A 44,035-nucleotide genomic window follows, 5' to 3' on the forward strand; every position below is an offset into this window, starting at 1 on the left:
TCGAGCCGTACGGAATCCGAACACCCCTCCCTCATTCGGAGTCATTCCAGGGCGGGCTCTTTCGGCAGCCGACCGTATGGGCAGGGACGTCGACGACAGATACCACTGGCAGATGCCGCTCGACGAAAGGGATTCTCCATGCGCAAGATCGCTCTCCTGCTCGGTTTGGCACTCTCCGCAAGCGTGGCTGCGGCCGCCCCGGCCGCAGCCAACGGCCCCGGCCACCCCCCGAGCAACCAGGCGGTGGTCATCAGCAACGCCTCGACCGGCTTCTACCTGCAGACCGACACTCAGAATGAGAACCGGCCGCAGTACGTCCAGGTGTGGTACCCCTGGCCGCTGGCCAATGAGGGCTCGGGGTCGGTCTGGCGACTCAAGCAGAAGTACGGCGACCACTACGTCATCGAGACCGAACCGATCAAGAACCCGACCCCGGCCTGCCTGACGGTGCCGGACAATGCGAAGGACAACGGCCCGCTGACCGTGACCAACTGCAACGGCGGTCCGGCACAGGACTGGATCGTCCGCGAGGACGGCACCTCCGAGACCTACACCATCACCCCGGCCGGAGCGAACTTCCGGCAGTGGGCAATCACTTCGCAGTCGCAGAACTACCCCCACCCCGATGTGTACGTGACCCTCAAGCACTTCACCGGAACCAACGCGCCCACCAACATGCGCTGGAAGATCGACCCGAGGTCGGCCGCCTGACCTCCCGGTGAAGGAAGGCCGACAGGCGCAGCGGTCCCGCGCGGCTGCTGCCGACCTGCGCCCCTGGGAGAAGCCGACAGAGCCGGATCTGTTGACCCCTCTTGCCATCGGGTGAACGGCAGATGCGGCAGCGCCCCGGACCGCAACGGATCCGGGGCGCTGCCGCATCTGCTGCTCAGGCCCAGGAGCCGCCGGATCTCTGCCACGGTGAGTGGGATGATCCTGCTGATGGGGTCGTTTCTGCAGCCCCCTTTGCGGCCTCGTCTGCAGCCAGGCCGGCGAGCAACGCGTGGGCAAGCATGGACAGTGTGATGTGCCGATACCAGCCTGTGTAGCGGCGGACTTCGTACTCGTCCAGCCCGCATTCGTTCTTCGCGGCCTGGAAGCATTCCTCGATCGCCCAGCGCGTCCCCGCCACCCGGGCGAGGTCGGCAACCGTGCAGGTCACGGGTGCGTAGGCGAAGTAGTAGGCGATCTCCCCCGGTCGTGTGAGGCTGCGGCGGGCCAGGACCCAGCGGTGGTGGGCGGGCTCGTCGCCGTCGAAGAAGCCGATCGCCGGCAGGGCGCCGGCACGCGCCGGACTACTTCGTGCGGCTCGCCGACGGCCGCGGCAGTGTCGTGGACGTACGGGCCGATGACCAGGTCGATGACGCTACGGCCGAGTCACGGCGGGGCGATGGCGGGCCCGTTGTCCACGGCGGCCGCCCCGGGCGCGGTGGCGATGGTGGCGATGGTGGCGGTGGACTGCGGCCTGACACACCACCCGGCCCACATGGCTCCCGCGGTGACGCCGGAGAGGATCCTGCGGGTGATCGGCATACGAGGTCCCATCGTAGGTTCCCGCCCGATCTTCGGAACAGAATCCGACGCAACTCAACAGTTGGCGCCATAACAGTTCCGTACCTGCACACTCTCTCAAGGAAGCTGACAGAAACTCATCGGTCCGCCTCCCTCGCCCTTGCCGCACCACTCATCCTTTGTGGGTATATGAGCAGGACGAGTCGGTTTCTTCCAGCGGCGATGATATTCGTCCTGCCTATTGCTCCAGCGGTCTTACGCTCCTACTGTTCGAATTCGATGGGACCTGTTTGGAGTTGACTCATCAGCGAGCGTGGAGGCGCAGTGCGACGTCATCCGTACGACTCCGCGGCCGGGAGATCCGGCCGCCGCGGAAGGTGGTGGGCCACGGCCGCAGCGGCAGTGGCCATCGCCCTGTCCGCCGGCCAGGCGGTCCCCGCTATGGCCGCCGACGCCAACGGGCACACCGCGAAGCCACCCGTCGAGGCCCCCGCCGCCGCGGCCACGCCGCACAAGGTGACCTTCGACGGCTACTCGTTCCTCGTCGACGGCGACCGCACCTACCTGTGGTCCGGCGAGTTCCACTACTTCCGGCTGCCCAGCCCCGACCTGTGGCTGGACATCTTCCAGAAGATGAAGGCCGCCGGCTTCAACTCCACGTCCCTGTACTTCGACTGGGACTACCACTCGCCCGCGCCGGGCGTGTACGACTTCACCGGCGTGCGTGACGTCGACAAGCTGCTCGACATGGCGCAGCAGGCCGGCCTGTACGTCATCGCGCGCCCGGCCCCGTACATCAACGCCGAGGTCGACAGTGGCGGGCTCCCCGGCTGGCTCACCACCAAAAAGGAGCAGAACCGCACCGACGACCCGCAGTTCCTGAAGTACGCCGACGAGTGGCTCACCCAGATCGACCGCATCCTCGCCCGCCACCAGCTGACCGACGGCACCGGCACCGTCATCGCCTACCAGGTGGAGAACGAGTATTACAACGGCTCCGCCTCCGCCCGCGCCTACATGAAGCACCTGGAGCTCAAGGCCCGCGCCGACGGCATCACCGTTCCCCTCACGGGCAACAACAACGGCACCTTCAACTTCGGTGACGGCGCCCTCGACGTCGACGGCCCCGACTCCTACCCGCAGGGCTTCAACTGCTCCAACCCCACGCAGTGGAACGGCGTGCCCGACATCAGCTACGACCACCCGCCGGGAAGGCCCCTCTACACCCCGGAGTTCCAGGGCGGCGCCTTCGACCCGTGGGGCGGCCCCGGCTACGACAAGTGCGCCCAGCTGATCAACGACCAGTTCGCCGACGTCTTCTACAAGCAGAACATCGCGGTCGGCGCCACCGCCCAGAGCTTCTACATGACCTACGGCGGCACCAACTGGGGCTGGCTGGGCATGCCGGAGAACTACACCTCCTACGACTACGGCGCCGCGATCCGGGAGAACCGGCAGCTCGACCCGAAGTTCGACGAGGACAAGCTCATCGGCTACTTCACCCAGTCGGAAGCCCCGCTGACCAAGACCGACGCGATCAGGACCACCCCGCCGGACGACACCAAGGTCATCGACACCGCCCGGATGAACCCGGACACCAGGACGCAGTTCCACGTCCTGCGGCACGGCGACTCCACGTCCACGGCCCTGGACAGGACCCACATATCCCTGGACTTCAACGCCCAGCCCGCCGCCGACACCACCTACACCTGGGACGACCCCGACCCGGCGCTCGCCTACACCGGCACCTGGTCGCACGTGGCCGACCAGAGCTACACCGGCGGCGACTACAAGCACACCGAGTCCTTCTCCCACACCAAGGGCGACTCGCTCACCGTGCCCTTCGACGGCACCGCCGTGCGCTGGATCGGCTCCAAGACCGACAACCACGGCTACGCCGACGTCTACCTCGACGGCACCAAGGTCGCCACGGTCGACGGCTCGGGCGGCGAGAACCAGGCGGTCGTCTTCCAGAAGACCGGACTGCCCGCGGGCGCGCACACCCTGAAGATCGTCGTGACCGGCAGCCACAGCTCCGCGTCGACCGACAACTTCGTGGCGATCGACGCCATCGACGTGCCCGCCGGCGACGCCACCACCGCGCCGACCTACCCCGTCGTCCCGCAGCAGCCCGGCACCGCGATCACCCTCGACGGCCGTGACTCGCACATCATCGTCGCCAACGGCAAGCTCGGCGGCACCCAGCTCCAGTACTCCACCTCCGAGATCATGACCACCGCCGCGATCGGCGGCCGGGACGTCTCGGTCCTCTACGGCAACAGGGGCAGCGACGGCGAGACCGTGCTGCGCTACAGCTCCCGGCCCACCGTCACCTCCAGCGGCGGCGACGTCACCACCACCTGGGACCCCGCCACCGGCGACCTGCGGCTGAACTACACCCACGACGGCCTGCTGCGCGTCGCCATCAGCGGCGGCGGGTCGCGCCCGCAGCTGCTGCTCGTCGGCGACAAGGACACCGCGAAGACCTTCTGGCGCCAGGACACCGCCACCGGCCCGGTCCTGGTCCGCGGCACCCACCTGCTGCGCACCGCCACCAGCCTCCACGGCGGCCGCAGCGCCGCACTCACCGGCGACAACGCCGACGACCGCGACATCGAGGTCTTCACCTCGGCGGACACCGTCACATGGAACGGCCGCACCCTGTCCACCAGCACCACCGCCACCGGCAGCCGCACCGCGCGGATACCCGTCGCGGCACCCGTGAAGCTGCCCGCGCTGACCAACTGGAAGCACACCGAGGAGTCCCCCGAGGCCGCACCCGGCTTCGACGACTCGACCTGGCAGGTGGCCGACAAGACCACCACCAACAGCTCCTCGAGCGTCAGCTCCCTGCCCGTGCTCTACGCCGACGACTACGGCTTCCACACCGGCAACACCTGGTACCGCGGCCGCTTCCGGGCCTCCGGCTCCGAGACCGGCATCCACCTGGTGTCCGACTCCGGCGGCAGGGCCCAGGCCTTCTCCGCCTGGCTCAACGGCACCTTCCTCGGCAGCTCCACCACCGGCAGCGCCGACTTCACCTTCCCCGCCGGCGCGGTGAGGCCCACCGGCGACAACGTGCTGTCCGTGCTGACGGTCAACATGGGCCACGAGGAGGACTACGGCTCCTCCAACGGCAACAAGACCGCCCGCGGCCTGACCGCCGCCTCCTTGACCGGCGCGCCGCTCACCCCGGTCACCTGGCGGATCCAGGGCGTGCGCGGCGGTGAGGACCTGCTCGACACCGTCCGCGGCCCGCTCAACAACGGCGGCCTGTACGGCGAGCGGGCCGGCTGGGACCTGCCCGGCTACCCAGACCGGTCCTGGCAGAACGTGACCCTGCCAGCCACCGACACCACCCCCGGCGTCTCCTGGTACCGCACCGACGCCGACCTCGACCTGCCGCACCACCAGGACACCTCGGTCGGCCTGACGTTCACCGACGACCCCGAGCGGCGGTACCGCGCCACGATCTTCGTCAACGGCTGGCAGGTCGGCAACTACGTCAACTACCTCGGCCCGCAGCACACCTTCCCGGTCCCCAACGGCATCCTCGAGCCGAACGGCCACAACACCATCGCCATCGCGGTGTGGAACCTGGACGGCACCACCGGCGGGCTCGGCAAGGTGGAGCTGACGAACTACGGCAGCTACTCCTCGTCGCTGCACGTCACGCAGAACGCCGGCCCGCGCTACGACCCCAAGGCGTACGCCATGCCGAAGGCACCCGGCGCCCACCTCTCGCTCGACGTGCCGGGCACCGTCCAGGCGGGCACCCCCTTCACCGCCACCGCGACGGTGAGCGTCCCGGCGGACCAGCCGACGGTCTCCGCCCTGACGGCGGCCCTCACGCTGCCCGACGGCTGGACAGCGAGCGCCCCGGAGCCCCCGACGATCACCCGGGTCACGCCCGGCACGTCGGCGACGATCCACTGGACGGTCACCCCGCCCGCCGGGAAACTGCCCGACGCCTCGGCGCTGACGGCGACCGCGCACTACACCCAGCGCGGGAAGGCGGCCACCGCCGCCGACGAGCGCGTCCTGAAGGCGATACCGCCCGTGCCGCCGGCCCGGCAGAACGCGGTGAGCGATCTGCCCTTCCTGTCCGCCAGCAACGGCTGGGGGCCGGTGGAGCGCGACACCAGCGTCGGCGAGCAGGCAGCCGGCGACGGCGAGCCGATCACCATCGCCGGCGCCAAGTACGCCAAGGGCCTGGGCACCAACTCGATCAGCGACGTCCAGCTCTACCTCGCCGGCACCTGCACCCGGCTGACCGCCGCGGTGGGCGTCGACGACGAGACGGGCGGCGGCGGCACCGTCACCTTCTCGGTGCTCGCCGACGGCAAGGTCCTCACCACCACCCAGACGGTCCGCGGTCGTCAGGCGGCCGTCCCGATCGACGTGGACGTCACCGGTGCCCAGGTCCTCGACCTGAGGGTCGGCGACGCGGGAGACGGCAACGGGCAGGACCACGGCGACTGGGGGACACCCGTGCTGACCTGCGGCTGACCCCCGCCCGGCACCGTCGTACGCCCGTCCGGCACCCCGCCGGACGGGCGTACGCGTGCCGCGCCTTGACGGGATCAGCGGCCGAACGCCTCGCGCACCGTGCCGCCGCCCCCCACTCCCCCGGTACACGGCCCGGCACAGGCAGGAACAGGGCGTCTGTCAAACGAGCGGTGCAATTGAGGTAGTTGGGATTACTAACCGACTCGAGCAAAGCGGTACGCAAGGCCCTGCAGGCCGTGGACGCCTGGCACGACACGGTGCGCGCTGTCGGCTGAGGACCACATCCCGACCGCGCAGGCAAGCACCTGCCTCAAAGCCGCCTCACTCAACGCCGGCTGCCAGCCTCGCAAAACTCCGCAGCGCGAATGCTCTGGACGTCTCCCGCGCGGCGGTCGAGGCCTCCCATATCCGGGCGTCAAGAGGGAAGCCAGGACCGGACGAAGCCCTGTCGGCCGGGGCAGAACCGGCAGCAAGCATCGCCTGATCACCGACGCCACCGGCATTCCGCTCGCCGTCACCCTGACCGGCGGCGCCGCCCGGACGTGGTGCTGGGCGACCGTGGCAGTCACGGATCTTCGTCTCGGTGGTGAACGCCACCCAACGCCACCCATCCCCCACCGGGCAGTCGATCCGGGCGCCCCACAGCCCCTCAGCGGCTTCGACACCATCGCTGAGCCCCTTCCAACCTGATCAGTGAGGCCGCCCCGTACTGCTCGCATCGAGTGGCAGATCACCTTCCACAACGTGCTGAACAGGGGCCTGACCTGCCATCGGGCCAATGCAGCGGCTGCCAGGCAGCGGCTTGCATCGACTTCCGGAGGTGGCCGATCTCATCCGGTCGGGTGGCACCTATCCCTCAAGCCAGGCCATGACGCGCGTGCGCTGTTCGCCGCACCGGCCGCTGCCGAAGGTGTGGGAGCTGTTTGGGGTGAAGGTGGAGCCATACGGTTCGGAGGTGAGCGTGCAAGCTTCCCGTACGGGCTGCAGAGCGCAGTAGCCGAATGCGGCCAGTACCACGACGAGCAGGGCAATTAGCAAGGAGCGCCGGGCTGTCGGGGAGGGCATGCTGGAATTCTATGGCGCGTCACATGCACGGGGCGCACTGATGCCTTCCAACCTGTCAGGTGAGGCAAGCAGTTAGGCTGACAGACAAGTGTGGTCGGCGCCGCTGGCGGTTGGCGCTCTCGCCTGGCAGTGTCGCAGCCGCTCGGCTGGGGCTGGTGACCGGGCCGCCGGCGACGTCGGCCGATGCTACGGATACTGAGACCCGCAACGCACCCATGAACTGCACAAACGCGCCTGTATAGAACGCCCAGACAACCAGCGCAGCTACTTTCTCCGAGGCAGCGAAACGGATATAACCTCATGTTCCGCCCTCTCATAGCTGGGAAGGGGCGGCGGCGAGGCGGGGCTCGGACTCCTGGGGGCGCTTGGTGCGCACCGCCTCGATCGGGAGGGACATTGCGCGAAAGCCGTTTCGCGAGAGGTTGCCACAACGAAGATCAAGGGCAAACCGGGCACGCCCCGGCGGGGGCCGGGGTCTCTCGGAACTACTCATTTCCGTGCAAGGAGTTCGTCGGACAAGCCGAGATGGCGGCGGAGTGCCAGTCGGCCGAAGGGTGTGACCGCGACTGCGCGCGTTGTACCGACAGGAGTGATCCAGCCTGTGTCGAACGCGTGACGGCACAGGGCGGCGCCCACGGCGCCGGCCAGGTGGGGGCGGCGTTCGGTCCAGTCCAGGCATGACCGCACCGACGGTCGGCGCGTGCCGGTCGGGACGGTGATGCCGAGGTCTTCGAGCCAGGTCACTCCGGCGCTGGTGAGTCCGAGTCCGTGCTCCAGGTTCAGCAGCCTTCGTTCGAGCATCGCATCGGTGATGACGACCCCGACGGTCCCGGCAAGGTGGTCGTAACAGGTGCGGGCGTGGGCGAGGGCCTGTCGGCGGCCGGCCGCCGACAGGGAACGCGGCGTGGGGGTACGCTCGGGTGCCATCGCGGCGAGGCCCTCGACCAGCTCGGCGACGTGCGGACCGGCCAGACGCACGTAGCGGTGGCGGCCCTGCCGTTCCTCGGCGAGCAGGTTTCCGTGGACGAGCGCGTGCAAGTGCTCAGTCGCGGTCGAAGGCGCCACCCCCACGTGACGTGCCAATTCCGACGCTGTCCAAGCCCGGCCGTCGAGGAGGGCCAGACAGAAGCCTGCCCGCGTGCCGTCGGCCAGAAGCTTCGCCACGGTAGCCAGGTCGGGACCGGCTGCATGTGCGTGCTGCATGTCCATGCGGTCCATTGTCCCCGGTTACGCTTCGGCCCCCGCCGAAACAACCGGACCCTACGCTGCTCGCCATGAACACGGCATCTCCCAGCACCCTGCCCGCACAGACAGTCGCCACCCACCTGGAGATCGAGCCGAGCATCCTGTACTTCGGGACGCCAGTGGTCCTCCTGTCGACAGAGAATCAGGACGGCTCGTTCAACCTCGCCCCGATATCCTCCGCATGGGCCCTCGGGCGGACGGTTGTGATCGGACTGGGCCATGAAGGGCAGACCGCGTACAACCTCGGCAGCCGCCCCGACCTGGTCATCAGCCTGCCGTCCCCCGCCCAGTGGCCGGCGGTGGAGCGGCTGGCGCCACTGACCGGCCGGCATCCAGTGCCCACGACCAAGCCCAAGGGCTGCCGCTTCGAGCCGGACAAGTTCGCCGCAGCCGGCGTGACCAGCGAACCGTCCCACCTGGTCCGGCCGCCTCGCGTCGCCGGATGCCCGATCCAACTGGAGGCCCGTGCCAAGCGGGTGCAGCCGGATGTCTCCGGGGATTTCGTCATCGTCGAGGCCGTCGTGTGCAAGGTGCACGCCGACTCCCGCATCATCGTTCCGGGCACCGACCACATCGACCCCGCCGCCTGGAGCCCCCTCATTTACAACTTCCGCCACTACTTCGGACTCGGCCCGGAACTCGGCCACTCCTACCGCACCCAGACACCCCGCAACTTCGAGGGGCCTGCCGCAGAGCCTGCGCTCGCCGACACAGCGCCCTACTGAGATCAGGCGGCCTGGCCGAAACCGGCGGCGGCCAGGTCCTGCTCGCGTAGCGCCCGGAGCTCCACGTCTGAGGCGCAGACACCGGCCCCGAGGCACGGCTGACTAGAAACACGCACTCACCGACTCAGGCAAGGCGGTACGGCATGGATGCCCTGCAGACGGAACCGAGCAGCCGCTGGCCAGCCAACGTGCAGGTAAGGCGCCGGATCAGATCAGCCGCCTTACGCAACCGGTTGTTGCAGCCGGGCTGCTGGGCAGGTAGGGAAACAAAAGACGCAGGTGAGCGCGGGCGTGCCGCAGCCACCGGGCCTCGGAGGTGAAGCCCGACATGGCCTGCATCATCGCCAGCGTCACCAGCCCCGCGTCGCTGAGCCGCAGCGCGATGCCCCGCGGCCGGCCGCCATTCCTGCGGCGGCGAGGGAGTCCAACTCTGTCTTCACACACTGACGTTGGGCTCCCCTTCTTCCAGCCGCGCAGGCGATTCTCCGGAAAAGATCGGCACGCTCCTGCGGACTCAGGCGCCTACGGTCCCGTCGACACCCTCACGCAGAAAGTCTGCGTGCCCGTTGTGACGGCCGTACTCCAGGAGCACGTGCACCATCACCATCCGCAGCGAGACCTCCTCGCCCCATCGTGGCTGATACCCAGCCTGGTCCAAGGATTCAGCCTCCCGCTCGATGCGCCGCGAGTTCACCACCTCGGCCTCCCAGGCTGTGAACGCCTCGTCCCTGGTCGACGCGCTCGCGTCGTACGCCGCCTGGAAGTCGATCTTGTCGGACCAGACCAGGGGCACGTCGTTGTCTTCGAACACTCGACGGAACCAAGCACGCTCCACCTCCGCCATGTGTCGCACCAAACCGAGCAGCGAAAGCGTGGACGGCGGCATCGACTGCTGTCGCAGCTCCTCGTCGGTAAGCCCTTCGCACTTCATGGCGAGGGTCGCGCGGTGGTAGTCGAGGAAAGCCCGCAGCGTGTCACGCTCGCTTCCAGAACTGGGCGGTCCTATGCGACTGTCGCTGGTCACTGGCCATGCTCCTTATCGGCGCCTGCATGCATGCAGGGCCAGTATCCACTCCCGTCGGCTGTCCCCAGACGAGGGCCGTCAAGCCGACCTGACCGTCACCACGGAGGTCACCAGTCACGGGATGAGTAAGGCTGATCGCTCACCCGTAGCCAACCACCCCTTGGAATCGATCATCTAGGCCCCGGCGACCGCGCCGGCCAGGGCGGCAGCAGCGGTTCGATCAGCGCCCGCAAGTTATCCTCCACGGTCCACGGCCGAGTCGTCACACCCGCCGAACGATCAGATCGTCACAACGGTCACGCTCGACCGGGGTACCTCAGCAAGATCTCTTGGCGGGCTTACACAGCCATGCGTCGTGGTCCGATTTCGCCACCCAGTCAGCCGGGTCCAGCCGTGAGGCTACGGGGGTGAGATGCGCACGGATCGTTGATGAGGGTGGGTCCGAGGTCGTCGGCCTCCCCACGGCACCCAGGCCGCGGCGTCCCTGGCGCCCGGCAGGCCGCTGCCCCGCACCTTCGCCCACGGGTTCACCGCCGAGACCGGCACGACGCGCCTGCGCCGGCTCAACGCCCGGAGGAAGCCCGGCGCCTCCTGCAAACCACCGACCTACCCGTCGAGGAAGTCGCCCGCCACTGCAGCCTGGGCACCACGGCCGATCTCGGACTCCACCTGGCCGGGGACGCCCGCCACCACTCCCGCCGGCTACCGAGGCACTTTCCGCGCCAGCCCTTGCTGTGATGTCGGCGGTGGGTTCGCGGCGGCTGGAGCGCGCTCCAACAGAAGGCCGATCGCGACGAAGCGCCGCCCAAGCCGCGGAAGAGTTCCGATGCACCTGGAGACTGCCTGCGTCATCGAGTCTTCAGCAGCGGCGACAATCTTGGTCGTGCGGAGTCCCCGGGTCGGCTGGCGTTCGGCCGCCGGCCCGGAGATCACGCGAGTCGGCACCGGATGGATCGGGAAGCGGAAGACATGTCCGAACGGAGATCAGCACATCTTCCCACGGCGCACTCGGTGCGTCTGGGTGTTCTCCTGGCCCTGGTAGGCGGCGGCCTCGATGCGTACACGTACGTCGGGCGGGGTGAGGTGTTCGCCAATGCGCAGACCGGTAACGTCGTCCTGCTGGGTGTCGCCGTCGCGGGCCGCCAATGGGCGGAGGCCCTACGTCACATTCCACCGATCGTCGCGTTCGTCCTGGGCGTGCTCGTCGCGGAGTCGCTCAAGCGGCCTGGAGTGGCCGCCAGGGTTCGGTGGCCCGCCCGAGCCGCCCTCGTCCTGGAGATCCTGGTCCTCTTCTGCGTGGGCCTGCTGCCGGGGGGCACCGCGGACACCGCCGCCACAGTGCTGGTGGCCTTCAGCGCCTCACTCCAGGTAGCCATGTTCCGCACGCTGGTGGACACCGCCTACAGCACGGCCATGACGACGGGCAACCTGCGCACCGCCACACAGAGCGCCTACCTGGCGTTCATCCAGCGCGACCGGGACGCTGCCCGCCGGGCCCGCCGGTTCTCCGCCGTCATCGGCGCTTCCTGGCCGGTGCCGTCGCAGGTGGCGTCCTTACGCACTGGGAGGGTGTCCGCGCCGTGTGGGCGCTTGCCGGCCTCCTCGCGCTGGGGCTTGTTCTCTTCGTCCACGACGAACGCGCTGCCACACGGGACCGCCGGACCGCGGAGACCGAAGCCTGAGCAGGCTCCGCGGGCATCTGCGCACGTCACCAGGGCTCAAGGCATCCGTGAGAGCAGACCCGTCCGTCCGGTGAGGACCGCACCAGCGCTCACATCCCCTGTCTGACGATTCCGGTGCGTCCCGGTCGTCACGCCGCGCTGCTCCGCACGGCAGGCGCGAACTGCGGGGCACCGGGACTCCGCCCGCGGCCCAGGACGTTGAACGGCGTGTCTACCACTGCCCGCGGGAACGTCGAGCTCTCCCCGCGCTCCGGCCGGATCCTTCGCGCAGCTCCCCGCGTGCGACGCCGCCTCGGCGCCGCACGCCGCCAGCAGCGGCAGACGCACGGCCACGGCCAGTTTCCGAACTGGTGCGCAGATGCAGACGTGCTTGTCCATTCAATCGAGTGAGGGGGTTTTCGTCGGCCTGCCAGCCACGGGGCGGCCGGCACCGGACGGAAGCGTTGTGGCCACGGGTGATCACCCTTGGCCCGGACCATGACCGCTCTGCAACAGCGGTTCACGGCACCTTCGGCCCGGAGACGAAGGCTCCCTTCCGGTCGTAGGGCCAGGCGTTGGCGACACATCCGTGCAGGCCCTTGATCTGCTGCATCATCACAGGGGCCAAGCGGCCGGGCCCGGGGCAGGTGGTGTGCGTGTAGCCCAGGAAGTGCCCCATCTCGTGGTTGATGATCAACGCCCGGTAGTCGTGGATCGGGCCGTCGAACGTGGGCGAGCCCTCGACCCAGCGCTTGAGGTTCACCACGACCCCGCCGGGAACCTCGCAGTTGTACTCGCCACCGGTGTCCTGCTGGATGCCCGCCCAGCACAGGGCGTCCGCCGTCCCCGGCGTCGCGATGCTCACCGTGAGGTCGTGCGGCTGTCCCGCGCTCACCAACTGGAACGCGTAGGCCGGGTTGTGGGTCCAGCCCCGGGGCGCGGCGAGTATGCCGGCGATCTCGTGGGCCGCCTGGGCCGGCGAGAGGCCGAGACCGGTCTCGGTCTTCACGACGTAGCGGAGCGGACGCGGGCCCCGGCCGACCTTCGCGCCACCTGCCTGCGCGGTGACGAATACGCCGGTGCCCTTCGCGGGGACCTCGCTCCCGGTGTCGGTCGGCGAAGGGGAGGGCGGCGGAGCTGTATTCCTCTTTGTCGTGTTCTTGTTCTTGGTCTTCGTCTGGGCCTCAGGTGGAGCGCTCACCGCGCTCCGCTGACGCGGCGCGCCGCTCGACGCGTCGCTACGGCCGTCCAGGAGGACGGCGGCGGAGCCGAGCAGCCCGGCGACTGTCAGAGCGGTGACCAGCCAGCCCCCGCCACGACGACGCGGTCGTCGCCGGCGGCGGGAGGGCCGGCGGCGTTCGGCCTGGTGAGATGCGTGCATGGCAGCTCAAACTGGCTGTTCCAGATGATCACCATGAGCGCGCATCATCACGGAACGGTAACGAGTGCCTTCCGGCGGTGCTGGTCGCCGCGGACCGGACCAGCGGCGGGCGGCCCCTCGGCCCGGTGTGATCATTTGGTAACAGCTCCCGTCCGGGGCCCCCCTCCGGACGGTCGCCGGCCGGCACCTGCCTACACTCCCGAGGTGCCACGAGTTCTGCTTGTCGAGGACGACCCAGACGTACGCGAGGCCGTCCGGCTGGGCCTGCGACATCAGGGACATGAGGTGATCGCCGCCGAAACGGGCGAAGAGGGCTGGGAACACCTCGGCTCCTTCCGCCCGGACGTCGTCGTGCTGGACCTCATGCTGCCCGGCATGTCCGGCCTCGACGTGTGCCGGCGCATCAGGGGCCGCGACCAGGTGCCGATCATCATGGTGACCGCCAAAGGGGACGACATCGACGTGGTCGTGGGGCTGGAGGCCGGCGCGGACGACTACGTAGTCAAACCCGTGCGGGCCCGGGTGCTCGACGCGCGCATACGGGCCGTGCTGCGCAGACAGGACCCGTCCGTCTCGAACACCGCCCGGCCCCGGCCGGAGTCGCACGGTGACCTGGTCATCGACCGGGCCGGACTCGTGGTGACGTACCACGGTGAACGCGTGACGCTCGCCCCCTCCGAGCTTCGGCTGCTGCTGACCCTCTCGGCCTCGCCCGGCCAGGTGTTCAGCCGCCAGCAACTGCTGGAACTGGTCTGGGAACACAGCTACTACGGCGACATACGGCTCGTGGACGCCTGCGTGAAGCGACTGCGCGGCAAACTCGGTGAGCCCGCCGGCCGACCCCGGTACATCCAGACCGTGCGGGGCTTCGGCTACCGCTTCGGCACCTCGTGAACGGCCCGGTGTCCGGGCGGGCGCCCTTCCTGCGGGCGGCCCTGGCGCGCGTCCCGCTTCCGCTGCGGGGCCTGCGCCCCCGCCTGATCGCGGCTTTCGTCCTGGTCGCCACGGTCAGCGCCCTGAGCACCGGGGCACTCGCCTTCCGGGGCGCGCGGACCGGGGTGCTGCAGCAGAGCCAGGACGCCGTCATCCGACAGTTCCGGACCAGTGTCAACGCCGTGGCCGTCTACACACCCCCGGCGCCGGACGCCTCGGACCTCCAACGGGCGGTGGACCAGGTACTGCACGCCAACCCGGAACAGGAGTGGCGGGTCCTGGCGACGTACGGCGACCGACGCGCCTGGGCGCCGAGCGCCGACTTCGACAAGCTCAGCCCGGAACTGCTGCGGTCCGTGCGGACCAAGCGCGCCGCGGTGTTCCAGCGGGTGAACACCCACGGGCATTCCTTCCTCGTCGTCGGCATGCCGGTCACCTACGCCACCGGACCGGACCAGACGCCCAGGCTCTCGGGAACGGCGATGTTCCTGGTGGTGCCGCAGAACACCGAAGAGGCGTACGTCGACGCGATGGTCGGCAACATCGAGCGCGCCACCCTGGTGGCGCTGTGCCTCGCCGTCGCCCTGGCGCTGCTGGCCGCGAGCGGTGTGCTCCGTCCCGTGCGGGCGCTGCGCGGGGCGACGCGCCGGATGGCCGAAGGGCACCTCGACGTCCGGCTGGCGGTCAGCGGTTCCGACGAACTGGCCGATCTGTCGCAGTCCTTCAACGACACGGCGGCCGCGCTGGAGCGGTCGGTGGCGGAACTGCGCCGGCTGGAGGCCCAGGCGCGCCGCTTCGTCGCCGATGTCTCCCATGAACTGCGGACACCGCTGGCCGCGATGTCGGCGGTCACCGACGTGCTGGACGAGAACGCGCTCCACCTGGACCAGGAGACGGGCGACGCGCTGCGGCTCGTCCGTGAGGGGACCACCCGGCTGAGCCGACTGGTGGATGATCTGATGGAAATCTCCCGCTTCGATGCGGGCGCGATCGAACCCAATCTGGACGAGCTCGACCTGTCCGAGTCCCTGGCGAACACCCTCGCCGCACGCGGCTGGCAGGACCGGGTGGAGACACGCGTGCCCGGAACGGGCGTGCTCCGGACGCGCGTGGACCCACGCCGGTTCGACGTGGTGATGGCCAACCTGGTCGGCAACGCCCTGCGGCACGGGGCGGCGCCGGTGCGGCTGTCCATGGAGCGGGAGGAGCGAGCGGACGGGGCGTGGGCGGTCGTCAAGGTCAGCGACAACGGGCCGGGGATCACGGAGGAAGCGATGCCGCACATCTTCGAACGCTTCTACAAGGCGGGCGCCTCGCGGGCCAGGAGCGAGAACAGCGGACTCGGACTGGCCATCACGGCGGAGAACGTCCGTCTGCACCAAGGACGCATCAGCGCAGTGAACCTGCCCGGCGGCGGCGCGGAGTTCACAGTCGAACTCCCGCTGCGGCGCGACTCCCCGGACACCGACAAGGCCGCCGGAGGCTGCCGGTGAAGGGGTCACGCACACCCGCGCTGCTGGCCGGATTCGCCGCGGCGCTCATGACGGCGGCCTGCGGAGTCCCCCAGTCCGGTGTCATCGAGGCGGGTCAGCCGGCAAGCGGCATGGCCACTCCCGATCACCAGTCACCGCCACCCACCATGACTCCCGTCTACTTCCTGCACGACGGCGAACCGAAGCCGTACCCGCGCGGGATCGACGGCCCCGGGGACTACGAAGGCGCCGTGCGCGCGCTGTTCGACGGACCGTCCACGAGCGAGACCCCGGCGGCCACCACGGAACTCCCCCGGCTCACCGCCGCACCGGACGTGACGGCCGCCGACGACGACACCCTCTCCGTCCGGCTCCCCGCGGGCGTCCCTGCCCTGAGCCACGCCGCTCTGATGCAACTGGCGTGCACGGTCGCCGGCGTACCCCGGCTGCCCGCTCCCCAGTCCACGGACCCAACCGGCGCCGACCACCTCGCGGCCTCCGCCGCCCCCACCGGGCGTCCTCTCACCTCCCCGACCGTCCACGTCCGCGGAACCGGCTGGACGCTGACCTGGCCCGCCGACTCGTGCCCGGACCCGGCCCTGCCGTAGAAGCACCCAGGCCGGCGGCTGGGACCAGGTGATGGGACGGACCCCGGCAGGGCTCACCGGCCCGCAGAAAAGTCCGCAGCCGGTCGGCTGGTCGGTGGACTCCGTCGACCCGAGGGTGGCTGCGAGGTTCGCGCCGTTCGACTCACTCCAGCGTGATCCGTAGCACCGCGTGGTGGGCATCCAGCACGGGCCTGGCCTCCTGACCCTTCGCAGCATCGCCTGCACCCTCATCTGCTACCGCAGACTCGCCCAAGCAGACGACTTCTAGGATGCGTCGGCGTAGGCGAGATGGGCACCGCAGACGGTGCAGCGGAAGAGCATGGCGGTCGCCCCATCGCCCAGGTGGGTCAGGAAGTATACAAGCTGCTTTTCGTCGTGCCGGCCGTCGAGGCGCATGTCGGCCCGCAGCTGGTCGAGGGCGGCGGCCGGACGGTGGCGCTCAGGGCTCCCACGGGCTCCGCATGGACCACGTGGAAGGCCAGGAAGCCCTTCATTGCACTACCGGTCATGAGAGGCGATCCGCCGATGGCAGAGGTGATCTGTGATGCCGAGGTGGCGGACCTGGTGATCGCACAGATGCTCGCGGCTGGAGCTGCTGTGGTCGACCGCTCATGACCCATCCGGGCCGTCTGCCTGGCCGGGGGGGTGTGAAGGCGCATCTGGGCGTAGGACGGACCGCTCCCCGCGTCCGACCAGCGCGAGCTCTCACCGGGTCCTGGCACTGCCGGGGGAGACCATGCCAAGCTCGACGCTTACGGCCGCGCTGATGAGGTCGGCCCCTCGGGCCGGCTGCCGCCTGGACCCGAGGGCCCATCACATGGGTTGGCTGAGCTTCGGGGAACTTACGTTGTTGATGGGCCGGTTGAGGCCAGCCGTAAGGTCTTTCAGCCGCCCAGCTTGACCGCACGGTGCACGTCGTCAACGTAGGCCTCGGGCTGTTCCCAGGCTGCGAAGTGGCCGCCGGCACGGTGTTCCACATAATCGCAGACGTTCAGGAACGCCTCGGCGTAGCTTCGCGGCTCGGGCTTGATGTCGCGCGGGAACACGGAGAGCACGGTCGGCGTGTCGATGCGGTCAGCAAGGGCGACCGGTTCCACATAGGTGGTGAAAGAGGTGCCGATCGTGCCGGTGACCCAGTAAGCGGTGACCCAGGTGAGAAGCTCGTCCGGGGTGAAGGCCGACTCGTCGGACCAGGACTCCAGTTTTTCGACGATCCACGCCGCGAGGCCGGCGGGTGAGTCGCCCAGGGCGACGGCGAGCGTGTTCGGCCGCGTCGACTGCTCCGCGATGTACCCGCCCTCGGTCCGGAACCACTGCGCCGTCCGGCCGAGGTAGGCCGCCGCGTCGGGCGCGAGCTTCGCCGGGTCCGCCGTGAGCGCACGCTGCGGGGCGATGTTCGTGAGGTGCAGGGCAGCCACCCGGTCCGGGTGTTCGGCCGCGAGGACTTCCGCGACGGTGCCCCCCACGTCGCCGCCGGACACCGTGTACCGCGTGTAACCGAGCTGGTCCAGGGCGTCCGCGACGATGTCGGCGATCCGGTTGGCCGACATACCGGAAACGGTGAGCGGGGCCGCGAACGGGAAGCCCGGCAGCGCGGGAACCACCACGTGCATGTCCGCGAGCAGCGGCAGGACGCGCTCGAACCGCAGTACGGAGTCCGGCCAGCCATGCAGCAGTACGACAACCGGGGCGCCGGGATCCGAGGACCGCTGGTGGATCACGCGCAGGTCGGTGTCGCCTGCCCGCACCGTCGTCCAGGGCAATTCGCCGATGCGGCGCTCGTGTACGGCCCAGTCGTACCCGTTCGCCCAGCGTTCGAGCAGTTCGTCGAGGCGGGTGCCGTCGATGCCGCGCGTCCCGTCGTCACTCCACGGAGTCGCGACACGCCGCGTCCACCGGAGTCGTTCCCGCATCTCGTCGTTCATGTGTACGAGCATACACATGATGTGTATGCTCGTACACATGATGTTGCGCAATGCGGCCGCCACCAGGCAGCGGATTCTGGAGCAGGCCCGACGCCAGTTCGCCCAGCATGGATACGCGGCGATCACGGTCAAAGGCGTGGCCGACGCGGCCGGCGTGTCGCCCAACCTCATCACGCGCTATTTCGGTGGGAAGGACGGCCTCTTCCTGGCGGCGACCCGAGTGGAGATTCCGGTTTCCAACTCCTTCGACGGTGACCGCTCCACGCTGGGTTCGCGCCTCGCGGCGAGCATCGTCCAGCGCTGGTTCGGAGCACCCGGGGAGGATCCGCTGCTCGTGCTGCAACGCGCGTCCGGCGAACGCCCTGAGGCGGCGAAGGCGCTGGCCGCCTTCCTCGACACGAACTCGTTGCAACCACTGCACCGTTACCTGCGCGACAGCGGCCTGGACGACGCGGAGGCCCTCAGTCGGGCCGCGGCGATCGACGCCTTCGTGCTCGGCGTCTCGACCCGTCTCCGGGTCCTGCGTTCCGAACTGGGCGACCCCGCTGATCTCCAGGCCTGGCTGAGCGCCACCATCCAGCGCCTCGCCGACGGGTGACACACGCCAGCAGGAAGTACTGACACCGGCCCAGTCCCGGTCGGCGATGGCGTGGCGGGCGCCGTTCAGGCTCAGTCGCGGGACGGCGCGGCATCGCCGACGCCCAGGCAGGCGACGCCGGCGATGTCAGCAGCACCGTAAGGACACAGAGGCACCTTCGGAGTGATTGGTGAGGAGCCGTCGGCGGGATGTCAGCCTTCACGGCCAGAGAGCATGGTCAACGCCTGGGAGCGCTGCGCGACAAGGTCGTCGTAGGTGCCGTCGCGCTCGGCCCAGCGGTGCATGTGAACGCCCTTCACGAGGATCTCGTGGGGGGTGGGGTCCTGCGACAGCAGGTGCATGACCTCGGTGGCGAAGTCGTCGAGCGGCAGCGCGTGCGGTGCCATCTTCTCCTGGCCTGCTGTGGCGACGGCCGGGGGGACGAGTTCGACGACGCCGACACCGGTGCCGTCGAGCTGCGCGCGCAGTGCCTCGGAGTAGGCGTGCACTGCAGCCTTCGAGGCGGCGTAGCTGGGCATGGGCGGGAACGGCAGGAAGGCGATGCCGGAGGTGACGGTGATGAAGGTGCCGGCACCCCGCCGGACCAGGTGGGAGGTGAAGGCGTCGATGACCCGGATGGTGCCGACCAGGTTGGTGTCGATCGTCGTCTCCGCCGCCTCGAAGTGCGCGGGGTCGCGCAGGTCCTCCAGAAGCATGACACCCGACATGGTCACCACGGTGTCCAACTCGGGGTACCGGGCGAGCGCGGCGTCACGGGCCGACGTGACGGAGGAGCCGTCGGTGACATCGATGTGGAAGGTGCCGAAACCTTCTTCGGCGAGTTCCGCGAGTGCCTGCGGGCTGCGGCCGCCGACGGCCACGGTGCTGCCCGCCGCGGCGAAACGACGGGCCAGCTCCCGCCCGATACCCGAGGTACCGCCGACGACGAGAACGGTGCGGTTGGAGAGATCCATGAGATCGTCCCTTCATCTCAGGGCGCCGGCGGCCTTCGGACCCGCGGCGCGGAAAGTGATGCTGCATGTCACGTGCGCAACAGCGCTACGCAGTCTCGACGGCATCCGCCGCAGGTGGCAGGGCCCCCGTTCTCCCTGGTCCTGCCAGGGCCCCCTTCGGGACACGCACACCGCATTACGGTGTCGGTATGAAGGATGAGGAAACCGGCAACCGGCTCGGCAGCTACCTCCGTGCCCGCCGTGAGCTGATCTCCCCGGCTCAGGTGGGACTCCCGCCCGGCGGCAACCGCCGCGTGCCCGGCCTGCGCCGTGAGGAAGTGGCTCTGCTCGCCGGAATCAGTCCCGACTACTACCTGCGCCTGGAACGGGGACGTGACAAGAACCCCTCACCGCAGGTCCTTGAATCACTCGCGCGCGTCCTGCAACTCGACGACGTCGAGCGGACGTATCTGCACGGCCTTGCCGCGGCACGCCCCAGGGCGCTGCGCCGCAAGCGGCCCGAGCACGTGCCGGCGCGCGCGCACGAACTGCTCGCCCACCTTCAGATCCCCGCGTTCATCGAAGGGCGCGCGTTCGACGTCCTTGCCTCCAACCCCATGGCCGTCGCGCTCTCCCCCCGTCTGCGGCCCGGCCAGAACCGGCTCCGTTCCCTCCTTCTCGATCCCGAGGAACAAGCGTTCCACCAGGACTGGGCGAAGGCCACCGGCGACTTCGTCGCCGCCCTTCGCACCACCATCGGGGACGACACCGACAACCCCCGCTTCGTCGAACTCGTCGGAGAACTCGCACTGTCCAGCCAGCGGTTCCGCACACTGTGGGCCCGCCACGACGTCCGCAGCCTCGACGGAGGCACCACCACGGTCCACCACCCCGTCGTCGGTGAGCTCCACCTCCACCGCGACAAACTCCCCCTCGACGACGTCATCCTCGTCGTCTACTACCCCGACAAGGACAGCGACAGCGACGAGAAACTACGGCTCCTCGCCGCGCTCTCACACACCGAGTCCGCCGGCCCAGCACACGGCCGGCAGATGGACGGCCCGCAGCCGAAAGCGCCCTGACAGGCACGCGCGGCCGTGCGGGGGAGCGGAGCGCGAGCTGACGCCTGCTTCGAGGTCGGAGCCACTTCATGGGACTCCCGACGATGCCTCTGAGCAGGCAGACAGTCGCCTCCACGCTGTCGAGCAAGCTGTCCCTGCTCAGGCTGCCTCCCGAGCTGCAAAAGGACCTGATGACGGGGGCGCGCAGGACCGAGCACGTACGGGATCTGTCCAAGCTCTCTTCCGAAGCGCAGAAAGCCAAGGCGAACGAGCGGGCCGAGGCCTCGAAGCGCCACGCGCAGAGTCGGCAGCACGCGACAGCCGCGTCAGCCGGCGTTGGCCGCCCGGCGGGCATAGCCGTGATCATGTACGTCCCATGCGGCCGATAACCGCGCGAGCAGGGAAGCCCGCTCGGCGCCCTGCCGAGAGAGGCGGTGGTCAGGCGCTCGGGAAGGCGACTGCCTGAGCGTCCGGCTCGGCGGCCTGCTGGGGGGCGTCGCTCAGGCCGAGGCGGAGATGCTCGACGTGGTAGAGGGCCTGGTCGAGCAGTTCGCAGACGTGGTTGTCGTAGAGGGAGTAGACCACCGAGCGGCCCTTGCGGGTGCCGACCACGAGGTCGAGGTTGCGCAGCAGGCGCAGCTGGTGGGAGCAGGCGGACTGCTCCATGCCGACCTCGGCGGCCAGCTCGGTCGCCGGCAGGGGTCCTTCACGCAGGCGGGAGAGGATCAGCAGCCGCGACGGCGTGGCCAGCGCCTGCAGCGTGGCGGCCACCTTCGCGGCGTTGTCCGCCGTGAGGCGGGTGCGCGGGACGCGGCTGGCGGGGGTTGCGGCTCCATGACCCATGCGGTCTATCGTACGCCGCCCCATGAACACATGAATCGATGTTCATTCGTTCCTGTTACGGTGGTGGGGTTGGACGCTGTCCGCTCACGTCTGCGGAGGACCCCGCTTCGATGTCTTGCACCCTCACCCGTCCCGCGCCCGCCGGCGACGCGGCCGTGCGCGACGCGGTCGCGCCCCGGCGCCGCACCCGGATCTTCGCGCTGCCCGAGGCCCGCTGGGCGGCGACCGCGCTGGTGCTGTTCCTGATCGCGCTGCCGCTCTACCTGCTTGGGGCGCCGGCGTGGGCGTGGGGGCCGCTGTTCGCCCTCACCTACGCCACCGGCGGCTGGGAGCCCGGCTGGGCCGGACTGCAGGCCCTCAGGGAGAAGACGCTGGACGTGGACCTGCTCATGGTCGTCGCGGCGCTAGGTGCGGCGGCGATCGGACAGGCCCTGGACGGCGCGCTGCTGATCGTCATCTTCGCCACCTCCGGCGCCCTGGAGGCGATCGCCACCGCCCGCACCGCCGATTCGGTGCGCGGCCTGCTCGACCTCGCCCCGACGACCGCGACCCGGCTCGCTGACGACGGTGCCGAGGAGACGGTGCCGACCGAGCAGCTCGGCGTGGGCGACACCATCCTGGTGCGCCCGGGTGAGCGGATCGGCGCCGACGGCCACGTCCTGGACGGCGCGAGCGAAGTCGACCAGGCCACCATCACCGGCGAGCCTTTGCCGGTGGCCAAGCAGGTGAGCGACGAAGTTTTCGCCGGCACCCTCAACGGAACCGGCGCGCTGCGGGTGAAGGTCGAGCGCGACCCGTCCGATTCGGTGATTGCCCGCATCGTGACCATGGTCGAGGAAGCCTCCGAGACCAAGGCGCCCACCCAGCTGTTCATCGAGAAGGTCGAACAGCGCTACAGCCTCGGCATGGTCGCCGCCACCATCGCGCTGTTCACGCTGCCGCTGCTGTTCGGCGCCGCGCTGCAGCCCACGCTGCTGCGCGCCATGACCTTCATGATCGTCGCCTCCCCGTGCGCGGTGGTGCTGGCCACCATGCCCCCGCTGCTGTCCGCCATCGCCAACGCCGGACGCCACGGCGTGCTGGTCAAGTCCGCCGTGGTGATGGAACAGCTCGGCCAGATCGACGCGGTGGCGCTGGACAAGACCGGCACCCTGACCGAGGGCACCCCTCGCGTAACCGACATCCGCCCGCTGGCCGCCTCCGGGCTGAGCGAGAACGAGCTGCTGCGGCTCGCGGCAGCGGCCGAGCACCCCAGCGAGCACCCGCTGGCCCGCGCCGTCGTGGACGCCGCCCGCGCCCGCAACCTCGACATCCCGCTGGCGGAGGACTTCGCCTCGACCCCGGGAACCGGGGTGAGCGCGAAGGTCGAGGGCCGCACCGTCGCAGTCGGCAGCCCCGCCCGCCTCCTCGACAGCCTCATCAGCCACCCCACCGCCACAGCGGCCGCGAAGCTGGAGGAAGAGGGCCGCACGGCCGTGCTGGTCACGCTGCACGGCACCCCTGCCGGGGTGCTGGGCATCGCCGACCGGCTGCGCGAAGAGGCCACCGCCACCGTCACCGCCCTCACCGAGCTGACCGGCAGCGCCCCGCTCCTGGTCACCGGGGACAACCCGCGCGCCGCCGCCCGCCTCGCCGCCGAGGCCGGCATCACCGACGTCCGCGCCGGTCTGCTGCCGCAGGACAAGGTGACCGCCGTGCAAGAGATGGAACAGGCCGGACGGAAGGTGCTGGCCGTCGGCGACGGCGTCAACGACGCCCCCGCGCTCGCCGCCGCCCACACCGGCATCGCCATGGGCCGCGCCGGATCCGACCTCGCCCTGGAGACCGCCGGCGCCGTCGTGGTCCGCGACGAACTGGCCACCATCCCCACCGTCGTCGCGCTCTCCCGCCAGGCGCGCCGCCTGGTCGTGCAGAACCTCGTCATCGCCGCCGCCTTCATCACCGGCCTGGTCATCTGGGACCTGGCCGGCACCCTGCCGCTGCCGCTCGGTGTCGCCGGGCACGAGGGCTCCACCGTCATCGTGGGCCTCAACGGCCTGCGCCTGCTGGCCGACGGCGCCTGGCGCCGCGCCCGCACCGGGAACGCCCAGTGAGCCGCCGCAGCCGCAAGACCGCCCCCGCCGGCGCGGGGGCTGCCCGCTGCACAGTTACCGTCTGCCGCGGTTGCTGCTGCGGCACCGCGAAGATCCCCGGACTCGACCATCCCGCCCAGCTCGACCAACTCCGCTCGTCCCTCACGCGGATCGCCCAGGTACGCGTCACCGGCTGCCTGGACGCTTGCGAGCACGCCAACGTCATCGTCATCCAGCCCTCCGCCGCCGGCCGCGCGGCCGGCGGACGGCCCGTCTGGCTCGGCCTGGTCAACGACACCGGCGCAGCCGACGACATCGCGGCGTGGGTCGAAGCCGGCGGACCGGGCCTGGCCGACCCTCCCGGCGTCCTCGACCTGTACGCCTTCACCCCGTCCCGCCGCATCCGCCAAGCCGTCGAACCCTGACCCGACCGATCCGGTCACCGCGTCACCAGCCGGCAATCCCCTGCGCGATGGGGCGTCAGTCGTGGGGCGGCAGGTGGCCGATCCGGTGGTCGGCGACGTTCAGCGCCTCGTCGACCAGACGGCGCAGGTGCCCGTGACGCAGGCCGTAGACGACCCGGCGCCCCTCCTTGCGGGTGGTGACGAACCCGGCCAGGCGCAGCCGGGCCAGATGCTGGCTGACCGAGGTCCGCGTCGCCTCGGTCGCTGCGGTCAGGGTCGTGAGGAACCCTCACTCCCGGTTACGGGTGCGCAGCTTGCTCTTGGCCGTCCCGGTGTAGCGAGCACGGGCGCCCCGAGTTCCCGCAGCAGGTCCACTACGCCGCCGCCCACGCCGATGGAGTTCGACCACCGCGGCGGCGCCTTCCTCCTCGCCCAGGGCGGCCTGCACCCGGGTGGTGGTCTGCATGGCGTCCTCGCGGTCGTAGGTCTCTGGGTGAGCGACGACCAGGCCGCGGCGGTGGCACAGCACGGTGGGGTCCCCACCGGCGCGCACGACGTCCACGCCGAGGATGCGCCGGCCGGGGACGTCGGGGCGGCTGGCCTGGTCCCACCGGACTGCCCCGAGTACCGGCACAAGGTTCAGCTCGGGGCCGAACACGACAGCGGTGCGGGTCCTGCTCACGGCAGCGACGGCGGTGCGACGTTCGACTTCAAGCAGAGCCAGACTTGCCGGGTCAGGTCGACTCTCAGCAGGGTTGAACTGCGCAAGCGTCTCGGATTGCGCTTGGCGATCTGGTCGGAGGGCTGCGGGATCACCGCCCGGAGCGTCCCTCGGCCGCTTCTCACGGATCCCGTGGCTCACCATGGCTGGTGAGCAGCCGCACAGGCTGCTCATTGCCGGTGCGGCTCCACCACAGGCCGGAGGCGTCCAGGTAGTGCACCGTGGCGCGCACGGTGAAGTCCCGGGGGGCCGGGCCACTGTGCCCGTCCCACGTGTGCTCGGCGAGACGGATCAGCGAGGACCCCCTGGCGGGCAGCGGCCGTATGTACCGCCGCTCGCCGCTTGCGTAGCGGACCGGCACGGCCGGCGAGCCCGGCTTCACCGCGTCCGCGCTGATCCACCACACCTCCAGGAACGGCTGGTCGCTGTAGTTGTCGACATAGGCGGTCTCTCCGCGGGCGCGGGTGAGGAGGAGCCGCGCCTGGGCCGCGTCCCGGTCGGCCCGCTCCCGCACCCGTGTCCGGCTCTCGTTCACGGCGACACCCAGGGCTACGAGCGTGGCCGCCGCCGTCGCGACGGTACTGCCGATCGTCCATGCGTCTGTCATCCTCGGACCGTAGAGGCTGGCGAGCCACGGCGACGAGCAAATGCGGCAAGAGCCGCAGTGGAAGGCCGATCTGCAGCAAGTCCCCGGTCGGGCTTGACGGTCCAGCCGGGCAACTGATGATGTGCGGCGGCCACTCGCCCGGTCCGTCCACACCCACGATCAGGGTCGGCTCCATGGTGACCAGCACGAACACGGACCAGCGGAGAAAGCGCGCGCGACCTCCGGCGCAATTCCTGGCGCAACATCTGGGTGCCCATGCCTTTGACGTAGAGCCCGGTGATCGGCCCAAGGTTCTTGCAGGGCCTGACAGCGAGTTCGTCCTCCCCCCGCAGGACCCGGTAGTGGGTGTCCTCGATGACGACGGTGGCGATCTTTCCCGCATGCCGCGGGCCGAGCTTGATGAACTGGCCGTTGATCATGAAGCGGCCGCTCGCGTGCACCTTGCGCCGGGCCCGGATGGCACCTGCAGGCAGGGGCGGAGGCGGCAGCGGCGACGTCGCTGTCCGTGCCCCGTCGATCTGCCCGAGACGGTCGGCCGGAACGGGGCAGGGTCAGGTTCCCATCAGGGCGTTGTCAGCGATGGCGTGCATGAGGTGTCCAGAGACTGACCGGGGTGGCCATGCTCAGGGCCTGGTGCGGGCGCTGGTGGTTGTAGGCGCCCAGCCGTCGATCGCTTCCTGGGCAGCGGCCGGCGACTCGGACGGCGCCACGTGATCGAGGAACTCCTCGCGCAGGGTGCGGTGAAAACGTTCGGTCCTGCCCGTGGTGGTGGGTGAACGTTGCGTGGTCAGTCTCTGGGTGATGCCGTTCTCCCGGCAGATGCGCTCGAGAAGTGCCTCAACCGGCTGGAGGCGGGTATGACGGCCGGTGAACTGCTTGCCGTTGTCGGTCAGGACCTCGAAGGGCACCCCGTAACGGCGCATCGCGGCGGTGAAGGCCGAGCACACCGCGCGGGCACTGGGCACGGCCGCGACCGAGGTGATCACGACGAACCAGGAGTGGTCGTCGATGCCGGTGACCGTCTTGCACCCCCGCCCGTCGGCCAGCGGCACCCCGTTGACCAGGTCCATCTGCCACAGGTGCATGGGCCCTTCGCACTGCCACCGGCGGTACTTGCGCGGATGCTGCTGTTCCTGGGTGCGGACCAGGCCGTTGCGGGACAGCACACGATGGACCGTGGCCCGCGAAGGCGCCGACTCCAGCCCGCGCACAGCCAGTTCGTGGGAGATCCGGCGGGCGCCCCAGCGGGGGTGCCGGCGACGTAGGTTGCAGATCTCGGCTTCGACCTCCGCAGACAGGCGCGTGGGACTGTTCCGCGGGCACCGGGAGCGATCCAGCAGACCGGACACGCCCTCCTGCTCGAACCGTCACCGCCAGCTGTGCAACGTCTGACGCGAGGTGCCGTACCGGGCCGTGTCCGTTGCGCATCGGGGCCCTTGTGTTTCTCCCCCGCACCGTTGGGTGGAGCGAGCCGACTGCGCTGGGGGATGATCCTGTGCGTGGCTGACGAGGCAGGTTCAGATGCGGACGACGCTTGTGCGTGGGCTGAGCGGCTGGGCTGGGCGTTCGGACTCATGGCGGAGGATCCGGCTGCGAGAGGTGCAGCGCTCGTCCATCGGATCGCGGTCCGGTCGGGGCCGGGGCGAGGCTTCGTGCGGACTTTCGGCCCTTGTGCCCGGCGATGTGTGCGGTGGGGCCGTCCATGGGGCCGGGCTCGGCGATGATCGCCTGGTGAAAGCGGGCGGCGGCGCTCGGGTCGGCCAGGGCTCGGGTGAGCACGGCCCCGCCGGAGGAGAATCCGAGGATGTCGGCCTTGCCTTTGTCCAGGCGGTCGATGAAGGCGGCGAGGTCTCTGACTGACCTGGAGATCGTGTACTGGTCCATGGGGAGCAAGTCGCTGCGTCCGCCGCCGGCCTGTTCGTAGGCGTAGACGTCGTAGCCCTGGCGGGCCAGGAGTTGCAGGAACCGGTGGTCGAGTACCGAGATGCCGCGGACCGGTCCGCCGTTGAGGTACACGAGCGGGATGGGGTGCCGGGTGCCGGGGTGCGCGGGCGGGTAGTGGTACACCGCGACCCGGCTGCCTGTGGCCAGGCTCCAGTGCTGCGTGGCCACGAAGGGTAGGGCGGGCGGGTACCGCCGGGCCGTCGGCACGGTCGGGATGCAGACCGTTGCTGTCAACCCCGCCGCGACGACCACCGGCAGGAACGGCACGAGCCGCGTCGGCCAGGTGCGGTGCCGGCCCCGCCACAGCGCGAGGACAGCCCCGACTCCAAGGGTCGGCAACCATGCGGCGAGCCCCGAGCCTGCCCCGTCTGTGAGGGTGATCAGTGCGAGAAAGACGACGGCCAGCATCGTGACGGTGGCCAGGGCCAGCAGTAAGCGTCCGGTGAAGCGGACTAGGAGCTGTCCGGCCGATCATGTGTCTGTCTCCTGCTCGGCTTCTGTCGTGGGCCGCTCGGGTTCCGCCTGAGGGGCTTCTATCGGGAAGTGGATGGGGCTGAGCAGGTATTGCGCTCGTTCGGGGCTCGGCTGGTTGGCAAGTTTCGGAGCGATGGCCGCGCGCAGCTCGCCGATCAGTTCCTCCAGTTCCGCCGGGCTGAGCCAGAGTGCATGCTGCCGGTAACCCACCCGATCGGCCACAGGATCAGCTCTGTCGCGGTCGAGATAGGCGGTGAACTCGGCCAGCAGGGCGGTCATTGCGGTGGCGAATGCCTGCCGATGGTCCTCGGCGGTGAGTGTGCGGACCGCCTCAGAGCTGATCACGGCCCGGTCCTGTAGCAGCCGGTAGTGCCGTTCCACCGCGCCGCGCACCCTACGCTCCTCAGCCACCTCCAGGACCCCGCCGCCCACCAGCAGATCGATGTGCCGGTAGACGGTGGCTTTGGAGGCTTCTGGGATGCGTGCGCAGAGCTGTGCGGTGGTCAGCAGCCTTCGCCCGCCCATCGCATGCACGATCCGCAGCCGGATGGGGTGGGCGAGCAGATCCAGGGAGTTCATGCCCAACTTTCTCACGACTGCTACCTTTCTCAAATATGAGAATGAATGAGGGTGGGGTGCTGGAGGCAGCGCGAGGCGTCGCCACGCTGCTGCAGGCGGAACGGTTCGGCGAAATCGTGGGGCTGTTCGCGCCCCCACTGAGGGCCGCAGTCTCCGCCGAGGCGCTGCGGCTCGCGTGGACGACCGCGGCTGCCGGACAGGGCGGGGTCAAAGTGATTGAGGAGCCGGTGACCGAGGTGGGCGAGGCCGGCCTGGTGCGCGTACGCATCCCGGTGACCTGCGTCAATGGCAGCTTCACCGTGGTCACGTCGGTCGGCGACGACGGTCTGTTGCACGGATTGAGACTCGATCCGCACGGTGGCGCCGAATGGCAGCCGCCGCACTACGCGGATGCGGACCGGTTCACCGAGCGGGACGTCCTGCTCGGTGATGGGCCGCTCGCGGTCCCCGGCACGCTCAGCCTGCCCGTCGGCTCCGGACCGTGGCCCGCCGTGGTGCTGCTCAGCGGTGGTGGCGCGTTCGACCGGGACGAAAGCAGCGGCCCTAACAAGCCGCTGAAGGACCTCGCTTGGGGGCTCGCCTCCCGCCAGGTGGCCGTGTTGCGCTTCGACAAGGTGACCTTCGCGCACCCGGACCGTCTGCCATCGGACTTCACCATGGCCGACGAGTACCTGCCCCAGGCACTCGCTGCCGTCCGGCTGCTCCGGCAGCAGCCCGAGGTGGCACCGGAGCTGATCCACCTGCTCGGGCACAGCATGGGCGGCAAGGTGGCGCCCCGGATCGCCGCCGCCGACCCATCGATCGCGGGCCTGGTGCTGCTCGCCGCGGACACGCAGCCGATGCATGAGGCGGCCGTCCGGGTGGCCCGCTATCTCGCGGAGCTCGCCCCCGGCCCGAGCGCGGAGGAGGCGGTGTCGGCACTGGTCCAGCAGGCCGCGTCGGTGGCGGACCCGGAACTTACACCTGACACGCCGTCAAGCATGCTGCCGCTGGGCTTCTCCGCAGCTTACTGGCTCGATCTGCGCGCCTACGACCCGGTGGCCACGGCAGCCGAACTGGTCTGCCCGATGCTGATCCTTCAGGGCGGGCGGGACTACCAAGTGACCGTCGCCGACGATCTGGCAGGCTGGCAGCGTGCCCTGGCACACCGGCCCGAGGTGGCGATCCGGATCCACGAGGACGCCAATCATCTTTTCTTTCCCGGCAGCGGCCAACCCACGCCGGCCGAGTACACGCGGCCAGGGCATGTTGATCCTGCGGTGGTGGACGAGATCGCGACCTGGCTGGCGCGACGGTAGGGGGCATGCGCTATGGGCCAGCACGATCGCGGCGATCTCACGGATGCCGAGTGGGAACGGCTCCGGCCGCACCTGCCGGTGAGCAACAGGCGGTGCGGGCGTTGGCGAGATCATCGACAGGTGATCGACGGGATCCTTCACCGGGTGCGGACCGGGGTGCCATGGCGTGATCTGCCCGAGCGGTTCGGGCCGTGGAAGACGATCTATGAGCGGCACCGGTTATGGTCGGCGGACGGCACCTGGGAACGCTTGCTGCAGCACGTGCAGGCCATGGCCGATGCGGTGGGCGAGATCGACTGGGACGTGTCGGTGGACTCCACTACCGTGCGCGCCCACCAGCACGCGGCCGGCGCCCGAACCGAACTCCCGATGAGGCGCGCCGGGCCAAAAGGGGACGAGGAGACAGAACACCAGATCGGGAGGCCATGGCGAAGTCGGGTGGGTCGGTTGGCGGTGGTGGCGAACGAAATGAGGGCCTGGGCCGCTCGCGCGGCGGCTTCACCAGCAAGATCCATCTAAGTGCCGACGGCCTCTGCCGCCCGCTGTCCCTGATCGTCACTGCAGGACAACGGGCGGACTGCACTCAGTTCACATCGGTGCTGGAGAGGATCAGGGTGCCCCGCCTCGGAGCGGGCAGGCCTCGCAGGAAGCCCGACAGCGTCGCGGCGGATAAGGCTTACAGCAACGGTGCCTGCCGCCAGTACCTGCGACAACGGCGCTCCGGGGGCGGGTGCGCTGCACCCTGTGCGGAGGGAAAGTGCGGCCCTCTGCGATCCGCGACCGCGTCTACTACCCCGCGCGGCTCTGCCAGAATCGCAGCCATGCCGAGGAGTCGAGGCCGTCGCGGGTCGGGCGGCGGCAAGAGCCACGTATGCCGTTCGCCGCGTCAGTGGGACAGCGAGCGGGTGCTGTTCGTCGAGTATGACGGTCCGGTTCCGCGCGCGCTGATGGCGCGGATCGGTGAGGTCTGCGGCACTCCGGTGACAAGCCGGCGCTGCTGACGCCGGGGGCGGCCGACGTCTGGGAGGGCATGCGGAGATGTGGGGCCCGGCCGAACAGATCACCACCGCCCTTGCCGCGCGCGGTGTCGAACTCAACGACCGCAGTGCCGTCGATGTCGCCGTGCGGCACTCAATGCGAACGGCTTGCCCAGCAACTCACCTGTCGCCTCTCCGGCCGTCCGGCGCGTGACACACACCCTGGCCGGGAGCGCCACCGACGCGGCGGGCCGCACCGGCCGTGACATCCGAAGAGAACAGGCAGATAGAAGTGGAAAAGGGCGATTCCCTCACGGCCCTCACCCGGTCCCAGGTCGACAGACTGGTCGCACGGAGCGGGGACCTCAAGAGCGAACTGGTGGCCTTCGCACAGAATCCGCGCTTCGCCCGGCGGCTGGATGCCCGGCTCGACGAGGCCGCGGACCGGCTCGGCTTCCTGGACGAGGCGACCGCCGTCGAGACGATCGACCACTTCGCTCTGCAGTACCGGTTGCCGGACGGCTCCACCGTCGTCGAGCGGTTCGTGGCCCAGCGCCGGCCGCCGCTGCCGCAGGACGAGCGGGCGATGCTGCTCGGCTGGCGCGACGTGGTCGAGGGCATCTTCGAGATCCAGGGCCTGGACCGGAGCACCGCCATCCTGCACAACCTGCTCGACGACCTCGTCTACCGGGTCCACTCCAACATGGGGCACCGTGCCCTGGGCAAGCTCCGCAAGGGGATGTTCGTCGCCGCCCGGATCGTGCCCGTTCACCCCGACACCGACGCCTGGCTGATCAGCGGCGACCTCACCACCTACTCCCCCGGCGACGGTCCTGAGTTGGCGCAGGTCGCCGCCCAGACCCTCGCCGTCCATCCGCAGCTGCTGCGCCGCAATCCCGAAATGCTCCGCCAGGCCTGGCAGATGCAGGCCGAGGCCCGTGCCGACTTCATCGAGTTGTTCGGCACCGACCTGCTCGTCCTCGACCCCGGCCAGGCGCAGCTCCGGCTTCGGGACTATCACCGTCACCGGCAGGACAAAGCCCTCGCCGAACTCGACGACGAAGCCGCTTCCCGGGCAAGGGACGGCGGCCCCTCCCCCGACGAGCTCAGCAGCCTGCCCGAAGACCTGCTCGACGCGGACACCGTCGCCGTGATCTGCGACGCGACCGAAGGCATCTGCTACTACGGCGACTTCGGCCGCCTGGACGCCCTGTTCGCCGATCCGGCCCTCGCCCGCGACCGCACCCACCTGGCACAGCTCCGGCAGTACCTGAACGACGACTCCGTCTCCCCCATGGTCATCCGCCGCCTGGTCCAGCGGCACCCCGCCAACGCCGACGCCGTATTCCGCGCGCTCCTGCGCAAGCCCGCGTTCACCTGGGAGCGGGACGGCGAGGAACTGCTGCGCCGCCGCAAGAAGAACCACTTCGTACACGAGCCCCTGCCCAGCATCACTCCGGTCGGCGCACGCCTCGCGGACCTCCTGCGCGCGCAACGGCGGCACCGGCGATGAGGCTCACCACCGCCGAACTCGACGCCATGGTCGCGGAGGTGATCGTCGACGCCTACGACGAGTGCGATCAGCTCGCAGCGTTCCACACGGTCGGACCGCCTTCCCCTGCCGTTCAACACGAACGTGCGGGGCGTCACGGTGACCGTCACCGTCATCCGGCTCCGGCCCGGCAGCCAGCCCGACCTCGTGGCCGCCATCAGGCAGATGCAGGACCGGCAGCACCGCCACCGAGCGGACCGGCTCGCAACCCGCATCGGCCACCTCCATCCAGCTACGTCTGGAGATCGCGCTCGCGCGCATCGAGCATCTGAGGGCCGAGAACAGCGAACTCACCCGACGGCTGGAGACCGCATACGGTGAGATCCGCAGGCTGCGCAGCGAACGCGGCGTCGCCGAGGCCGGCCAGTGCCTCCCGGCAACCAGCGGAAAGGGCTGTTCTGTCGACCGTGGAGACTCAAGCCAGTAGCCTGATCGAGCGGAGTCCGTGCGACATGGGGGTGGTGAGTGCAGGCGCCTGCGACCGTCTTGCAGCTTGCTCTACTCGTCTTTCTGGTGCTGCCCGGGGTCACCTATCAGTTCGTCCGGGAGCGCCGCCGTGGGCCGGTGCCCGGTGAGCGTGATCTGGGCGAGCGGGTGCTGCGGGCGATCGTCGCGTCCGTCGCGCTGGACGCCCTGTACGCGGTGGTGGCGGGGCCAGCGCTGGTTCGTCTGGCTCGAGGCGTCGACGGCGGCTGGGACGGCTTCGTGGAGCGGCCGCGAGTGGTCGGCTTCGTCGCCGTGGTGCTGTTCCTCGTCGTGCCGGCCGCGGCGGCGGTCACCGTTTCCCAGGTGGATCGGCAACGGCGCAAGGCTCGGTTCCTACGCACGCCCAGCGCCTGGGACCACGCGTTCCGCGACCGCGAACCGTGCTTCGTGCGCGTGCGGCTCAAGGACGGCAACTGGGCGGGCGGCTGGTACGGCAACAGGTCGTACGCCTCCTCGTACCCCCACCCGGCCGAGCTGTACCTCGAATCGGCGCGCGTGATGGGTGCCGACGGGGCGTTCGGCGCGCGCGTGCACGGGACGGCGGGCCTGCGGCTGCGGGCGGAAGACTTCGACGTGCTGGAGTTCGTCGAAGCCGGAGAACCGGCGGCCGTGCCGGAGGAGGAGCGATAATGGCGCACGAACCCGAACTCGCGCACGAACCCGAACTCGCGCACGAACTCGAGCTCACGCCCGAAGAGGCGGCGCTGCTGCAGGAGGCCGCGGAACGCGGCTACACCCCGAAACGCACGGTCGCCGAGCCGGACGACGCGCCCGGCGGTCCAGCCGGCACCTCGAACGGCAACGAGGACTGACGCGTGGGCGGCGGACCCGCGAACGTACTGGCCGAGCGGTTCTGGGAGGCGTTCCGGGTGGCCCGACACAGCGCGGACCCCGCGTCGGTCGAGAAGGCGATCGACCTCGGCCATGCCGTGCTGGCCGCCGAGGACGTGACCGAGCGCTGCTTGATCCTGTCCAATCTCGGGGGCCTGCTGCAGACCCGCTACCACCAGACCGGAAACTTCGAGTTCCTGCGGGAAGCCGTCAGCAAAGTCATGGAGGCCTACGTCCGCGCGTACGAAAGCCCCGAGGACTCGGCCCACTATGCCAACAACATCGGCATGCTGCTGCACACCGCGTTCCAGCAGAACCAGGACCGTGGCACTCTGACCGACGCGCTGTACTGGAGCCGGACGGCCGTCGACGAGGCACCGTCCACGAAGAAGGCGTACTACCTGGGCAACCTCGTTGTCGCGCTGCGGACGGCGTTCACCGTGACGAAGGACCTCGCCCCCCTGGCGGAGGCCGCCGAGCACGCGCGGGCCGCCGCCGAGTGCTCCCCCGATGACGGGACCACCGCCAGGAGTCTGCACTTCCTCGCCGTCGTCCTGCGCGACTGGTCCCATGAGACCGGGGAGACCGGTGTCGTGGAGGAAGCCGTCAATGCCGCGCGGCGAGCGGTGGAGCTCACGCCGGCCGGGTCGTCCGACGTGCTCGAACGACTGAGAATCCTCGCGTACCTCCTCTACGACCGCTACCGGGCTCGCGGAGCGCGGGACGATCTGGCCGAAGTGCTTCGGGTCCGGCAGACGCTGGTGGCCCATACGCCGGTCACCAATCCGCGGCACTCGCAGAACCTCGTCGAGCTGACGACCACGGAACGAGAATGGGCCGCGCTCACCGGCGAGCGTCCGACATCGAGCAGTGGCTGGGAACGTGCCGACACCGAAGCCGAAGTGTGCGGCCGGTACGCCGCCGAGTTCGAGCAGACCCGGGACTCGGACCTGCTGGAGCGGGCCATCGAGCTCGGGCGTTCAGCGGCGGCGGCCACCCCCGCCGGGCACCCCCGTCGAGGCGTGCGGCTGGACCACTTCGCCACGGCGCTGGCCACCCGGGGGGAAGCGTTCGGGGACCACGCCGCGCTGGCGGAGGCCGTCACCATCGAGCGGGAGGCGGTCGCGTGCACGCCGGCGGACCATCCGCAGCGGGCACAGTTCATGGGCAACCTTGCCGCCAACCTGAAAGCATTGTTCCACGCGACCGGAGACCTCGCCCACGTCACGGACGCGATCGACGTCGCTCGCCATGCCGCTGAGGCCACGGCCGGGCAGGGTGACCACCCGCGTTCACTCGGGATCCTCGCCGTCATGCTGCACGACCGGTACCAGGTGACCGGTGAACTGCAGGTGTTGTCGGAGGCGGTCGACCGTGCCCGGGAGTCCGTCCGCCTCGGCGCGAGCCTGGTCGCCGGGCAGCCCCAGCGGCTCTCCAACCTTGGCGCCATACTGTCCGACTGGTTCACCAGGACGGGCGAGGCGCGCGTGCTCGACGAAGCGATCGACGCACACCGCGCGGCCGCGGACGTCACGGCGGACGACGACCCGCACCGAGCAGTGCGGCTGGCCAATCTCGGCGGTGTGCTGGAGATGGCGTACGCCGATTCCGGCGACCGGAACGCGTTGCGGGACGCGATCGCCGCGCGTCGCGCGTCCGTGGCCGCGACTCCGCAGGACAGCCCGGACTGGCCCAGGTACACCGCGAACCTGGCCGCCGCGCTCGGCGACTGGTGCACGAACCCCGTCGCACCCGCCCTCGCGCGACGGGAGGCGCCGGATCCGGATCCGCAGGTCCTCGCCGAGGCGGTCGGCCTGGCCCGGAGTGCGGTGCGAAGGCCCGCGCAGGACGCCTATTTCCGGGCGAGTCTCCTGACCCACGTCGCCAACGTCCTGGCGCTCGGCTTCCGGCACCTCGGCGACGGCGAGGCGCTGACCGAAGCACTCGGCTGCTACCGGGAGGCCGCGGCGTCTGCCGGATCACCGGCGGAGAGCCGGGCGAAAGCGGCGGACCGGTGGGGAGATCTGGCCGCCGAGGCGGGGCAGTTCGACGTGGCTGCCGAAGGGTACGCCACCGCGGTCCGACTGCTCCCCCGGCTCGCCGGGCGCCGCCTCGGCCGCGATGACGCCCAGTACTGGCTCGGCCGGTTCGCCGGGGTCGCCGCCGACGCGGCAGCGTGCGCGCTGGCCGTCGGCGACGAGGTGAGCGCGGTGACCCTGCTCGAATCCGGACGCTGCGTGCTCGCCGCCCAGGCACTCGACAGCCGCGGTGACCTTTCCGACCTGCGCGAGCGGGCACCTGAGCTGGCCGACCGCTTCCGGACACTCACCGCGGAATTCGAAACCGACACCACGAGCGACCGAGTGGCACTCGCCGACGAACTCGACGCGGTGACCGACCGGATCCGCGCGCTGCCCGGGATGGAGCGGTTCCTGCGACCCCCGCTGCTCACCGACCTCACCGCGCAGGCACACGAGGGCCCGATCGTGTATGTCAACGTCAGCCGGCACCGGTGTGACGCGCTGATCATCACTCCGGACGGGGTCCGGTCGCGCGCGCTGGATCGGCTGAGCGAAGAGACCGTGAGCCAGCGCGTACGCGCTCTGCACACCGCGTTCACGGAGGAGCGGCTGGTCGCCGAGCAGGCGATCCATGACACGCTCGAGTGGCTGTGGGACGCCGTCGTGGGCCCTGTGCTCGGCGAACTGGGGATGACGGCGCAACCGGCGGCGGATGGTCCGTGGCCAAGGATCTGGTGGGCCCCGGTCGGGCCGCTCAGCCTGCTCCCCCTGCACGCGGCGGGCCACCACCGCGACGGCGGACCTGTGCTCCTCGACCGCGTCGTCTCCTCGACGACGCCGACGATCCGCGCCCTGGGTCACGCCCGCGCGGGCCGCCGCGACGACCGGAACGAGCCGCAGCTCCTGGTGGTCGCGATGCCGCACACTCCGGACGCCCCGGACCTGCCCGGCGCACAGGCCGAAGCCGACCACCTGGCCGCTCTCATACCCGGCGCCACGGTCCTGGTCGGTGCGGACGCGACTCGAGACGCCGTTCTCGACGCCTTGCCGGCCAGTGGCTGGGCGCACTTCGCCTGCCACGGGTACAGCGACCCGGACAACCCTTCGGACAGCCACCTCGCGCTGCACGACCACGACCGCGCGCCGCTTCGGGTGCTGGACCTTTCCCGGCTGCGTCTGCGGAACGCGGAGTTCGCGTTCCTGTCGGCCTGCGACACGGCCCGCACCACTGCGCGCCTGTCCGACGAGGCGATCCACCCGTTGGCGGCTTTTCAGATAGCCGGTTTTTCCCAGGTGGTCGGCACGCTTTGGCGCGTCGACGACGTGGTAGCGCCAGCCTTCAGCCAGCAGCTCTACGGCGAGTTGATCGCGGACCGATCCGGTGCGTTGTGCGCGTCGGCGGCGGTCCATCGCACGGTCAGGCAGCTCAGGGCGAAGTATCCGAACCTGCCGTCGGTGTGGGCCGCACACGTACACGCGGGCGCCTGATGACATGCGAAGGTGAAGGCGAAGGTCAAGGCGGAGGGTCGCCCGGCAGTGCTGGTGGTGTCGGGCGGCTTCGACGCGAGCGGCATGCGCGTCAGCCGCTCCTTCGTCGAAATGAGCAGCTGCGGGAAGAAGGTCCACCGCATCGGCTGGACGATCCTTCGCGGCTTGACGGACAAGATGGAGCGGAATGCCGTGGGTGCGGCGGTAGGTCGCCGGTAGCCGGTCCGGACTCGACCGGAGAGCCCAGCACGATCCTGCCATCGGACGTACGCCGAGCGGGGCGAACTCGTCCAGGGCGAAGGTCCGGTCCGGCCGCTCTGTGAGCGCGAGTTCGATCCGGTCGAGCTTGTCGCCGAAGTCGGGGTCCGGGGACTCCTCCCAGGTCTCGGTGCGTTGGAAGGAGATCCCGCTGCGCAGCAGTAGGCAGCGCAGGGCCTCGCGGCCGGTCCTCACCGGGCGGGTGATGTTGCGCCGCAGGTGCTCGGCGAGCTTGTGGGTTGACCAGCGGGTGAAGGGCTTGCCCGGCACGGTGGGCCGGGTGGTGGCCGCCTCGATGACGAAATCCTCGTCCTCGACGCTCAGCAGGCGGGGACGGCGGCCTCCCACCCACCGAGGGTCCAGACAGGCCAGGCCAGCCCCACCTCGTCGAACACGTGGATCACGTCCCGGACGGTGTCCTCGTCGGCCTGCACTGGCTGCGCGATCACCCGGACCGGGCTGCTCTCGATGAGGCCAGAAGCGTCATCGCCCGCCGGAACCGCACCGAACTGGTGCTTCCCGGCCGGACAATCCGCTGTGGCCTCTGTCCCTCCTGCTCTGTCAGCCGGCGAACCCTGACCATGCCCGTTCCCCCTTGCCGAGTGCCGTCACCGGCACCCAGCACAACGGGCAACCCGGCAAAGGTTCGCGGTCATAGCACTAGACCACGACTGGCACCTCGGACTCGGGGCCGACCATGAGCCCGTCACGGCTTGGCGTTGCTTGTGGTCGTTCTTGTCGAGCTTCGGTGGTCACCCGCCGTGGGCGCCGCGCTTTTCGCGGTTTCGGACGTGGTCGGCCTTCTCGGGAATGGTGCAGCCGATCCGGCGTCTGCGGAGGTAGGAGCGGTCGGCGTGGGAGCCATGGGCTTTATCGGCGCGGACCTTGTCCGGCCTGGTGCGCGGCTGGCCCTGACTGGTGCGCGGAACCCGGATTTTCTCGAGCACTGGTCGCAACTGCGGGTTGTCGTGGCAGTGCCCGGCCGTGATGATCAGGGACATGGGTTGTTGCCCCTGCTCGGTGGCGAGGTGAACTTCGTGGTCAGCCCGCCACGGGACCGCCCGAGGCCGTGGTCGTCCGGCTCGGTGTCGGATGCCCTGCGGGCCGTTGACGCGCCGTGCCCCCGCGCCGACGGCTGCGACGCGGGGGCACGGGAACATCGGGACGCGGTCCCGGGAGGGACGCTCAGGCGACGTGGTTGAGCGCGTAGGAGTCGCCGGCCTGCACCCGGTCGGGGGCGACGGACGGTGTCCGGGTCGCGAAAGGCGCCCGCCAGTTGCCGGTGCCAGAGTAGAAGTACGCCCTGTTGTTGCGCACGTCGTAGGCGAGCAGGTCCGCCCGGCCGTCCCGGTTCCCGTCGCCGATGCCGACGAGGTGGCTGTAGGCGTTCCAGCCGCCGCCGATCCGGGTGCGGGAGGCGAAGGTGCCGTTGCCGTTGCCGAGGTAGAGCCACAGCACGCCGTCGCGGTCCCGGGCGACCAGGTCACCGCCTGCGGCGCCGCCCACGTTCCCCACCGCGGTGATCTTGTCGTAGGTGTTCCAGCCGCCGCCGACCTTCACCCTGGGGGTGAACGGCGTCTTGTACTGGCCGGTGCCCTTGTAGAGCCACAGCACGCCGGTGCTGTCGGTGGCGAGGAGGTCGGCCTTGCCGTCGCCGGTGTAGTCGGTGCCGCCGGTGATCTTGTTGTACGTCTGCCAGCCGCCGCCGATCTTCGACCGGGCGGCGAAGGTGCCGTCGCCGCGGCCGAGGTAGAGCCACAAGACACCGCTGCCGTCGCGGGCCACGACGTCGGCGTGGACCGCGCCGCCGACATTGCCGACGGCCTCGATCTGGTTGTAGATCCCCCACCCCGAGCCGATGAGTTTCGTCCCGTGACCCGACAGCTGACCGGGGTTGTACGGGTCGTGGTAGGTGTCGCTGTTCCACAGCCGGCCAGCGGCGTCGCGCGCGAGCACGTTCGGCGTGCCGTTGTCGTCGAAGTCGTGCGGTTTGGCGGTGCGGACGACCTTGAACGAGCCGGAGGAGGTGAGGTCCGGGCCGATGCCGTTGAGCGGCTTGGCGACCAGCGTCCACGTGTAGTCACCGTTGTAGGCGCCGCCCGGGGGCCAGCCGAGACCGCCGTCCCAGTCGAGGCTGACGGTGGTGCCCGGGTCGGTGAAGGAGGCGATCCGGGTCTGGCCGGTGCGGGTGTGCTTCAGGGTGACAGTCACCTCGGCGTTGCCCCGGGACAGCTGCCATCTCAGCGATGCCTTGCCGTTGTTGCGGTCGAGGTCGACCGTGGCGGGGACGCTCTGGCCGGTCAGGGTGATCCGCGTGGGCTCTCCGGTGCTCGCGACCAGGGTGGCGGCCGGGGTGCCGTCCTGGCCCGGGGCGATCCGGTAGAGGCCCTCGTTGAAGGCGACCGTGCCGCCGCGCGCGTACAGCGTGCCGTCGGGGGCGGTGGCCGTCGAGGTGATGTGGTCGAGGAGCTTGCGGGTGGCGCCGGTCTTCAGGTCGTACCCGGTCAGCGCGTTCGAGGAGTACGCGGAGATGGAGTCCAGGCCTCCCTTGTTGCCGTACGTCAGCCAGTCGTCCTGGAGGCCGAGCGCCACGGCGGGGGGCCAGACCGTGCCCACGTGGATGTCCCGGGCCGTGCCCGTCGACCGCTCGACGACCGTCACCGTGGCGTCGTCCGTACCGTTGTACCGGGCCCAGGCCACGTGCGTGGCCGAGACGGCGATGTTGCTCTTCGTGGTGGCGGCCTGCGGGACCTCGTGGGTCTCCTTCACGGTGCCGGTGGCGAAGTCGACGAGACCGAAGTAGTACCGGGCGCCCGTCCCCGTGCCGGTCGAGTACGTCACCAGCGCCTCGGCAGCGGTGCCGGGCGTCACCTTGACGCCGGTGGCGTTCTTCGGGAGCGCACCGGTCACCACGCGCGTCGACTGACCCTTGGTGTGCATCCGGAGCGTCGTACCGTCGGCGTCGTCCACCGTGGTGAACAGCGAGGTGCCGGCGGCGCCCGCGTAGCGCACCCCGCTGACGGACGGGCCGAGGTCGTAGGTGTGGACGGTCGAGCCGCTCGCCATGTCGATGATCCGGGCAGTGGAGCCGGAGGACACGGCGACGAGGTCGCCCGTGCCGGTGGCCTGGACGGGGACGCTCCACGGCCACTGCGTCGGGGTGCCGCCGCCGACGGGCGTCCAGCTCCTGGTCAAGCTGCTCTGGTCCCAGGTCAGATAGCCGGACGCGGTGACGCCGGCGATGGTCTCACCCTTCGGGAAGGCGGGCACCGACTGGTCCCCGGGCGCGGCGGGCGCGTTGCCGGCGGTGGGCGCGGCCACCGCCGGGACGGTCAGTCCGACACCGCCGGCCGTGAAGGCGAGGACGGTGGCGAGGGCGGCGCCGAGGCGCCGCCCGGTGGTTCTGGCAGGAAGCAACGAAGTGTTCCTTTGACTCAGGTGACTCGTACGAGAGGAGCGGGAGGCCGGTGGGGGACGGTCGTGCGACCGGCCCGCGAGTCGGTCGCGCGTGGGCGGGGAGTCCCCGCCACCCCGCACGGCAGACGTGCCACCGCACCCCATGATCCGTGGAGGGTATCAACGGCCTCTGACAGAAGTCACTTGCGTATCACGTCCTTTCGCGGTCGGCGAGGGTCGCCGACCGGGTGTCGCACGGCGCGCGGCCCCGCCGGTGCCAGGCGTACGCTGCGTCGTCCGTCACGCGGCGCGAGGGACGCCCCGTCCGGCCGCCGGGGTCTCTGCCGACGGGGAGGTACGGGCCCTCAAGGCCGCCTCGTCCGGCTGCGGTCGTTCGGTGCCGGCACCCCACCGCGGCGGGCCAGGCCGTCATCCACGGGGAGGACATGGGGACATGGGCGCCGCGCAGCGCGCCGGGTGGGACCGGCCCCAGCAGACACTGCACATCGCCAGGCGCTCATCAGGAGCCGACGCACCATTCATGCCCGCACCTCCACGCTCCGGATCGGCCAGTGCACCAGGCGCCCGTCAGGATGGCGAGTGCCGGGCAAGCAACGGTAAACGCCGGCAAGGACACGGTGCTGCCGCTGCTCAGGGAGAGCTGGGCAACAGCGAGACGGTACACGATGGGTATCGGCGGCCTCCTGGCACGGGTCCTCTGCCACCGGCAAGGCGCTGCGGGTCACGCCGAGTGGGTCCGTCTTGCGACAAGCCCGCCGCCGTGTCGCACGCACGCGCTTCAATGCTGACAGCGCCGCGCGCTTTCTTGCGGGCGCCGGCCTGCCGCTTGAGGTCCTTGAGCAGTTCCCAGGCGGTTCCGGTGAACTCTGGGGGGAGTGACGCCGCCGTGGTCCCGTCGCAGGGTGACGGCGAGACCGGCGAGCTTGCGGTCGATAGACCGCTCGTACTGCCCGCAACCCGCAGAACGGCGAGCCCATCGACATCCCGGCCGGCTCCGGGCGGCGGCGGCCGCGGCGAGGGGGGAGCCGGACACCTCGGCCCAGGTGCGGGCCCGGTTCGCTGTCAGGCGACGCCTGCTCGTACGACCCGACCTTGTCGAGGAGGGAGGAGGCCAGTGTGTACACCGAGGACAACCGCGCCTGGTCGAGTTCCTGGGCCGCGGCCTTCGCGGCCAGCCGGTGGTGGTCGTACGCCCCCTGCACGGCCCGGCCCCTCCAGCACCTGGGTGGGCGCGCGCCGCACGGGGGCGGTGGCGCCGGCCGGAGGCTGTCTGCCGCCGACGGCCGGCGTGAGCTGGTCGGTTGCGAGGGGTGGTCGTCTTGCCGCGGTCCGTGGTGAGGTGTACCTGCACGCCAGGCACTGAACCCGGTAGGAGGGGCTGTTTCCCATGGGAAGCAGTCCCTCCTGCCTGCTGGACGTGGTCAGATGGGATTCAGCGGAGTGATGCCCGTGCCTGCGTACAGCTCGGGCTCCAGCGACAGGACCGTCAGCGGCTCTCCCGCCTTGACCGCGTGCCAGGCGATCGCCGCCGCGTGAGCCACCGGCCAGTCCATACCTCTCCAGCCCATCGCATCCACCGCGTGCGCGGCCGTGAACGGAACGCTCTCAGCGAACCGCAGTGACGCCGCGTGCTTGCCGGCGCCGGCGTCCTGCCGCTCGGCCGCAACGACGGAGAGTGACGGGATGAGGACGCGGCCGGTGCCACGCGAGGCTTCGACGTAAAGACCGGTGAAGAAGGGGTCCGCACGGTACAAGGCGAGCAGAGCGGTGTGGTCCAGGACGGCCGTCAGGTTCACGCGGCGGCGCCGCCCTGATGGGCGCGGATCTTCGCCCAGGCATCCTGGCCGACCTGCTGCACCTGCTCGCTGTACTCGATACCGAGCTCACGGGCCGCCTCTACAGCACGCTGCTCCCGCTCGGATTCCGTGAGCTCGCGGGAAGCAAGCTCTTCCAGCAGCTCAGTGATAGTGGTGCCGCGCTCTTCAGCAAGGATGCGCAGCCGGTCGCGCACTTCCTCGCTGGTCTTGATGCTCGTCGGCTTACTCATACCCCCGATTCTACCGTCGGTAGAACCTCGCGGGAATCGGCCGAGTCAACCCACGCCGTCGCGAGAGGAAGCACTCCGCGTGAGCCGAGGGTCGGCGCCTGAGCTTGCTCAGTCCGCGGCCCGACGGTCATTCTCCAGGTGGACCCATGGAATAACCGCGCTCATCCGGATAACGGGCCGGGCGGGCCATCACCCACGCCGGGCGTCCATCCCCTCGCCGCATTCGGCGGCCAGGCGGCGCGCCTGCCACGTCGTGCGCGGGGCGAGGACCCACCGCGCGAGCGAGAAACGGACGCGGCCGGTGCCGGCTGCCGTCCCGCCCGCCCCGCCAGGGAGACCCCAGGGGGCGGTGCCAGGGAGGTTCGGCGGTTACGTAACGGCAGGCAGACTTACCCCTCCGGACTCCCGCGCCGCGCACTGCACCGTTTCCGCGTCTCCCGGGAGATCCGGCGGCCACGGGCCATTCGGCCGAACCAGCGCCGTGGGAGACAGCAAAGCATCGGCATGTTCTCTCGACAGCAGCCCTCTGCCCACGACGATCTCCCACACAGGAACGCCCGTCGCGAAGGATTCCTTTGCGATCTCGGCACTGGTGCGGTAACCGAGCGCGGGAGTCAACGCGGTGACGATGGCAACGGAGTTCCGTACTCCGCGCTCAAGGCGTGCCCGGTCGGCGGTGATGCCGGCCACGCGGTTGTCCGACAGGGGATTCACTCCGGACCAGCCGTTGTGTGCCACCTTATCGGCGGCCGCCTCGTTGCTGACGCTGTAGGCGTGGTGTCGTCAGGGCGAGTCCGGTGCCGGTAAGGCATCCGTCGATGAGGTCGGGCCGGTATTGGAGTTGGCGCAGTCCCTGCCGGAGGGCGCGCATCAGGCGGACGGGGTCGATGAAGGCGGTGTTGGCCTGGCAGCGCCTGCGGAGCAGGGACCATATGCCCCCGACCGGGTTGAGCTGCGGCGCATACGGCGGCAGGCGACGTGAGTTCGGTCTGCGACTTCCGCATGGAACAGGAGAAGGCAGTCCCCGACACTGCCCGCCGTCGAGGTGGGCGAGAGGGAGTACCCCAAGCAGGCAGAAAAACAAGACGTCGGTTCCGGTTCTGGAGCCCATCGTTGTAGTTTGGGATGCTGAACTTCCAGGTCACAGCAATCTGCACCGCGCTGGCCCGGAAGGGTTCCTACCTTGCCGCCCGTGAGATCGCAGCTGGTCGACGACCGCTACCACAGTTGCTCAACCAGGCCGGTAAATCAGCGTGTTGTTTTTCTGCGAGCCCTTAGCCTCGATCTTGCATGACGGTCCGCCGACGGAGTCGGTGGACCGTTTTCGTACCGTGGGCTGTGGCGGGGCAGGCTGAGGTCCCGAGTGTC

Annotated in this window: 35 protein-coding genes and 8 pseudogenes; 20 read left to right on the forward strand and 23 right to left on the reverse strand. The window is 70.1% G+C overall.

Annotation, left to right across the window (positions count from 1 at the left end):
* The first annotated feature begins 138 nt into the window (after positions 1-138).
* A complete protein-coding gene (locus AB0N63_RS30140) occupies positions 139-711 on the forward strand; it encodes a hypothetical protein (protein WP_365533802.1) in 573 nt (190 codons plus the stop codon).
* 175 nt (positions 712-886) lie between these two features.
* Here the strand turns inward: AB0N63_RS30140 and AB0N63_RS30145 are convergent.
* Together AB0N63_RS30145 and AB0N63_RS30150 are read right to left on the reverse strand one after the other, a co-directional pair.
* A pseudogene (locus AB0N63_RS30145) lies at positions 887-1,225 on the reverse strand (IS701 family transposase); the annotation flags it as partial.
* 149 nt (positions 1,226-1,374) lie between these two features.
* Positions 1,375-1,530 carry a hypothetical protein gene (locus AB0N63_RS30150; RefSeq protein WP_365533804.1) on the reverse strand — a complete coding sequence of 52 codons (156 nt, stop codon included), beginning with the start codon at positions 1,528-1,530 and terminating at the stop codon, positions 1,375-1,377.
* A gap of 420 nt (positions 1,531-1,950) precedes the next feature.
* Between AB0N63_RS30150 and AB0N63_RS30155 the strand changes: the two genes are divergently transcribed.
* Together AB0N63_RS30155 and AB0N63_RS30160 are read left to right on the forward strand one after the other, a co-directional pair.
* Positions 1,951-6,018, forward strand: coding sequence for a beta-galactosidase (locus AB0N63_RS30155; RefSeq protein ID WP_365533883.1), 4,068 nt, complete (start codon positions 1,951-1,953; stop codon positions 6,016-6,018).
* 343 nt (positions 6,019-6,361) lie between these two features.
* Positions 6,362-6,549 (forward strand): annotated as a pseudogene (locus AB0N63_RS30160) (IS5/IS1182 family transposase); the annotation flags it as partial.
* Positions 6,550-7,572: 1,023 nt separating this feature from the next.
* Here the strand turns inward: AB0N63_RS30160 and AB0N63_RS30165 are convergent.
* A complete protein-coding gene (locus AB0N63_RS30165) occupies positions 7,573-8,301 on the reverse strand; it encodes a winged helix-turn-helix domain-containing protein (protein ID WP_365533807.1) in 729 nt (242 codons plus the stop codon).
* A 56-nt stretch (positions 8,302-8,357) separates the two neighbouring features.
* Here AB0N63_RS30165 and AB0N63_RS30170 point away from each other — a divergent pair, with 56 nt between their 5' ends.
* A complete protein-coding gene (locus tag AB0N63_RS30170) occupies positions 8,358-9,053 on the forward strand; it encodes a flavin reductase family protein (RefSeq protein WP_365533809.1) in 696 nt (231 codons plus the stop codon).
* A gap of 181 nt (positions 9,054-9,234) precedes the next feature.
* Here the strand turns inward: AB0N63_RS30170 and AB0N63_RS30175 are convergent.
* Together AB0N63_RS30175 and AB0N63_RS30180 are read right to left on the reverse strand one after the other, a co-directional pair.
* Positions 9,235-9,497, reverse strand: a pseudogene (locus tag AB0N63_RS30175) (hypothetical protein); the annotation flags it as partial.
* 70 nt (positions 9,498-9,567) lie between these two features.
* Complete coding sequence (locus tag AB0N63_RS30180; RefSeq protein ID WP_365533811.1) at positions 9,568-10,077, reverse strand: DinB family protein; 510 nt, start codon at positions 10,075-10,077, stop codon at positions 9,568-9,570.
* Between the two features lie 969 nt (positions 10,078-11,046).
* Here AB0N63_RS30180 and AB0N63_RS30185 point away from each other — a divergent pair.
* Positions 11,047-11,865, forward strand: a complete 819-nt coding sequence (locus AB0N63_RS30185; protein WP_365533812.1) for a YoaK family protein — start codon at positions 11,047-11,049, stop codon at positions 11,863-11,865.
* Between the two features lie 393 nt (positions 11,866-12,258).
* On the opposite strand, the gene AB0N63_RS30190 is transcribed toward AB0N63_RS30185, so the two are convergent.
* Positions 12,259-12,939 (reverse strand): DUF3152 domain-containing protein, encoded by a 681-nt coding sequence (locus AB0N63_RS30190; protein ID WP_365533814.1) that lies wholly within the window; start codon positions 12,937-12,939, stop codon positions 12,259-12,261.
* Between the two features lie 384 nt (positions 12,940-13,323).
* Here AB0N63_RS30190 and AB0N63_RS30195 point away from each other — a divergent pair, with 384 nt between their 5' ends.
* The 4 genes from AB0N63_RS30195 (at position 13,324) to AB0N63_RS30210 (ending at position 16,747) form a co-directional block, all read left to right on the forward strand.
* A complete protein-coding gene (locus AB0N63_RS30195; protein ID WP_365533816.1) occupies positions 13,324-14,013 on the forward strand; it encodes a response regulator transcription factor in 690 nt (229 codons plus the stop codon).
* The gene (locus AB0N63_RS30200; RefSeq protein ID WP_365533818.1) at positions 14,010-15,545 is read left to right on the forward strand and encodes a HAMP domain-containing sensor histidine kinase; all 1,536 of its coding nucleotides are present in this window, start codon (positions 14,010-14,012) and stop codon (positions 15,543-15,545) included. Before AB0N63_RS30195 ends, AB0N63_RS30200 begins: the two co-directional genes overlap by 4 nt.
* A complete protein-coding gene (locus tag AB0N63_RS30205; protein WP_365533821.1) occupies positions 15,542-16,132 on the forward strand; it encodes a hypothetical protein in 591 nt (196 codons plus the stop codon). Before AB0N63_RS30200 ends, AB0N63_RS30205 begins: the two co-directional genes overlap by 4 nt.
* 288 nt (positions 16,133-16,420) lie before the next feature.
* On the forward strand, positions 16,421-16,747 hold the full coding sequence (locus AB0N63_RS30210) for a hypothetical protein (protein WP_365533823.1): 327 nt from the start codon (positions 16,421-16,423) through the stop codon (positions 16,745-16,747).
* Positions 16,748-17,016: 269 nt separating this feature from the next.
* Here AB0N63_RS30210 and AB0N63_RS30215 read toward each other — a convergent pair whose 3' ends face one another.
* Complete coding sequence (locus AB0N63_RS30215; RefSeq protein WP_365533825.1) at positions 17,017-18,057, reverse strand: epoxide hydrolase family protein; 1,041 nt, start codon at positions 18,055-18,057, stop codon at positions 17,017-17,019.
* A 37-nt stretch (positions 18,058-18,094) separates the two neighbouring features.
* On the opposite strand from AB0N63_RS30215, the gene AB0N63_RS30220 reads away from it, so the two are divergent.
* Positions 18,095-18,655 (forward strand): TetR family transcriptional regulator, encoded by a 561-nt coding sequence (locus tag AB0N63_RS30220; RefSeq protein ID WP_365533826.1) that lies wholly within the window; start codon positions 18,095-18,097, stop codon positions 18,653-18,655.
* A 191-nt stretch (positions 18,656-18,846) separates the two neighbouring features.
* On the opposite strand, the gene AB0N63_RS30225 is transcribed toward AB0N63_RS30220, so the two are convergent.
* Positions 18,847-19,608 carry an SDR family NAD(P)-dependent oxidoreductase gene (locus AB0N63_RS30225; protein ID WP_365533828.1) on the reverse strand — a complete coding sequence of 254 codons (762 nt, stop codon included), beginning with the start codon at positions 19,606-19,608 and terminating at the stop codon, positions 18,847-18,849.
* Positions 19,609-19,796: 188 nt separating this feature from the next.
* Between AB0N63_RS30225 and AB0N63_RS30230 the strand changes: the two genes are divergently transcribed.
* Complete coding sequence (locus AB0N63_RS30230) at positions 19,797-20,669, forward strand: helix-turn-helix transcriptional regulator (protein ID WP_365533831.1); 873 nt, start codon at positions 19,797-19,799, stop codon at positions 20,667-20,669.
* A 417-nt stretch (positions 20,670-21,086) separates the two neighbouring features.
* On the opposite strand, the gene AB0N63_RS30235 is transcribed toward AB0N63_RS30230, so the two are convergent.
* Positions 21,087-21,491, reverse strand: coding sequence for a metalloregulator ArsR/SmtB family transcription factor (locus AB0N63_RS30235; RefSeq protein ID WP_365533833.1), 405 nt, complete (start codon positions 21,489-21,491; stop codon positions 21,087-21,089).
* Positions 21,492-21,601: 110 nt separating this feature from the next.
* Between AB0N63_RS30235 and AB0N63_RS30240 the strand changes: the two genes are divergently transcribed.
* Positions 21,602-23,584 carry a heavy metal translocating P-type ATPase gene (locus AB0N63_RS30240; protein ID WP_365533835.1) on the forward strand — a complete coding sequence of 661 codons (1,983 nt, stop codon included), beginning with the start codon at positions 21,602-21,604 and terminating at the stop codon, positions 23,582-23,584.
* The gene (locus AB0N63_RS30245) at positions 23,581-23,988 is read left to right on the forward strand and encodes a (2Fe-2S) ferredoxin domain-containing protein (RefSeq protein ID WP_365533837.1); all 408 of its coding nucleotides are present in this window, start codon (positions 23,581-23,583) and stop codon (positions 23,986-23,988) included. The genes AB0N63_RS30240 and AB0N63_RS30245 overlap by 4 nt, the downstream gene beginning before the upstream one ends.
* Positions 23,989-24,043: 55 nt before the next feature.
* On the opposite strand, the pseudogene AB0N63_RS30250 reads toward AB0N63_RS30245, so the two are convergent.
* The 7 genes and pseudogenes from AB0N63_RS30250 to AB0N63_RS30280 form a co-directional block, all read right to left on the reverse strand.
* Positions 24,044-24,250: pseudogene (locus tag AB0N63_RS30250) on the reverse strand (transcriptional regulator); the annotation flags it as partial.
* A gap of 6 nt (positions 24,251-24,256) precedes the next feature.
* A complete protein-coding gene (locus tag AB0N63_RS30255) occupies positions 24,257-24,649 on the reverse strand; it encodes a hypothetical protein (protein ID WP_365533839.1) in 393 nt (130 codons plus the stop codon).
* A 160-nt stretch (positions 24,650-24,809) separates the two neighbouring features.
* The gene (locus AB0N63_RS30260; protein ID WP_365533842.1) at positions 24,810-25,295 is read right to left on the reverse strand and encodes a hypothetical protein; all 486 of its coding nucleotides are present in this window, start codon (positions 25,293-25,295) and stop codon (positions 24,810-24,812) included.
* Positions 25,292-25,714 (reverse strand): hypothetical protein, encoded by a 423-nt coding sequence (locus AB0N63_RS30265; protein ID WP_365533845.1) that lies wholly within the window; start codon positions 25,712-25,714, stop codon positions 25,292-25,294. Before AB0N63_RS30265 ends, AB0N63_RS30260 begins: the two co-directional genes overlap by 4 nt.
* Before the next feature lie 178 nt (positions 25,715-25,892).
* A pseudogene (locus tag AB0N63_RS30270) lies at positions 25,893-26,698 on the reverse strand (IS481 family transposase); the annotation flags it as partial.
* A 169-nt stretch (positions 26,699-26,867) separates the two neighbouring features.
* Entirely contained in the window at positions 26,868-27,407 is a 540-nt protein-coding gene (locus tag AB0N63_RS30275) for an alpha/beta fold hydrolase (protein WP_365533847.1), read from the reverse strand.
* 303 nt (positions 27,408-27,710) lie between these two features.
* The gene (locus AB0N63_RS30280; RefSeq protein ID WP_365533850.1) at positions 27,711-28,292 is read right to left on the reverse strand and encodes a helix-turn-helix domain-containing protein; all 582 of its coding nucleotides are present in this window, start codon (positions 28,290-28,292) and stop codon (positions 27,711-27,713) included.
* A 56-nt stretch (positions 28,293-28,348) separates the two neighbouring features.
* Here AB0N63_RS30280 and AB0N63_RS30285 point away from each other — a divergent pair, with 56 nt between their 5' ends.
* From AB0N63_RS30285 to AB0N63_RS30315, 7 genes and pseudogenes are all read left to right on the forward strand, one after another.
* A complete protein-coding gene (locus tag AB0N63_RS30285; RefSeq protein WP_365533852.1) occupies positions 28,349-29,590 on the forward strand; it encodes an alpha/beta hydrolase in 1,242 nt (413 codons plus the stop codon).
* A gap of 12 nt (positions 29,591-29,602) precedes the next feature.
* Positions 29,603-30,306: pseudogene (locus AB0N63_RS30290) on the forward strand (IS5 family transposase); the annotation flags it as partial.
* A gap of 553 nt (positions 30,307-30,859) precedes the next feature.
* The gene (locus tag AB0N63_RS30295; RefSeq protein ID WP_365533854.1) at positions 30,860-32,080 is read left to right on the forward strand and encodes a hypothetical protein; all 1,221 of its coding nucleotides are present in this window, start codon (positions 30,860-30,862) and stop codon (positions 32,078-32,080) included.
* Between the two features lie 504 nt (positions 32,081-32,584).
* A complete protein-coding gene (locus AB0N63_RS30300; protein WP_365533857.1) occupies positions 32,585-33,235 on the forward strand; it encodes a DUF6338 family protein in 651 nt (216 codons plus the stop codon).
* A complete protein-coding gene (locus AB0N63_RS30305) occupies positions 33,235-33,417 on the forward strand; it encodes a hypothetical protein (RefSeq protein ID WP_365533860.1) in 183 nt (60 codons plus the stop codon). The genes AB0N63_RS30300 and AB0N63_RS30305 overlap by 1 nt, the downstream gene beginning before the upstream one ends.
* 3 nt (positions 33,418-33,420) lie before the next feature.
* A complete protein-coding gene (locus tag AB0N63_RS30310; protein ID WP_365533862.1) occupies positions 33,421-36,945 on the forward strand; it encodes a CHAT domain-containing protein in 3,525 nt (1,174 codons plus the stop codon).
* A 12-nt stretch (positions 36,946-36,957) separates the two neighbouring features.
* The gene (locus AB0N63_RS30315) at positions 36,958-37,164 is read left to right on the forward strand and encodes a hypothetical protein (RefSeq protein WP_365533865.1); all 207 of its coding nucleotides are present in this window, start codon (positions 36,958-36,960) and stop codon (positions 37,162-37,164) included.
* Here the strand turns inward: AB0N63_RS30315 and AB0N63_RS30320 are convergent.
* From AB0N63_RS30320 to AB0N63_RS30350, 7 genes and pseudogenes are all read right to left on the reverse strand, one after another.
* A pseudogene (locus AB0N63_RS30320) lies at positions 37,132-37,786 on the reverse strand (helix-turn-helix domain-containing protein); the annotation flags it as partial. The gene AB0N63_RS30315 and the pseudogene AB0N63_RS30320 sit on opposite strands and share 33 nt — an antisense overlap.
* A gap of 169 nt (positions 37,787-37,955) precedes the next feature.
* Positions 37,956-38,204: a transposase gene (locus AB0N63_RS30325; RefSeq protein ID WP_365533867.1), complete on the reverse strand. Its 249-nt coding sequence runs from the start codon at positions 38,202-38,204 to the stop codon at positions 37,956-37,958.
* A 184-nt stretch (positions 38,205-38,388) separates the two neighbouring features.
* Entirely contained in the window at positions 38,389-40,620 is a 2,232-nt protein-coding gene (locus AB0N63_RS30330; RefSeq protein WP_365533869.1) for a VCBS repeat-containing protein, read from the reverse strand.
* Positions 40,621-42,041: 1,421 nt separating this feature from the next.
* Positions 42,042-42,416 (reverse strand): PIN domain-containing protein, encoded by a 375-nt coding sequence (locus AB0N63_RS30335; protein WP_365533871.1) that lies wholly within the window; start codon positions 42,414-42,416, stop codon positions 42,042-42,044.
* Positions 42,413-42,667 (reverse strand): hypothetical protein, encoded by a 255-nt coding sequence (locus AB0N63_RS30340; protein WP_365533874.1) that lies wholly within the window; start codon positions 42,665-42,667, stop codon positions 42,413-42,415. The genes AB0N63_RS30335 and AB0N63_RS30340 overlap by 4 nt, the downstream gene beginning before the upstream one ends.
* Before the next feature lie 369 nt (positions 42,668-43,036).
* A complete protein-coding gene (locus AB0N63_RS30345) occupies positions 43,037-43,405 on the reverse strand; it encodes a hypothetical protein (protein WP_365533876.1) in 369 nt (122 codons plus the stop codon).
* Between the two features lies 1 nt (position 43,406).
* A pseudogene (locus AB0N63_RS30350) lies at positions 43,407-43,640 on the reverse strand (IS630 family transposase); the annotation flags it as partial.
* Positions 43,641-44,035 lie beyond the last annotated feature (395 nt).

This window comes from Streptomyces sp. NPDC093260 (assembly GCF_040683715.1).
GTDB lineage: Bacteria > Actinomycetota > Actinomycetes > Streptomycetales > Streptomycetaceae > Streptomyces > Streptomyces sennicomposti.

Bases quoted from the DNA above. Each gene is read 5' to 3' on its own strand.
- AB0N63_RS30185 (WP_365533812.1), top strand. From the start codon at position 11,047: ATGTCCGAACGGAGATCAGCACATCTTCCCACGGCGCACTCGGTGCGT.
- AB0N63_RS30280 (WP_365533850.1), bottom strand. From the start codon at position 28,292: ATGAACTCCCTGGATCTGCTCGCCCACCCCATCCGGCTGCGGATCGTG.
- AB0N63_RS30240 (WP_365533835.1), top strand. From the start codon at position 21,602: ATGTCTTGCACCCTCACCCGTCCCGCGCCCGCCGGCGACGCGGCCGTG.
- AB0N63_RS30305 (WP_365533860.1), top strand. From the start codon at position 33,235: ATGGCGCACGAACCCGAACTCGCGCACGAACCCGAACTCGCGCACGAA.
- AB0N63_RS30260 (WP_365533842.1), bottom strand. From the start codon at position 25,295: ATGACAGACGCATGGACGATCGGCAGTACCGTCGCGACGGCGGCGGCC.
- AB0N63_RS30325 (WP_365533867.1), bottom strand. From the start codon at position 38,204: ATGTCCCTGATCATCACGGCCGGGCACTGCCACGACAACCCGCAGTTG.
- AB0N63_RS30150 (WP_365533804.1), bottom strand. From the start codon at position 1,530: ATGCCGATCACCCGCAGGATCCTCTCCGGCGTCACCGCGGGAGCCATG.
- AB0N63_RS30220 (WP_365533826.1), top strand. From the start codon at position 18,095: ATGATGTTGCGCAATGCGGCCGCCACCAGGCAGCGGATTCTGGAGCAG.
- AB0N63_RS30165 (WP_365533807.1), bottom strand. From the start codon at position 8,301: ATGGACCGCATGGACATGCAGCACGCACATGCAGCCGGTCCCGACCTG.
- AB0N63_RS30265 (WP_365533845.1), bottom strand. From the start codon at position 25,714: ATGATCAACGGCCAGTTCATCAAGCTCGGCCCGCGGCATGCGGGAAAG.
- AB0N63_RS30210 (WP_365533823.1), top strand. From the start codon at position 16,421: ATGGGCACCGCAGACGGTGCAGCGGAAGAGCATGGCGGTCGCCCCATC.
- AB0N63_RS30170 (WP_365533809.1), top strand. From the start codon at position 8,358: ATGAACACGGCATCTCCCAGCACCCTGCCCGCACAGACAGTCGCCACC.
- AB0N63_RS30225 (WP_365533828.1), bottom strand. From the start codon at position 19,608: ATGGATCTCTCCAACCGCACCGTTCTCGTCGTCGGCGGTACCTCGGGT.
- AB0N63_RS30140 (WP_365533802.1), top strand. From the start codon at position 139: ATGCGCAAGATCGCTCTCCTGCTCGGTTTGGCACTCTCCGCAAGCGTG.
- AB0N63_RS30340 (WP_365533874.1), bottom strand. From the start codon at position 42,667: ATGAGTAAGCCGACGAGCATCAAGACCAGCGAGGAAGTGCGCGACCGG.
- AB0N63_RS30235 (WP_365533833.1), bottom strand. From the start codon at position 21,491: ATGGGTCATGGAGCCGCAACCCCCGCCAGCCGCGTCCCGCGCACCCGC.
- AB0N63_RS30230 (WP_365533831.1), top strand. From the start codon at position 19,797: ATGAAGGATGAGGAAACCGGCAACCGGCTCGGCAGCTACCTCCGTGCC.
- AB0N63_RS30155 (WP_365533883.1), top strand. From the start codon at position 1,951: ATGGCCGCCGACGCCAACGGGCACACCGCGAAGCCACCCGTCGAGGCC.
- AB0N63_RS30215 (WP_365533825.1), bottom strand. From the start codon at position 18,057: ATGAACGACGAGATGCGGGAACGACTCCGGTGGACGCGGCGTGTCGCG.